Below are 57,099 nucleotides of genomic sequence, written 5' to 3' on the forward strand. Positions count from 1 at the left end.
GCGCATCAGGTGCCGACGCTGATTTATGACGAAGTTGATACCGGTATCGGCGGCGCCGTGGCAGAGGTCGTCGGAAAACTGTTGCGCGATCTGGGCAAACACCACCAGGTGTTGTGCGTGACCCATTTGCCGCAGGTCGCCGCCTGCGCGCATCACCATTTTGAAGTGCAGAAAAAACAGGGCAAGCATGAAACGGTTTCGCGCATCGATCTGCTGGATGATCCCGCACGCACAGAAGAAATTGCCCGCATGCTGGGTGGACTCAAAATTACAGAAACCACGCGCAAGCACGCCCGCGAAATGCTGACCCATGCAGACTGATTCTGGCATCGTGCCGGACGGACGACAAAAAAGCAGAGCGGTCAGGCTCTGCTTTTTTTGACAACATGATATCGTAACGGCTGCGCCGCCTGGGTTTGGGCGTAATCACGCCCGCAATACAGACACCGGTCCTGCCAAAAACTTAGCGACGGTGCTTGGTCTCGCAGTCACCGCAAATGCCGTAGAGCACCATGGCATGGCTTTCGAGCGTGAAATTATTGTCTTTGGCAACTTTGGACTGACGCTTTTCGATTTCAGGATCGGAGAACTCGACAACTTTGCCGCACACCGAACACACCAGGTGGTCGTGATGGGCGCCATCATCCAGTTCATAGACAGCCTTGCCATTGTCAAACTGGCTGCGCGCCAGAATACCGGCCTGTTCGAACTGAGTCAGGACACGGTAGACCGTGGCCAGGCCGATATCGACGTTTTCTGAAATAAGCAGTCGGTAAACATCTTCGGCGCTCAGATGGCGGATTTCCGCCTTCCGGAAGATGTCCAGGATTTTAAGCCTGGGAAAGGTCGCTTTGAGACCCATGCTTTTGAGTTCACTGGGATCATGTAATTCGTTCAAGGCTTGCTCGCTGATAAATGGGAGGTGGATAAGATAATGCGGAAAACACGCTTCCGACTAATTTTTGAGATTACCTGGCTAAACAATCCTATTGATTGCCCAGAACTATTATCATAACGCTTTTACGAGTCCAAATACAGGAACGTCGCCAAGTTATGAACCAAACTCGCCTTTTCCCCCGATTCCGGTATGGTCTGGTCGCATCCCTTACAGCACTTGCAGTGCTGGGCGGCTGCGCCTCAGGAGAATGGGGTTTCCCATACAGGCCTTCTGTTCAGCAGGGTAACTGGATCACCGCCGAAGATGTCTCGCTGCTGCAAAAAGGCATGACACAGGATCAGGTGCGCTATGCCCTGGGCTCACCAACGCTGCACGATATCTTCCATCCCGATCGCTGGGACTACCCTTATTACTTCAAACCCGGCTACGGTGACCCCGTCATCCGCAAGTTCTCGGTCTGGTTTGTAAACGGACGGGTTGACCGCTGGGAAGGTGATGAACAGCCCACCTTCCAGCCCTTCAAGCAGGAAGCGCGTCTGTATCGTCCCGGCGACAAGCCGCCAGCAACAGAAGTCACCGACCCTGCTGCTCTGCAGGCCGCGCCTGCGGGCACAAGCAGCAATGAAGTGACCACCTACCCGATGGACGACGCAGGCCAGGGCGCGACCACTCCGGCGCCTGCAGCTGCACCTGCCCCAGCCACAGAACAAATCAATACCGAGCCGGCCCCGGGTGCCACCCGCGTCCAGTAACGATTGACCCATTCCCGTTGCCCGGCCGGCTGGTCCGGGCAACGCAACGCATGGCTGCCGACTGCGTGTCTCTTGCCCTGGCCATGAACCTCGCGCAAAAGCAATAATCGCCGGTCATACTATTGAATCATTGCATGCCCGTTTACGGGCTGCAGCTCTCCTTCAGGAACACGCCATCATGCGTATTGCCATTTCCGGAGCCAGCGGCCGCATGGGTCGCATGCTTATCGAAGCCGTTCTGGCCCATTCCGACCTGACCCTGGCCGTTGCACTTGATCACGCAGGCAGCACTCATCTGGGCGAAGATGCCGGCGCCTTTCTGGGCAAAAACACGGGCGTCACACTGGGCAGCGATCTGGACGCACTCAAAGACTGCGATTGCCTGATCGACTTCACCCGTCCGGAAGGCACGCTGGCTCATGTCCAGGCCTGCGTCACTCACAAGGTCAAGATGGTGATCGGCACCACTGGTTTTGACGCAGACGGTCAGGCCAGCATTGCGGCGGCAGCAGAAAAAATTGCGATTGTGTTTGCCCCGAATATGAGCATCGGGGTAAATGCAACTTTGCGTTTGCTGGAGCAGGCCGCAAAAATGCTCAACACGGGCTACGACGTGGAAATTACTGAAGCACACCACAAGCACAAGGTTGACGCACCATCAGGCACCGCGCTGATCATGGGTGAAACGGTCGCCAATGCGTGGGGCAAGAACCTTGACGACATTGCCGACTGGAGCCGCCATGGCCATACCGGCGCACGCAAGGACGGACAGATCGGTTTTTCTGTAGTGCGCGGCGGCGATGTGATCGGCGACCATACGGTGATGTTCCTGGGCACGGGTGAGCGTATAGAAATTACGCACAAATCATCCAGCCGCAGCACCTACGCGCAAGGCAGTATCCGCGCCGCCCTCTTCCTGCAGGACAAGCCGTCCGGCCTGTTTTCCATGCAACAGGTCATCGGCGCCTGACCCATTAATGTCGGATTGATTGAACGGCTGCCTGCGGACAGCCGTTTTTCATTTGCGCCTGTGGCGTCCAACCCAAGTCCGATTCTATTTGCGCCTGTCGCATCCGATGCACATCCCATTTTATTTTCGCTCGTTGCCGCCCACTTGCGTTCAATCAACGTCTACTAAATGAACAGCCATTCAAGTCTGTAAAAAAACAGCCTTTCAATCAAACAGAACCGGCTCGCGCTCCAGTGTCACACCAAATTTTTCCTGCGTCGATGCCTTCACCGCATCAGCCAGCGCCAGCACGTCTGCCGCCGTCGCACCGCCGTGGTTGACCAGCACCAATGCCTGGCGATGATGCATCCCGACCGGCCCCAGCGACTTGCCCTTCCAGCCGCATTGCTCGATCATCCAGCCGGCAGCCAGCTTATAGCTGCCATCTGCCTGCTGATAGGATACCAGCGCCGGATAGTCCGATTTCAATTGTGATTGCTTGCCGGCCGACACGATCGGGTTTTTGAAGAAAGAACCTGCATTACCGATTTGCGCGGGGTCGGGCAATTTAGCCTGCCGGATGCGGCACACTGCGTCAAAAATCTGTTGCGCCGTCGGGCTCTGTGCAAGTGCGGGATCGTTTTTCAGATCGGGATATGTGGTCACCGGCGTCCACTGTTTCGGCAGGCGAAAACGCACTGCCGTAATCAGATAGCCCTGTCCTGCCGGTTTCTTGAACAGACTGTCGCGGTAAGAAAATGCGCAGTCTGCCACACTGAAAAGTCGCGACCGACCTTGCTCAATATCCCAGGCATGCACGCTTTCGATCCGGTCCATCACTTCGACACCATAGGCGCCGATATTCTGAACCGGACAGGCACCCACCGTACCGGGAATCAATGCAAGATTCTCCAGCCCGTACCAGCCGTTGCCGATGCACGTTGCCACAAAGTCATGCCAGTTCTCGCCACCAGCGGCTTCAATAATAAAGACGTCGTCGGTCTCCTCGACCAGCCGGATCCCTTTCAGTTGATTATGGACGACTGGCTTTGAAATGTGCTCGCGCAAAACCAGGTTACTGCCCCCACCCAGCACATAGATATCCTGGCCTGCGGCATGCCTGCGTTGCGTGACCTGGGGCAACTGCTGTTCGTTATCCAGCCGAAAATAATGTGCCGCATGCGAGACCAGTCTTAGCGTATTGAGCCCGGTCAAATCCTGTGTTGTGTCGTCCCGCATTAAAAAAGCACCTGCTGTGTGAAATTAATTTGACATTATAAAGAATTTACTGCTATAGTCTCGCCTCTTCGTGAAGAGATTCATGTGGCAGCAGTTGGCAGGGTCTGAATGGCATAGACATCAACCAAAAGATGCATAAACAACACAGAATCCACTTTCTGAAGAACGCAGCGAAAAAGATGTTGCAAATTCAAAATAGCTTGTATATACTTTAGGGCTTAGCTGATTTGAAATTGCAAACGCAGCAGCCAGATAGTTAAATATATTTTGACGGATATTTGGTTAATGCAAAGCGATTTTTTAGCTGAAAACGCGGGAATAGCTCAGTTGGTAGAGCGCAACCTTGCCAAGGTTGAGGTCGCGAGTTCGAGACTCGTTTCCCGCTCCAGAATTTAAGTTTATGAAGAGCTCGCCAGCATTCATAGACAATCGAAAGAAAGCCGAAAATTTTTTTCGGCTTTTTTTTCGTCTGCTGAAATTCGATGTTCCTAGCGAACGATTACTTCTTCCGCGGCCTGGCCAATAATTCAGACCGTCCTATGACCTCTCGGCTGCTTTCCGGCTTTTCAGGCTCGGAGAACCCCGCGTGTGCAATCGCTTCATCAAGCCCTCTGAAAGCAATTTCATTTTTCGAACTCCGCAATGTCATCATGCCCTCATTCCATGCATGCACCATATGCTTGGCAACGGTATGCCAGCGCGGTTCATTTCTGGCCGCCTCTATGACTTCTCTGCCGACCTCCACCGCGGACTCGCACAGACGCTCCACCATCTGCGCATATTGGCTCGGCGCGATACCTAACTTTGCTTTGAAAAACCGCTCCAAGATTTTCCCCACCATCCAGGTTTGCCGCCCTTCAACAGGCAACCCTGGTGGGCTAGCTGCGTAACGTGGATATGCTTGTGTAGTGACAACGTCATACACCGGCGTATAGGCCACGTCTTCCAAACCGGTGTAGTACAGTGCAATGTTCTTGGCATGACAATCCGCATTACGTACCACATAATTGGTCAGCATATGCCAGGCGAATTGGTCCAGTTGCGCACGACTGGCCACAGACGGTATATACCCCCTGGTGGCATTCAGCACTCGCTCAGTCGTCGTTGCATATTTCTCGTGTGGAGGCAGTCCGAGCAAACCGCAGGCGTCCTCAACACCATGCGAAACAACACCCTGCGCGTCGACATCGAATCGATCAACAACCAGTACCCGCCCGTCTTCCGACATCCGCGTCCTGGCTACAGGCACGACATTCAAGCGCTCAAGTACGCGCATGGTATAGAATTCGTTGAACCCGAGATAAGGCGTGCTGTCGTCGGAGCCTTTAATGATGTGGCGGCTGGTACGCAATGTAGGTTTTCCCACTGCATGGGCTGACTCATCCACTTCTTCTGGCGCGATAAACTTTGGCACCATGCCGGAAATGGATGCCCTTGCGTACTGACGCACCAGGCTTGCAAAATGCGCCGTGGTGTTCTCGGTTTTAAGCAAAGACTCAATCTGCAGCGGCTCCATATCGCCCACGAGCGCCCCGCCCTCGGGCGTCACTGTGACCCGTCCAATTCCCATTGCACCGACCACTGCCAAAAGAGAAAGATCGGTGCCGTCGAGCAACGGTCCAAATTCTTCACGAATAATATTCAGCAGATAGCCTTCGGGCAAATTCTGACGAAAGAACGGATGCAGATCGCGCGGCCAGCGCCAGGGTTCCGCCCGTACCGGCATCGTCAAACTCACAAAATCACTGGCATTGGTATCCGGCAGATAGCTCAGGACATACTCGTCGCGCTCCCGGTACAACTTGGCCACGACTCTTTCGCTTACGCGCACATCGAGCTTCATGATTACTCACCCCGCCGCTGTTCGGCCAGGATATCCTCAAGCGTTCTGATGTGGCCATGTTTGACCAGTTTGAGATCATAGCCAGCAGCTTCCAACAACCGCAATAGCACAGAAACGCTCATATCGCCTTTGGCAAGCGTTTCCATACGCGCAACAGTCGTTCGGGAAACTCCGGCACTCTGAGCCAGCGCTTCCTGGGTCAAGCCGGCTTCTCGACGCGCTTGGCGCAAAAAGTCTGCAACATCAGCAAGTGTGGTCATTTGTATCCCTGGGGCATCAAAAGTTGGCATCGACAGGGATAATGTATCTTATAAGACACATTTCAACAAGAAAAAACCCAGCAAGGCCAGGCATGGAGAATAAATATTGCACCTAATTAATCATTTTTGTAGCCCAAAAGCATCATAATCACTCGTAACAACGAATAACGATGCCGAGGGGCTACATTTTAGAGTGCGAGAAAGTCCGCAGGGGAAAACAGCGCCTTATCCGCGCTTGCGCAACGTCAGCGGCTTGAGCCTGCGATTGATCCACAACGCCAACACCGTGCAAGCGGCGCCGGACAGCAGGTAGAGACTGACAGCAACCAAACCGAAATGCATCGACAGGCCCAGCGCTACCAGCGGCGCGAACGCGGCACCCAGCAACCACGCCAGATCGGAGGTCAACGCGGCACCCGTATAACGGAAACGCGACGTAAAATTGGCCGTCACGGTTCCTGACGACTGACCATAAGACAAGCCCAGCAAGGCGAAACCGATCAGGATAAACGCGTCCTGTCCCGCTGCCTGGCTATTTAACAACATCGGCGCCGTAAATCCAAAAATCGCAATGAGAATGGCCAGCGCTGTCAGTGTCGTACGGCGTCCGATACGATCGGCAATCAAGCCGGATGCAATGGTCGCTGCCATGGCAACGAAAGCACCAACAACCTGAACAACTAACACATCATTAATGGATTGAGTGGCCCTTAAGGTAATCCAGGACAGCGGGAAAATCGTTACTATATGAAATAGAGCATAGCTCGCCAATGCGGCAAATGCGCCTATGAACAGGTTGTACCCCTGTCCGGCGAGCATTTCCCAGGTGCCAATAGGCTCCAGCTCTCCCTCTTCCAGCAGCTTAGTGTACTGTTCGGTCAGAACAAGACGCAGGCGCGCAAACAACGCCACGACGTTGATGGCGAAAGCGACGAAAAACGGGTAGCGCCAGCCCCAGCCGAGAAAGTCTTCGGCTGACAGGGTGGAATGCAGGAACAGGAACAGCGCACTGGCCACCAAAAAGCCGACCGGTGCCCCAAGTTGGCCGAGCATGGCATACCAGCCCCTGCGCTGTTTGGGGGCATTCAGAGCGAGCAACGATGGCAGGCCATCCCATGAACCGCCGAAGGCAATCCCCTGCAGACTGCGAAACAGGACCAACAGGGCAATGGACAATGCTCCGAAAGATTCGTAAGTCGGTAAAAATGCAATGCCAGCCGTTGCCGTTCCGAGCAGAAATAGCGCCAGGGTCAGCTTGGTCCCTCTTCCCCATCGCCGCTGGATGCCCATGAACAGGGCGGTACCGAATGGACGGGTAATAAAGGCGACGGCAAAAATGGTGAACGAATAAAGCGTACCGGTCAGGGAATCGACAAACGGAAAGAACAGGGCTGGAAAGACCAGTACCGATGCCAGACCGTAAACAAAGAAGTCGAAATACTCGGAAGCGCGACCAATCACAACCCCGATGGCGATTTCGCCAGCGGCAACCGGGCCGTGGCCGGTCATTTGTTGTCGGGCATCATTTTCCATCGTACGCGAGGAGGGCTCAGTGTTTGTCTGATCAAAGCTCGACATAATAGGTTCAATTTAAGTTAATATAGTCCAAAGACGAAGGATCGCATTTGCCGCGCATTTACACCATAGGACAAAACGTCCAATTCCTAACAGGAACGGTTTAAGTATATGCTATATTTTTCCACGGCTCTACGCTGGCACATTTTTGGCATGCTTCATTCCAAGACTTTCCGATTCCTGGCCCTTTTGGCCCTTGCACCCATTCTGACGGGGTGCAACGCAGTTCTGCTCTCACCTTCAGGCGATATCGCACTGCAGCAACGCAATCTGATCTATATTTCAGTTGCATTAATGCTGATTGTGATCATACCTGTCATCGTTCTGACATTGTACTTTGCATGGCGCTACCGTGCGTCCAATACCAAAGCAACATACGCGCCGGAATGGAATCATTCCACACTTATTGAGCTGGTCATCTGGCTGGTCCCCCTGCTGATCATTATTGCGCTGGGTGCCGTGACCTGGGTCAGCACACACAAGCTGGATCCGTACCGTCCACTCGAACGCATTGACGCACAGCGCGCGCTTCCCGCGAACGTCAAGCCGCTGACGGTACAGGTCGTCGCCCTGGACTGGAAATGGCTGTTTTTCTACCCTGAGTACGGCATTGCGACCGTCAATGAGCTGGCGGCACCTGTCGACCGCCCAATTGCGTTCCGGCTGACCTCATCCAGCGTCATGAACTCCTTCTTTATTCCCGCGCTGGCAGGCCAGATCTACACCATGGCCGGCATGGAAACGCAACTGCATGCGATCATCAACAAGGAAGGCGTCTACGAGGGCTTTTCGTCCAATTACAGTGGCGCCGGCTTTTCGGGCATGCGGTTCAAGTTTCATGGACTGAACACCGAAGACTTTGACGCATGGGTCGAATCAGTCAAACAAAGCCAGACTGATCTGAGTCGTGTGGCTTATTTGCAACTGGAAGCGCCTAGCGAGCGCGAACCGGTACAGCATTACTCCAGCGTGGCCCCCGGACTGTATGACGCCATCCTGAATCGCTGTGTGGAGCCAAACCGCATGTGCATGCGTGACATTATGGCCATTGATGCCCAGGGGGGCATGGGCATACCCGGCATATACAACATGGCTGAACTGGATAAAACCACCCGGCTCAACCTTGGCCTGGAAAACGCCCGGCACCAGATCTATGTAAGTGGCTTCTGCACGATCACAGATCCTGCCTTCTCCTCGCTGAAACTGATGAACGCGTCGCGCTGAGGCTGCGTCCTTTGTAAGCAATATCCCCGGCCAGGCGTATTGGCCGTCACTCTATTTTCAATGACTTGAGCCCATGGATCTGCAAACTCTTATTCTTGGTCGCCTTGGTTGGGATTCCATACCCTTCCACGAACCTATCCTGATCGCTACCTTCGCGGTCGTATTACTTGGCGGTGTCGCACTGATTGCCGCGATTAGTTATTTCAAGCTGTGGCGCTACCTGTGGGTCGAATGGTTTACCAGTATCGACCACAAGAAAATCGGCATCATGTACATGATCCTTGGCCTGATCATGCTGCTGCGCGGTTTTTCCGATGCCATCATGATGCGGATCCAGCAAGCCATCGCATTTGGCGATTCCACGGGCTACCTGCCGCCCCATCATTACGACCAGATCTTCACTGCGCATGGCGTGATCATGATCTTCTTCGTGGCCATGCCACTGGTGACAGGCCTGATGAACTACATCGTCCCGCTGCAGATCGGCGCACGGGATGTCGCATTTCCGTTCCTGAATAATTTCAGTTTCTGGATGACCACCGGCGGCGCCGTGCTCGTGATGATCTCCCTGTTCATTGGTGAATTTTCGACTACGGGCTGGCTGGCCTATCCTCCGCTATCCGGCATACAGCACAGTCCCAGCGTCGGTATGGATTACTACATATGGGCCTTGCAAGTGGCTGGGATCGGCACCACGCTGTCGGGCATCAACCTGATCGTGACCATCATCAAGATGCGGGCGCCCGGCATGGGCATGATGAAAATGCCCATCTTTACCTGGACATCGCTCTGCACCAACACCCTGATCGTGGCATCATTCCCCGTTCTGACCGCCGTTCTGGCCCTGCTCACAATGGATCGCTACGTGGGTACCAATTTCTTTACGAACGATTTGGGCGGCAACCCCATGATGTATGTGAATCTGATCTGGATCTGGGGTCACCCTGAGGTCTATATCCTGATTCTTCCCTTGTTTGGTGTCTTCTCCGAAATCGTCTCCACCTATAGCGGCAAACGCCTGTTCGGCTACGCCTCCATGGTATATGCCACGGTCGTCATCACGATTCTGTCCTATCTGGTCTGGCTGCATCACTTTTTCACCATGGGTTCGGGCGCCAGTGTCAATTCGTTCTTCGGTATTGCCACGATGATCATTTCGATCCCGACCGGCGCCAAGCTCTTCAACTGGCTGTTCACCATGTATCGTGGCCGGATCCACTTCGATGTTCCCATGATGTGGACACTTGGCTTCATGGTGACGTTCGTCATCGGCGGTATGACAGGCGTGATGCTGGCCATTCCGTCGGCCGACTTTGTCCTGCACAATAGCCTCTTTCTGATTGCACACTTTCACAACGTCATTATTGGCGGCGTGTTGTTCGGTCTGTTTGCCGCGATCACCTATTGGTTCCCCAAGGCATTCGGCTACAAGCTGGATCCATTCTGGGGAAAATGCTCGTTCTGGTGCTGGCTGATCGGCTTCTACATGGCGTTCATGCCACTGTATGTGCTGGGCTTTATGGGCGTGACCCGACGCCTGAACCACTTCGAAGACCATTCCCTGCAGATCTGGTTCCAGATCGCTGCAGCCGGCGCTTTCGTGATTGCATTGGGCATTGCCAGCTTCCTGATCCAGCTGGTGGTGAGCTATCGCAAGCGTGATTCGTTGCGCGATGTGACGGGTGACCCCTGGAATGGGCGCACGCTGGAGTGGTCGACGTCGTCTCCTCCCCCGTCCTACAACTTTGCATTCACTCCGCAAGTGCATGACGGTGATGCCTGGGACCAAATGAAACAACATAAATTTCAGCGTCCGCTGAGCGGATTCCTGCCAATCCACATGCCCGCCAATACCGGTGCAGGCATTATCATTGCAGGTCTGTGTACGCTTTGCGGATTTGCACTGATCTGGCACATGTGGCTGGTCAGCGCGCTGTCATTTCTCGCCATTATCGGCGGCACCATTTACCATACGTTCAACTACAAGCGTGATTATTACATTCCTGCTGAAGAAGTTGCCCGTACCGAAGCTGAACGCACACGACTGCTAGCCAACCATGTCTGATACTACCGCCATTTCCCCCCGTGAAGTCGCGGCCGCTGCGCCGCTTGACTTCTACCTGAAGCAGGACCACCACCCGCAGAACGGAACCTCATTGGGGTTCTGGATCTACCTGATGAGCGACTGCCTGATCTTTGCCTGCCTGTTCGCCGTGCATGGCGTGGTGGGCCGCAATTACGCGGCAGGCCCGTCCGGTGCAGACCTGTTTGAGCTGCCACTAGTGGCTGTCAACACGGCCATGCTGTTGTTTTCTTCCATTACCTACGGGTTCTGCATGCTGGAGGTTCAGCGCAACCGGGTTCGTCCGGCCATGATCTGGCTGGGCATTACCGGTCTTTTCGGTCTCGCGTTCCTGGGACTGGAGCTGTACGAGTTCGCTCACCTGATCCATATCAATGCCGTGCCCCAGCGTAGCGCATTCCTGTCATCCTTCTTTACCCTGGTAGGCACGCACGGCCTGCACGTGACCTTCGGGATCATCTGGCTGGTCACGCTCCTGTTCCAAGTGAAAAAATACGGCCTGATTCCTGAAAACCGACGGCGCCTGATGTGTCTGTCCATGTTCTGGCATTTCCTGGATGTGATCTGGATTGCCGTCTTCACCTTTGTCTACCTGATGGGGGTCCTGCCATGACCACACCTGCCAATACTGCGCATCACCATAACAATGCACACGACGATCACCACGACGATGACGGTCACGGCGAAATCACTTTTCGCGGTTATATGACCGGCTTCATCCTGTCTGTCATCCTGACTGCACTTGCCTTCTGGTTTGTCATGGGCAATGTGTTCGAAAAATCCGGTGTCACGGCGCTGGTCATCCTGGGGCTGGGCGCCATCCAGATGTGCGTACATGTTATTTACTTCCTGCACATGAATACGCGTGCCGAAGGTGGCTGGAGCATGCTGGCCATGATCTTCACGCTCATCATCGTCGTCATCGCGCTCGCGGGTTCCCTGTGGGTCATGTACCATCTGAATACCAATATGATGCCCAACATGATTCATGACATGAAAAACATGCTCTGATCCATGTTTCCATGGGTCGCGCCCCAGGCATGCCGATCGCCTCGACTCGGTACTGCCTGGGCCCCCACAGCAGGAGACTATCGTCAGCTCCCCTTCTCCTTCTCCCCAAGCCCAGTCTGATTCTCATCGCCCGAAACGGACCTGGGTGCTGCTCGTCTGGCTACTGATTGCCGTCATGGCATTCGTCGGTTTTTGTGCGCTTGGTATCTGGCAAGTGGAACGACGTGCCTGGAAACTGGATTTGATAGAACGGGTGGCGCAGCGCATTCACGCTCCCGCCGTTGCGCCTCTTGAGCGCAGCGACTGGAATACCATTTCGGCGTCTCGCGATGAATATCGCCACGTCAGGCTGCATGGCACCTATCAGTATGAGCAATCTGCACTGGTGCAGGCATCAACCGTTCTGGGCACGGGGTATTGGGTTATGACGCCCCTGCGTCTTGATGACCAGAGCTTTGTCCTTGTCAACCGGGGCTTTGTTCCACAAGCACAAAAGAATGGCGCCTGGCGCCACAGGCAAGAGCCGGCAGGAGAGGTCACGCTGACAGGCCTGATACGCTTGACGGAACCCCTTGGTGGTTTTCTGCGCGACAACAAACCTGAAGAAAATCGCTGGTTTTCCAGGGACGTGCAGCAAATCGGGCAAAGCCGTGGATTGACCCAATTGGCACCCTATTTCGTCGATGCCGATGGCCCCGGCGCCAGCATTTTTCCGGGGGCTTCATCGGCCACGCCATCCGATAGTGAAGAAGCAGTACCGGCGAGCGCTGCCCGCGCTTCGGGTCAGTTGTATATTGCCGACGAACATCTGCCTGTGGCGGGCCTGACGGTAGTATCATTCAACAATAACCATTTAATGTATGCTATCACCTGGTTTGGTCTGGCCATACTGGTCCTCCTCGCCGTGTGCTACGTTTGCCGCGAGGAATTTCGCACGCGCAAGCCGAAAAAATAACGCGCAGTTTTCCACCATAAACGGGTAACAACCCCAAGGCCTCTGAATTGGACCCTTTTCGCAACCAGCCCTCCCTGAGCTGGACTACATTCCTGCAGGCAACGGATCCTGGCAGGCTCGACGATGGCAGCGCGACGGGCCGCCAGAATATGCTTCAATTGATCCAGCTGCGCTGGATTGCCGTGCTGGGTCAGGTGATGACTATCCTGGTGGCACAGTTTCTGCTGGGCCTTGAACTGCCGCTCAATGCCATGCTGGCCCTGGTATTGCTACTGGTGCTGTTCAATGTGGGCAGCATGCTGTTTCTTCGTGCCGGCAATCCTGTCAGCAACACCCAGCTTTTCATTGCACTGCTGGCCGATGTCGGCATACTCACCGCGCAGTTGCACTTTAGCGGCGGCGCGAGCAACCCGTTCATTTTTCTGTATTTGCTGCAGATCACCCTGGCAGCGGTTCTGCTTACGCCGCGCAGCACCTGGATCATGGTGGGCATTACCAGTGTCTGCTTTGCCTGGCTGGCACTCTCCAAGCAAACACTGATCCTGCAACCCGCCCACGAGCAGGGCCTGAACAGCCTGTACGTCCTGGGCATGCTGGTCTGCTTCGCGCTCAATGCTGCCCTGATCGTGGTGTTCATGACACGGATAAGCCGGAACCTGCGCATGCGCGATACCCACCTGGCTGCCATGCGCCAGGCCGCTGCTGAAGAGGAACATATTGTCCACATGGGCCTGCTGGCGTCCGGTGCGGCGCACGAACTGGGCACGCCACTCTCTACGATGGCCGTCATTCTGGGTGACTGGCAGCATATGTTACCCTTTACCAAGAGCCCGGAGTTGCTGCAGGAGATCGATGAAATGCAGACCCAGGTCATGCGCTGCAAGGCCATCGTGACCGGCATTCTGGTCTCAGCCGGTAAAACACGCGGCGACTCCCCGACAGAAACAACCGTGCACCAGTTTCTCGATCAATTGGTGGCGCAATGGCGTGACCTGCGCCAGCCCAGACAAATGCTTTATGAAAACCATTTTGGTCCGGACGTGCGTATTGTCTCTGACTCCGCATTGCAACAGATGATAGGCAATGTCCTGGACAACGCGCTGGAGGCCTCGCCCAACTGGCTGCGCGTGGAAGTGACACGTGAAGAAGATACCCTGATCCTGAATGTCATGGATGCCGGTCCCGGATTCGCTGCGGAAATGCTGGCCCACCTGGGACAGCCGTACAACTCCAACAAAGGCAAGCCGGGTGGCGGGCTGGGCCTGTTTCTCTCGGTCAACGTTGCCCGTACGCTGGGCGGCAGAATTACGGCGCAGAATCTGTTGTCTGGCGGCGCATCCGTTAAACTGTCACTACCCTTATCGGCCATCAAACTGGAAAAAGGAGATGAGCATTGACGCAAGACGCCACTAAAGGTGAGCTGCTGATCGTGGAAGACGACGCAGCGTTCGCACGCACGCTGACCCGTTCGCTGGAACGTCGCGGGTATCACGTTGTGGCCGCCAACAGTCAGGAATCCATGCTTGCCATTCTGCAACACAGCACACCCGCGTATGCGGTTGTTGATCTCAAACTAAAAGGAGAAGGATCGGGACTGGCCTGCGTGCAGGACCTGCATGCGCACAATCCGGACATGCTGATCGTTGTACTGACCGGGTTCGCCAGCATCGCCACTGCCGTTGAAGCCATCAAGCTGGGGGCCTGTCATTATCTGGCAAAACCCGCGAACACAGATGACATTGAAGCTGCCTTTCAACGCTCGGACGGCGTGACCGATGTCAAGGTCACGGCGCGCCAGTCATCCATCAAGACCCTGGAATGGGAACGTATACACGAGACATTGGCAGAAACGGGATTCAATATTTCGGAAACTGCCCGTCGCCTTGGCATGCATCGCCGCACACTCGCCCGTAAACTGAATAAGCAACAGGTGAAATAGCGCCGTACAGATGAGCCTGGTTTATTGATAATGCTTGCCCTGCATGCAAAGCAAAGGCTGACAAGATCCGCTCAGAATTTATCCAGCACCGCACCCGTGCTCGCCGTAGACGCATTGAACGCAAACTTGGCCTGAACCCCTCGCGTATAACGAGGCTTGGGCGCCGTCCATTTTGCACGCCGCGCATCAGTGTCAGTTTCCGGTACATTCAATTGCAATAACAATTGGTGAGCATCGATCGTAATGGAGTCGCCCTCTTCAATCAGGGCGATCATTCCGCCTACAGCAGCTTCGGGCGTCACATGCCCCACCACCATTCCCCAGGTTCCACCCGAGAACCGTCCATCGGTGATCAGACCGACCGAGTCGCCCAGTCCCGCGCCAATCAACGCTCCCGTTGGGGCAAGCATTTCGGGCATCCCCGGGCCGCCTTTCGGACCAAGGTAGCGCAACACCATGACGTCCCCCGCCTTGATTTTGCCATCCAGAATCGCCTTCAATGCCGATTGCTCATCATCGAACACACGTGCCGGGCCGGTAATAACAGGGTTCTTCAGTCCAGTGATTTTGGCCACTGCCCCTTCGGGAGACAGATTGCCTTTGAGGATAGCCAGATGACCTTGCTGATACAGCGCATTGTCAATGGTCCGAATGACGGTCTGATCGGCTGACGGCGTATCCGGCACCTTCTCCAGAATCTGCGCAATTGTCTGGCCCGTAATCGTCATGCAGTCACCATTGATCAGGCCCGCGTTCAGCAGAATCTTCATGACTTGCGGCACGCCGCCCGCCTTGTGAAAATCAACTGCCAGGTAATGACCGCTGGGTTTCAGATCACAAATAACCGGCACGCGCCGGCGCACACGCTCAAAGTCGTCAATGGTCCAGTCTACGCCGGCTGCATGGGCAATGGCCAGCATATGCAGCACCGCATTGGTGGAACCACCGGTTGCCATGATGACACTGACCGCATTTTCAATCGATTGGCGGGTCACAATATCGCGCGGCTTCAGATCCTGCTCGATCGCCTTGAGCAGGACACGTGCCGATTCAGCGGCAGAGCCGGTTTTTTCATCATGCACATTAGCCATGGTGGATGACGTTGGCAGGCTCATGCCCATGGCCTCAAACGCCGAACTCATGGTGTTGGCGGTGTACATGCCGCCACAGGAACCCGGCCCCGGAATGGCGTGCAGTTCGATCTGTTTGAGTTCTTCGTCGCTCATGCGGCCGGCCGCATTCTCGCCTACGGCTTCGAACACACTGACGATATTCAGGTCCTTGTTGTTCAGGCGGCCCGGCAAAATCGTACCGCCATAAACGTAAATGGACGGTACATTAGCGCGCAGCATGCCCATCATACCGCCGGGCATGTTCTTGTCGCAGCCGCCGATAACGACGACACCGTCCATCCACTGGCCTTGCACGCAGGTTTCCACGCAATCGGCGATGACCTCGCGCGAGACCAGCGAGTACTTCATGCCTTCAGTACCCATGGCCATGCCATCGGAAATGGTGGGTGTACCGAAGACCTGGGCGTTTCCTCCCGAGGATTCGATGGCCTCGATTGCGGCATCGGCCAGTTTTTGCAAGCCGCTATTACAGGGAGTAATCGTGCTATAGCCATTGGCCACGCCCACCATCGGCTTGGAGAAATCCTCTTCCTTGTATCCCAGGGCGTAATACATGGAGCGATTCGGCGCGCGGGACGGGCCTTGTGTGATATTTGCAGACCGCAGACGTTTGGACGAGCTCATGACGTTCCTTGAGATGAATGACGTGGATGGGGTGCCGCGCTGGTCTGCAAGGACCAGATACGTGCTCTCAGTTTACATCCTTGGTGGCTGTTTATTGCTATTTTCCATGGGGATTCCATGCATCGGCTTAAATGGGACTGGTTATGTCTTACGGTATGTTCGGGCAGTCGCTGAGAGGTCGGGGATGATCAAGATTATCTTCGTTTGGTTGTTAATCAGTACTGTTTTTGATACTATTTGATTAATTTAAGTACTAAAGGCAGGCTGAAATGCAAAACACAGTCACAGTAGGCGAAATCAAACGCCGCGGCATGGCCGCGATTGAAGAGGGCCTGCGTCAAGGGCCCTTGCATATCATCAAACGCAATAAATCAGCCGCCGTTATCCTTTCCGAAGAAGATTATCAGCGACTTACCGGGGCTCAGGTGCCGACCGTACAAGGATTGACTGTTATGCAATGGCTCCTGGCTCAGCCAGCGACAGGAACACGAGACAAAATCGAGATTGACACCTCCTTGAACAAGGAGCGCGACTGGTGATCGCCTTCTTCGATTCCTGTGCCCTAATCTACCTGATCGAAGGCAATGAACCGTTCGCGTCTGGCGTACGCAAACAACTGGCCGACATCGTACAAACTGATCCCGATCTGCAGGTAGCCGTAAGTCGTCTATCCTGGCTCGAATGCCGAGTCGGACCGATGAAGAAAAATAATATGAGTGTGCTGGCACAGTACGATGCCTTTTTCGCTCGATCCGATCTTATCTGGGTCGAAGTCAGCCAGGACGTCATTGAGTTAGCAACCGCCATTCGTGTCCGTCACGGATTGCGCACACCGGACGCCTTACAAGCCGCCAGTTGCCTTCAACTTGGAAGCAACCACCTGATGTTAACGGGCGATGCTATATTCCGGCGCGTTCAGGGCCTGGCAGTCGCATTGTTGAAATAGCGTCACTGTCTTCGTTCGACATCCATATTGCCTTTTTCCCGATTTATCAATATGATGCGCATCAACCGTATTTCGTTTCGCGCATCATGAGCAATCATCAAAAAATAGCATTCCTGGTTTCCGATAAACTGGGCGACTCTCTGTTGCTCCTGCCTCTGGCCCGCAATCTTGTTCGTAACGGATATCAGCTCACCATTTTTGGCCGGCACATGCATGCCCTGGCGCCGTGGTTACCCGGCCTGGAGGTTCGCCCCGTTCCCCTTGACGGGGTCGCAGGGCTGACGACATTTGATCGCGTGTTTCAAATGGATATTGATCAGCCCGTTGCGATTGATCCGCAGGCACCGTCACCCCCATTTGACTCTCTGACCCTGTGGTTGCACCAACAGCCCGCGCAGTCACGCCTTTTTCTGGAAGAATCACGCGCATTTGCAAAGTCCGTATACCACATTGAGGACTGGTCCGACTCCTGCAGCTTGCAGCCCCATCACCCGGAACGCAGTCGACAGAATCGCAGGCGTGTAGTGATTCATCCCACTGCGGGCACGCCCGAACGCTATTGGTCCGCCGCGCGATTTCTCGAACTGGCGCGACGCCTGACTCGCGTCGGCTATGATGTGGCCTTCGTCGTGGAAGAACGCGACGCGCAGACATGGCGTCAGGCAGCACAGGGACAACCCTTTACGGTCAATTATTTCGAATCGCTGCAGGAACTGGGCGCTTTTATCCATGAATCGGGATACTTCGTCGGTAACGATTCAGGCGTCGGCCATCTGGCTTCTGCCCTGGGCGTGCCGACAGTCACCATTTCTCATCGTCCGCGCAATATGAATCGCTGGCGCCCCCAGTGGGCGCCCGGCATTATCGTGCCACATGTCTGGTTGCCGCTACGTGCATGGCGGCGAAAGTACTGGCGCCTTGCTGTAACGGTGGGCGCGGTCGAACGCTCATTGCGACGGCTGCAGAAAATGGAAACAGGCAACGACCGACCCGATGAAACGCTTTCGACGGGGCTGGCCGGCGCTACGGCTGATTGAGTCGGCATCCAAGATGCCCCCTGCACTCGCGTCCACCTGCTTGACAATGCAGATAAACGCCGCCTGCATGGCAACAGGCTTGGCTGCTTGCGTATAATGTGATCACCCTCTCTTCTCATCGCACGCCGATTTCGGATAGGCGATGCCACTTGAAATAGCGAGGTAGCGTGCCTGCGCATGCTACGCTCAATACTTTCCACAGGAATCACGCCCGTGCTTCATCTTGTAATGGCAGTCATCGGTCTGTACGTCAGCGCACGCGCAATCTGGCCGCTGTCTATTGATCTGACCTTCAAAATTGTCCTGACCCTATTAGTGCTGGCTGTTGCCCAACACCATATCATCACTCGCACCTGGTTTGGTACCATGGCGTCGCCGGAAATTCCGGGGGGCGTACTGATGTTGCTGGGTGCTGCATTCTGCTCGTTGCTCTTGATGGGGGCGATGGTCCTTGTCAAAGATCTGATAGGTTTGCTGGCCTATCCCGTGGCCCGTAGTTTCAGCCAGACCCTCTTGACGTCGCCACCATTGATCGGAACGCTGGCTGGTCTATCCATACTGCTTTCTGCAATCGGTGTCTGGAATGCCGTCAAGGTGCCGGCCGTCAAGACCATTGAAATCGCGTTGCCCAATCTGCCGCCGGCCTTTGATGGTTTTCGCATGGTGCAATTGACTGATCTGCACGCCAGCCGGCTGCTGCAGGCCCCCTGGTTTAGCGCCGTGGTTGCCAAAACCAATGCGCTCAATCCCGACCTGACCGTCATTACAGGTGATATGGTCGACGGCACCACCACCGCTCGCGCCGAAGATGTAAAGCCACTGCAGTTGCTCAAGGCAAAATACGGGGTACTGGCGATTCCAGGGAATCACGAATACTATTCCGGATATCAGGACTGGCTGTCGGCATTCAGGAACCTGGGGCTGCATATGCTGGTCAACGAGCATGTCACCATCACACATGAAAATGACAAGCAGCATATCGTAGTTGCCGGGATTACCGATCATGCCGCCAATCGCTTTGGACTGCCGGAACCGGACATCCACGCAGCGCTGGCGCAGGTGCCGGCGGACGATACCGTCATCCTGCTCAGTCACCGCCCTGGCGGCGCGCACGCAAATGCACAGGCCGGCGCAGACCTGCAATTGTCAGGTCACACGCATGGCGGACAAATCCTGGGGGCCCATTTTCTGGCAAAGATGGCCAACGAGGGCTTTGTCGATGGACTGTATGAGGTCGATACCATGAAAATGTATGTCAGCATGGGAACAGGCTTATGGAATGGATTCCCTATCCGCCTGGGTCGACCTTCTGAAATCACGCAAATCATTCTTCGCATCCGGCGATAAGTGACCGGTAAAAACATGGCAGCCAATCGCTTTATGGTCCACTCCCCCGGCTGCCTTGTTGAAAGCAGATCATCAATAATAAAAATCACTCTAGCGATCTTTGAGACGGTGAATTGTCATCTCACTGTGGTAAAGTTATTTTAAGCTATTTGTAAGAATTGACAGTTTGACTGTCTTAACTGCCACGCCACCGTTCTTATGGCATTTGCCATACCCCGCATCACCCGCATCACCCGCCGCATCCGCCATACCCAGCCAGCCGCGCCCCGGCGCCGCAATCAGCTTTCAGATTGACCCGGTTTAACCGGAAGGGATACCGATGACAGATCCGCAGCAGTCCAGACCCCAGGCCCAGCTTTCTGTTTTTGATGCCGTTACCATTGTCGTCGGACTGGTGGTGGGTATCGGCATTTTCAGAACACCGTCCATTGTTGCTGCCAATGTAGAGCATGAATGGCTTTTTATTCTGGTCTGGGTCATTGGAGGACTGATCACGCTGGTGGGTGCCTTGTGCTATGCCGAACTGTCTGCCGCGCACCCTCACGCGGGGGGAGAGTATCACTTCCTGTCGCGCGCCTATGGTCGTTCCGTAGCCATGATGTTCGGCTGGGCGCGCTGCACCGTGATTCAAACCGGCGCCATTGCGGTTGTCGCCTTTATGTTGGGCGACTATATTGCGCAGATCGCGCCCCTTGGACCCTACGGCCCGGCCATCTATGCCGCGCTCTCGGTGATTGTGTTGACGACCGTAAATTTTATCGGCACCGCTGAGGGTAAAAACCTTCAGATTATTGTCACCTTCATCGAAGTCGCCGCGGTCGTCGCCATTATTCTGTTCGGACTTCTGGGCTCGGCTGAGACACCCGAGCCCGCCGTGGCGACAGTGCCCGAAACGGCAGCCCTGGGCATGGCAATGATTTTCGTTTTGCTCACCTACGGAGGATGGAACGAAGCGGCCTACCTGACCGGGGAACTCAAGGACGCCCCACGCAATATCGCCAAGGTCCTGACCCTGGGCACACTGATTCTGGTAACACTTTATGTTCTGACCAACTGGGCCCTGCTTTCTATTTTAGGCCTGGAAGGACTGCGCGCCTCCGACGCCGTCGCGGCCGATATGATGCATGTGATTGCCGGCGAACCGGGCAAAATTATAGTCACCGTCGCCATTATCGTTGCCGCCATTTCTACGCTGAACGCGACGATCTTTACCGGCGCACGGGTTTTTTATGTCATGGCGCGGGACATGACCATACTGCGTTGGGTTGCAGTATGGGACAGCCGGGGCAAAACACCGGCCAATGGCCAGGTGCTGCAGGGCATGATCGCGCTGGCGCTCATTGCCATGGGTGCCATCACCCGGGATGGTTTCAAAGCCATGGTGGACTATACCGCTCCAGTTTTCTGGGCCTTCATGCTGCTGGTGGGCCTGTCCTTGTTTATCCTGCGCTGGCGTTACCCCGAACGGGTGATGCCCTATAAAGTGCCACTTTATCCAATCACCCCAATCCTGTTTTGCCTGACCTGTTTATATATGTTTTACGCCAGCGTCATGTACACCGGCGTTGCTGCACTGATCGGGCTGGGCGTTCTGGCCGCGGGGATCCCGATCCTGCTGTTCCGGGTACGGGACGAACAGGAGCCCGACGAGCCGGATGCACAACCTGAAATCACCGCTCTGAAGTAATCACATTTAGGAGAAACACGATGACGTTGCCGATGAAACCCCTTCTGGCCGCTGCCCTGTTTGCCTTCGTGGCAGGCACGCCGGCCGCAGCCCAGAATACTGCCCCTGCCAACGCCCCCAACTCCGGTGAATATGCGCCGCTTGTCGGGCAACAAGGCAAAGATGTCGTCTGGGTTCCCACTTCCCAGAAACTGGTTGACCGCATGCTGGAGCTGGCTGAACTGAAACCGTCTGATCGCCTTGTAGACCTGGGATCAGGAGATGGCAGACTGGTAATTACCGCGGCAAAACGCGGTGCCGTGGCCCACGGCATTGAGTACAATCCGGAAATGGTCGCCATGTCCAAGCGCGCCGCGCAAGCGGAAGGCGTGACAGAACGGGCCACCTTCGAGCAGGCAGATATTTTCGAATCGGATTTTTCGGACGCCTCTGTCGTGACCCTTTTTCTGTTGCCCAGTCTGAATCTGCGACTGCGCCCGACGCTGCTGGATATGAAACCCGGCACACGGGTGGTGTCCAATTCATTTGCAATGGAAAACTGGGAGCCTGACGAAACAGTCGAAGTCACCGAAGATTGCACAAACTACTGCCATGCCTACAAATGGACGATACCTGCAAAGGTGGCTGGCACATGGCAAGTGGGCAACCGCAAGCTTGAACTGAAACAAACCTTCCAGATGCTGGACGGCACGCTCAGCGACGGCAACAACGCCATGCGCATCAACAATGCCCGCCTGCATGGGGAAAATATTACGTTCTCGGTCGAAGGCAATACCTATACCGGGAAAGTAGACAATAAGCAGATGCGTGGAACCGTTAACGGAAAATCCGAATGGAGTGCAAATTTATTGTCCATGCAATAACCGGAAGGCGTCGCGGCAAAGGCCTGCCATTATTGACGCTACCCCGACGCTGTCCCGTAAATTAAGTAAGCCAGCGAAGCTGGGATGGTCTGTTCTTTCTGTATAACCCGCTCAGCTTGCCTGCGCCACAAGCGAACTCACGTCTGGCGCATCGGCCAGGCGCCAGCACGCCTGCAGGAGCTGGCGGGTTTTCTCTTCGCCCAGAACCGGGATCGACATTGTGCTGAATTTTTTCATCAAGTCATCATCAGTCATCGGGCGCTCCAGCGAACCAATGGCATGATCCACCCGGATATGCACAGTTTTGCCGTCGGTGAGCGTCGCCGTGGCTTCGACTGCCGCTTCGTCAATCGCGTCATCCACAATGGCATTCACCTTGCGGCGCGTAGCCACCACATCCTCGCGGGTCACAATGGCGTCATCGTATTCATCTTCGGACGCACGACCAAATATCAGGCCAGCCGCGCAGCCGTGGTAAACACTGAATTTGCCTTGCAGGCCGTCAGCCGGTTCTTTTTTTCCGGTCAGCTCCAGCACCAGCGAATGAACACGCAAATCAAGGCGTGCCAGATTGTCCGCTGTAACGCCCTGTTCGCGTAACTGCACGCAGGCGTCGATACTTGGATGGATCACAATACCGCATGCAAAGGGCTTGTAGGCATTGAAGGAAATTTCAAAACGCTCACCCAATTGGTCTGTTATTTCGTTCCAGTCAAATTTGGTCGAGACAACCTGCGCGAAGCCGCGCGGCGCCTCAATGGCACGCGAACTGGCCGTGAAGCCTTCACGCGCCATCAGGGCCGACATCAGACCCGCCCGGGCAGCACCACCCGGATGGAACGGCTTGGTCATGGTACCAAACTGTTCGCGCAGTCCGACCGGTTGCGAGGCGGCAATCCCCAAGGCCATGGTTGTTTTGCCGGTATCCAGCCCCAGCAAGCGGGCGCAGGCAGCGGCTGCACCCAACGAGCCGGTCGATCCGGTGATATGCCAGCCACGATCATAATGATGAGGATAAATGGTATTGCCGACACGGCATGCCACGTCGATACCCAGCACAATTGCATCAATGACCTGGCGTCCGCTGGCGCCGGTCAATTCCGCCAATGCCAGTACCGCGGAACACACCGGTCCGGCAGGATGGATAATCGTTTTCAGATGCGTATCATCAAAGTCAAACAGATGGGAAGAGATGCCATTGATCAATGCCGCATTGGCAATATCCACGCGCTCCTTGCGGCCGGCGATCAACGCCTGCTTCGAGGGTTCAAGCACCTGAACTGCATGTAGCGCCGCCAGCACCGCCTCATGCTGGGAAGCACCCACGGCGCATCCCAGCCAATTGAGAAAGGTGCGATGCGCCTCATGCTCAACCTCGTTGCTCCAGCCTTTTGACGGATGCCCTGCGACGAACTCCGCCAATATGCGCGTAACCGCAGGTGCATTGTGATCTGCTTCGACTTTGGTGTTTACAGCCATGATAATCCTGAATAAAGTTCAATAAAATAAAACAGTTGTGATACGACCTTCAATGGACCTTCCGTTTATGCGTCCAGCCGGATATTCTGCTCCTGCGCCACCTTCTTCCAGCGGGCCAGGTCTTTCTGCACATAATGATCAAATTCCTGCGGAGTCATCGGCATCGGAAGGATCGCTTCGATCTGCAAACGCTTTTCCAGTTCCGGCTTGATCAGCACGGCGTTCAGTGAATCATTGAGTACCTTGACCACATCAGCCGACAGTCCTTTGGGACCCGATACGCCATACCATTGCAGCACATCGTCAAAACCCTTCACGCCCAACTCCTCGAAAGTCGGTACGTCCGGAAATCGTGCATTCCGTTTATTGCCGGTCAGGGCAATAGCGCGAACTGTTTTGGAAATCAAATGAGGCACGGCGGCGGCAAGGCCCGGAAACATGGCCTGCGTTCTGCCTCCCACCAAGTCCTGAAATGCCGGGGCAATGCCTTTATAGGCGATATGCTGGGTTTTCAGCCCGGTGTCCTGCTTGAGCAATTCCATCAGCAGGTGCGTGAGCGAACCGGCGCCGGCCGACCCGTAATTGCTCGTGGCGTTCTTATTGAAATAATCCACGAACTCTTTCAACGATGTGATCGGCAGCTTGGCATCGACCACCAGCACATTGGGCGTGCCTCCGATCATGCCGACCGGTGAAAAGTCCTTTAGCGGATCGTATGACACTTTTCTTGTTGCAGGACCGGTACCGAGCGTGGCAACGTAGCCCTGCATAAGGGTATAGCCATCGGGCGCCGCACGGGCGGTGCGCTGGCAGGCAATCACGCCACCGCCGCCACCAAGATTTTCTACCACAAACGTCGTATCGTCCATCTGCTTGCCCCACTCGCTTGTGGTCGCTCGGGCAACATAGTCGCTGCCGCCGCCGGCCGCGACCGGAACAATATAACTGATGGGTTTGTTGGGGTATTTGCTCTGTCCCAGGGAAATTGAAGGTAAAGCAAGGGCACCTGCTCCCATACCGAGCAGGAATGAACGACGATCCATGATTTGTCTCCTCCGATATATTTCGGATGTGTTAGTGATGAAATACCCGCCGACGCCAGCCGGCAAATGAAATAGTCAATATCAGATCGGGTGGACAATAAACAGCCGCCAGCGCACTGTTCACATTTCCTCCAATCTTTTGTATGCCTTCACAACATGATGCGAAAGCAGTTCGGCACAATGCAACGCCCCGCCGATATTGTCGGCATCGCGCAATGCCTGAACGATGTCTTTATGTTCGGCGTTGGACTTGCGGCGGTGATCTTCGGTTGACAAGTTTTTGACTCGCGCCAAATGAAGTTTCTGGATAACCTCGCGATAACTCTTGGCGATTTCACGATTGCCGGCAAACTCAATAAAATGCCAGTGAAAATGCAGATTGGCGTTGTAATACGCCTGCACGTCACGCTGTTCAATTGCCTGATCCATCTGTGCCACACAGACATCCAGCAACTGCACCAGAGCGTCTCTGCGTTCTGCGCCAAGCTGCGCCACCATCTGGCCGGCGTGATTATCCATCAGCGCGCGAAACTGGTACAGATCGTGCACCTCTTCTTCCGACAGCTCCCGTATGTACACCCCGGAATGTTTGCGCGAGACCACCAGCCCCATGCTTTCCAGCTCGCGAAGCGCTTCGCGCACCGGCACACGGGAGACCTTCATTTGCTCGACCAGTTCCGGTTCACGCAAGGCCTGTCCGGGTGTCAGGGTGCCCGACATAATTTGGTTCAACAAATAGTCACGCACCAGTTTGCCCAGTGACGTATTTTTGATTCCATCAAATGTTTCCTGCCCGACCTGGGCATTCAGCCAATCCATATGCGACTCCGTAATTTCGTATAATTGTATACGATTATACGAACTGTGTAGTAAGGGATTTCCCTGATAATCGCGCCACTGCGATCAGAGCATTGAATCCGGCACGCCTCTTCAAACCCGTCCGGCCTGCATGCTAAGATCACTCAATCCCTCTCCTTTTCATGCACTGGAAAACAGGTATCGAATGACAACGCCCATCACCGCCCAACAGAAGCGAACAGCATTCTTTCAATTACATCAAAGCGGCTGCTTTATCATGCCGAACCCGTGGAATACCGGCACCGCACTATGCCTGGAACAAATGGGCTTTCCGGCACTGGCCTCAACCAGCTCGGGACATGCCTATGCCAACGGCCTGCCCGACGGAACGCAGCCGCTGCATACCGTGCTATCTCACCTTCACGAACTGGCTGCGATGACGAGCGTGCCATTGAATGCTGATTTTGAAAATGGCTATGCCGACGATATCGGCCTCATGCAGCAAAACATCATGGAGTGTGTCGCCACGGGCGTCGCAGGGCTGTCAATTGAAGATACGCCGCAAGGTGGCACCCAGGGCTTGTATGATTTTGCGCAGGCCGTCAGCCGTGTGCGTGCCGCTCGCGACGCCATTGACCAGACGGGCGAGCGCGTGCTATTGACTGCCAGAACCGAAGGCTTTATTCGCGGCGCGCCTGACCTGCCGGAAACAACCCGCCGCATTCAGGCCTTTGTTGACGCTGGCGCCGACTGCATTTACGCTCCAGGTATCAACACCTCGGAACAGATCAGCGCCGTGGTGGCTGCCGCCAATGGCACGCCTGTTAATGTATTATGCGGCAATGGCAAGGCGATGACCGCAAGCGAACTGGCTGACCTGGGCGTGCGCCGCATCAGCGTCGGAGGGGCGCTGGCACGCGTGGCCATGGACGCGTTTTTGCGCGTCGCGCAACAGATCCGCCAGGAAGGCCGGTTTGACGGCTTTGCAGGCATTGTCGGTGGTGATGAACTTGACCGCTTATTTGCGCCAAAGGATTAATAGCGCATCGCGTGCAAAGCATGAGCTAACCCGCAACGGCCTGAACCACTTCACGTTCACGCGCGAATCGCACCACGGTCACGCCTACTTTCAATTGGCGCAGCGAAGGCATCACCAAAACACAATTGTCATAGGGCGTGATGATAGGCTTGTTATTGTCACGACCGATTTCCGTGCCTGCAAGTGCAATGCGCTCCATTCCCTGATAAGGCTCTGAAAAAGTGAGCGCTTCCGATGTCGCAACAACCGGTACTGTCACTTCCAATACGGTTTGCGATACCTTCGGAGGCAGACGCCAATGAGATGGCAGGTTTTGCGCATCCACAATACCCGACTCCACCAAAAAGCGCGCCGTGACGGCCCGCGCCGTCTCGATGGAAGACTCGTCGCCGTGATACCCGCATTCAATCAACAAAGCCAGCGCAGACGATTGCGGATCGCCGAATTGGGCGAAGTCACGCATGCGTGTGCCGTCCTTGTGCCCCGCGTCCACAATAATGTGCTGCGGCACGCCAAGACGCCTGGCCAGATCTACATTGCGCGCCAGCGTGCCGGTCATCATCAGGGGCGGGCTGGGCTCGTGCATCGAATGCAAGTCAAGCAGCCAGTCTGCACTCTGCACCCATTTTTGCAGAGCCTGGGCGCGCCGGCGTTCCTGCGTGGTCGGATGGTCCAACTTTTCCGGTGTCCAGACCCGGTTCAAATCTTCATCAACAAATCGTGCTGCATCGTGCGAGGCCACGTTCAGTGTATCGAACGCGGCCAGATTGCAAAACGCCAGAATCAGCCTGCCCTTGCGCGGCCGTACACCGCCCGCCAGCAACTCTTTCAACGCCCAGGCGCCACATATTTCGTTGCCATGAATCAACGCCGAGATCAACACAGTGGGGCCCGCAATACCAGAGTCAAATTCCCACACGCCTGGTGTATCGGTGTTGCCACGTCGCTCAACGCTCAGGTCAGGCACGGTGATATTGAAATCTGTACTCATGGCTTCTCCACAGCGATATGGGCAGTCTGAGCCAGTTTTTTGAACTTGTCGTGCTCGGCCGCCAGAAACGCAGCAACATCAGGCTGCTCAAGCATCACGTTGCTGCCGGTCATGCGGTACTTCTTCTGAAATTCGGGATCGGCCAAAACCTGCCTGAGGCTGGTCTGCAACCTGTTCACAACGTCGGCAGGCATACCCTTGGGGCCGAACAGGCCGAACCATACGCTGATATCCATGGCCTTGAGTGCCGGCGTCTCTGCCAGGGCAGGAATGTCTTTGGCAAGGAACGAGCGTTTCGCGCTGGTCACGCCAATGGCATTGATCTGCCCCGATTCGATTTGCGGCAAGGCGGATGACAGGGCAAACACCCCTAGCGCCAATCTGCCACTGGTCAGATCCGTCACCAGCGGCGACACGCCACGATAAGGCACGTGCATAAATTTCGCGGGCAGTTCCGCATTAACCATTTCACCGGCCATATGCAACGAGGTCCCCACGCCTGATGACCCATAGCTGTACTCAGCCGATTTACCCGCTTTTGCCACCCGTACCAGATCGGATGCCTGTTTGATATCCGTCAACTTCGACGCAGCCAGCACCAGCGGCTGGTCGCCAATCAGGCCGATCGACTGCAAGTCGGTCAGACCGTTATATTTGACCGCCGGATTCACCAGACCGGCTATTACAACTTCATTGAGCGAACCGACCAGCAACGTGTAACCATCGGGTTTGGCGCGAATGACTTTCTGCGCGCCGATCGTACCACCTGCGCCTCCCAGGTTTTCGACGACGACATTCGCACCGATTTTTTTGGCCAGCGTCTCTGCCACGACCCGGCCATTGAGGTCCACACTGCCGCCTGCGGGGTAGCCAACGACAATTGTGATCGGACGATCCGGATAGGATGATGCAGCCTGCGCCTGATTCATACAGACCGGCAGTGCAATCGTAAAGAGGGCCCGGAGCGTTGCACGCACCGTCTTTCTGCTTAACCTTTTCATGACAATGTCTCCGTTGAAAAACGTGTTTCCACCTATACTAATTGCAGTAAAACTCGACTATTGTGCTTTTATTGCACAATGCCGTGCAAAATGACGCCTGCTCGCACGTCCATATTTGACAGGACGCCCTGCGGGCAGACTGCTGACCGTTATCTGGCGGAAAACCGATGGCTGAAACCAAGCTTCTTAAAGATTTGATTGCTCTGTCAAAAACTGGGAGTTTTACCCGGGCGGCCGAATTGCGCAATGTGACTCATCCTGCTTTCAGTCGCAGAATCAGGGAACTGGAACGCTGGGCGGGAACGCTGCTGGTGGACCGAAGTAAAATCCCGGTCAGACTGACGCAGGAAGGTCGGGAGTTGCTGGTCACGGCAGAGTATATTGTTGCCCGCCTCAATACAGTCAGCCGAAAAATCAAATTCCAAACCGGCGGTCACACCTACTCAATCCGCATCGCCACCGGACGCTATCTGGCCAGCACATTGGTGGCGGACTGGGCGTGTGATATGTCAGATGTGATTAGCAGGGAGTTATCTGTTGCGGTCCCTGTACAGATCAGAACCGGCTCGACACCCGATATGGTCGCCCTTTTACAGCGCGAAGAGGTCGATTTTCTGTGCTGTTACGAGCATCCGAATTTATCGCTGCCGGTGGCAACCAGCAACTTTCAGTATCTGCAATTGGGCACAGACCGATTCGTGCCGGTATGCTGTGCCTCGGCGTACAACACCACTTCTTACAACCTTGATGACGAATTTACCGTAATCCCTCATGTGACCTACGTCAATACCCTGTCGCTGCATCACATTCTGAGTGATCACCTGCGATCCAGCAGCTATGCGCTTGAACCGGTCGCGCATTGCGATTCTGTGGAAGTGGCTTGGGCACTGATAAAAAAAGGCCGGGGCATTGGCTGGCTGCCCTGGTCCGTGGTCGAGCAGGATTGCAACCGGGGAACGCTGCGGGTGCTGGGCGGACGGCAAAATGAAGTCCCGTTTGAAGTGCGTCTGTACCGCTCCAAGGAACCGCTATCGGTTGCCGCAGAAATGGCGTGGGAAAAGACAACGCGCTAACGCACGCAGACGTGACCGGTCGCTCATCTATTCTTCGGCCGCAGGCTCACGCAAAGCCGAAATTTCAGGCATCTGTCGTATCCTGGACTTGAGCATTTTCCCGGTCGCACCCAATGGAATTTCATCTACAAAAACCACATCGTCCGGTATCTGCCACTTTGCAATCTTGCCGTCATAAAAGGCCAGCAGCTCCTGCTTATCGAGCGCCATACCCGGTCTGGTTACGACCACGATAATCGGTCGCTCGTCCCATTTTGGATGACTGACACCAACACACGCTGCCAGTTGAACGGCCGGGTGCGCCATCGCAATATTCTCGATCTCAATCGAACTGATCCACTCACCACCTGACTTGATCACATCCTTGCTACGATCCGTGATGTGCATATACCCATCGGTGTCAATTGTCGCCACATCGCCTGTCGGAAACCACCCATCCACCAGGGCCCCTTCTTCTGTTCCGGGAAAATAATCGCGAACCACCCAGGGGCCTTTCACATACAAGTCGCCAAATGTTTTTCCATCCCAGGGCAAGGGCTCGCCATCGTCGCCGACAATCTTGAAATCACATCCGAAAGGCGCCCGTCCTTGTTTGCACCGCAATTTCATTTGTTCATCAGCCGGCAACGTCAGCGATTTGTTTTTCAAGGTGCAGAGCGAGCCCAGCGGACTGGTCTCGGTCATTCCCCAGGCATGAATCACTTCTACTCCATATTGCGCCTGAAATGCCTGGATCATGGCCGGAGGACATGCCGCGCCGCCGATCACCGTACGCCTGAGTGTCGAGAAGCGCAGGTTTTCGTTTTTCATATGATCCAGAAGCATTTGCCACACTGTCGGCACGCCTGCGGCAAACGTGACGCCCTCTTCTTCTATCAATTGATAAACCGATTTGCCGTCCAGCTGTTTGCCCGGAAAGACCAGTTTGCAGCCGGTCAGCGCCGCCGCATAAGGGATGCCCCAGGCATTGACGTGGAACATCGGCACCACGGGCAGCACCGCATCCCGCGCAGAAATAGCCATGGAATCAGGCAATGCAGCAGAATAGGCATGCAGTACAGTGGAGCGGTGACTGTACAGAACGCCCTTGGGATGACCGGTCGTACCACTGGTGTAGCACATGCTGGACGCTGCGTTCTCGTCAAACTGCGGCCAGGTGTAATCTTCCGGCTGCTTTTCGATCCAGGACTCATAACTGATCAGTCCCGGTATGCCGCTATCGGAAGGCAAGTCTTTTTGATCGCAAAGTGCGACATAATAGAGGATAGTCGGACACTGGCTGTGCACCGCCTGCACGAGGGGAAGGAAGGTCAGGTCGAAACACAGAACCTGGTCGCCCGCGTGATTGGCGATCCAGGCAATCTGGTCCGGATGCAAGCGAGGGTTAATGGTATGCAAGACCCGACCCGATCCGCTTACACCGAAGTACAATTCCAGATGCCGATAGCCGTTCCAGGCCAGCGTGCCCACGCGTCCGGATAACGGCAGTTGGATGTCGTCAAGCACGCGCGCGACCTGGCGGGCCCGGCGCGCCATGTCGCGCCACTGGTACCGATGCAAGTCGCCCTCGATACGGCGCGAAACAATTTCACTGTCGCCATGATGACGCTCAGCATGAACAAGCAGCGACGAAATCAAGAGCGGGTGCGATTGCATCAGGCCCATCTGTATTGCCTCTTCCATATGTCCCTCTAATCGTTTTGGTTTGTCCATCGTTTTGCGATGGTACCGAACATTACGCAATGACGACAATAGAGGACATCCCTGCTATCAGGTTCTTGCCTTGGCCTCCTTCTCCAGCAATGCCCGTTTGCGCTCTACGCCCCAACGGTATCCTGAAATATCGCCATCGCGCCGCACCACACGATGGCACGGAATCGCAACTGCAATACGATTGGCTCCGCAGGCCTGTGCAACGGCGCGAACTGCAGTCGGCGCACCAATGCGCGCAGCAATGTCACCGTAGCTGGCCGTGGTGCCCGCAGGAATCTCCCTCAGGGCCTGCCATACACGTTCCTGGAAGGCCGTGCCGCGCACATCCAGCGGCAGATTCAGGCCGACTGAAGGCGCCTCTACAAATCCGATCACCTGCGCGACCGCTTGCTCAAAGTGTTCATCACCGCCCACCAACTGCGCATTTGGAAACTGATCCTGCAAATGACGCAACAACGGCTCGGGGTCGTCTCCCAGAAAAATAGCGCAAATGCCGCGCAGACTTTGCGCCACCAGAATCGCACCCAGCGAACATTGGGCGACGGCGAACCGGATCACGGCACCCTGGCCGCCGGCACGGTACTCGCGCGCGCGCATTCCCAGCAATTGATCGGACGACTCGTAAAAACGGCTGTTGGAATTGAAGCCCGCCGTATAAATTGCGTCTGTGATAGACGTATCGGCTGAACCCAGTTCATCACGCAATTTTCTGGCACGCCAGGCTGAGGCGTAGGCTTTAGGCGTCAGACCGGTTTCGGCCTTGAAAACGCGATGAAAATGAAAGGGGCTCAAATGCGCCTGCTCGGCCAGTTCGTTCAGGGTGGGTGGTGTCTGCGCCATTTCAATCTGCCGACAGGCGCGCGCGACCAGTTCTGCACGCTCATTGGCCGCAGCGGTCTGGTCTGCCCTGGCACGCCGGCTGGCCCGATAGCCTGCGTTCTCAGCATCGGCCGCCGTATCAAAAAACTCGACGTTTTTGCGGCGGGGAAGGCGGGCCGAGGAACTGGGACGGCAATAGACGCCCGTGGTCTTAACGGCATAGACAAAATGCGCATCTGCCAATGGGTTTCGATGCTGCACCGCTTCCCAGCGCTCATCTTCCGAAACAAAGCGAACTGGATCTTGTTTTAATTGCATCATCGCACTCCCGGGAACATTTCCCTGTCAGATTAAATTGAAATTCAGCATAAATCCGAATTCAATCGCAAGCAATCTTTTTCTTGCGGTTGAATTGGCTTTGTGCAATCGTGGCTGGCTTGGGCAACGCACCCCGCAATTAACCATCGATTTCCCGTATATGCAAATTGATATATTAGTGTTTCAATGAAAAGATACATCCATTTCTGACCCGTTTTAACAGGTACCCTGCCATGACAAAACGATCCTATGACTCCCTGCGCAGCGCCCGCTGGTTCGCGCCCGACGATCTGCGCTCCTTCGGCCACCGCTCCCGCATCATGCAAATGGGCTATGCGCCCGAAGACTGGGAAGGCCGCCCCGTTATCGCCATTTTGAATACCTGGTCTGACATCAATCCCTGTCATTCACACTTCAGGCAACGGGTGGAAGATGTCAAACGGGGGATTTTTCAGGCTGGCGGCTTTCCGATAGAATTGCCCGCCCTCTCCCTGTCGGAGAATTTCGTCAAACCCACCACCATGCTTTACCGCAATATGCTGGCGATGGAAGCAGAAGAGTTGCTGCGCAGCCATCCCGTGGATGGTGCCGTGCTGATGGGCGGCTGTGACAAAACCACACCCGGCCTGCTCATGGGCGCAATCAGCGCGGGACTGCCCTGCATTTACTTGCCGGCCGGCCCCATGCTGCGGGGAAACTGGCAGGGGAAAACACTCGGATCGGGCTCAGATGCCTGGAAGTACTGGGACGAGCGGCGTGCCGGCAAAATCAGCAAAACGGAATGGATCGGGGTCGAAGGCGGGATTGCGCGCAGCGCCGGCACCTGCATGACCATGGGGACCGCCAGCACCATGACGGCCATTGCGGAGTCGATTGGCATGACATTGCCCGGGGCCTCTTCTATTCCCGCTGTCGACGCCAATCACATTCGAATGGCTGCTGCCTGCGGGCGCCGCATTGTGGACATGGTCTGGGACGATCTGACGCCGGCCCGCATTCTTTCCAAAGCCAGTTTCCTCAACGCGATTGCGGTCGCCATGGCCATGGGCTGCTCCACCAACGCCGTGATTCACCTCATTGCCATGTCACGTCGCGCGGGCTGCGATGTCACGCTGGATGACTTTGATGCAGCCAGTCGCAAGGTCCCCGTGATTGCCAATGTACGACCCAGTGGCGACACCTATTTGATGGAGGATTTTTATTACGCGGGCGGCCTGCCTGCGCTGATGAAACGCATGAGTGAACACCTGCAAGGCGATACCCTGACTGTGACCGGTCACACGCTTGCAGAAAATATCAAGGACGCAGAAGTCTATAACGATGACGTGATTCGTTCGATGGACAATCCTCTTTATCCGGAAGGCGCGCTCGCCGTGCTGCGCGGCAATCTGGCGCCGTCGGGCTGCGTAATCAAGCCAAGCGCCTGCGCGCCCCGTTTTCTGCGGCACACCGGACCGGCGCTGGTCTTTGACGACTATCCCAGCATGAAAGCGGCTGTGGACGATGACAATCTGGATGTCACACCCGACCACATTATGATCTTGCGCAACGCAGGTCCTCTGGGCGGGCCCGGCATGCCCGAGTGGGGCATGCTGCCGATTCCGACCAAGCTGGTCAGGCAGGGTGTGCGCGATATGCTGCGCATTTCCGATGCCCGCATGAGCGGGACCAGCTACGGCGCCTGTGTTTTGCATGTCGCACCGGAATCCTACGTCGGTGGCAATCTGGCGCTGGTGCGCACTGGCGACATGATTACCGTGGATGTACCCGCGCGGCGCATTCATCTGGAAATAAGCGACGAGGAACTGGCCACAAGACGGGCTGGCTGGGTCGCTCCCGAACGCCGTTTTGAACGCGGCTACGGATGGATGTTTTCTCAGCATATCCTGCAAGCCGATGCCGGATGTGATCTGGACTTTCTCGAAACGCAATTCGGCGCGCCCAACAACGAACCCAGCATTTACTGATCAGGAAAAATCACCATGGCCCTTGACCCCGACGTTCGCAAAAAACTCTCTGCCGTCAGTACCGCTACTCTATGCACGGCACTGTTCAAGCGCGGTCTGCGCAACCAGTTCATCCAGGACGTGCGTCCGCTGAACCCGGATTTGCCTACCATGGTGGGCGAGGCATTCACCCTGCGCTATATTCCGGCGCGGGAAGACCTGAACCCCATCACTGTTTTTCAGCAGCGTGACCACCCGCAACGGGTCGCAGTGGACACCTGCCCTGAAGGCGCGGTACTCATGATTGACAGCCGCAAGGATCCGCGCGCAGCCTCTGCCGGTTCCATTCTGGTCTCGCGCCTGATGAAACGCGGTGCCGCCGGCGTCGTGACAGACGGTGGCTTTCGCGACTCCCCCGAAATCGCCCGTCTGAGCATTCCCGCGTATCACAACCGGCCATCGGCTCCCACCAATCTCACCCTGCATCAGGCACTGGACATCAACGTTCCCATCGGCTGCGGTGATGTCGCTGTGTTTCCCGGCGATATCATCGTGGGCGACGCTGAAGGGGTTGTTGTCATCCCCGCTCATCTGGCACAGGAAATCGCCGCCGAAGCGGTAGAGATGACAGCTTATGAGGATTTTGTCACCGAGCAGGTACTTGCAGGGCGCTCCATTATCGGACTTTACCCGGCCACCGATGAACAGGCCCGCAACGATTTTGCCGCCTGGAGACAGGCCCACAGGCGATAAAGACACTACGACAAACGATCGGATACGCTGAAATGACGCCAACCCCAGTCATGCAACTTGATCGAAGCAGGCAGGCGAGCCCGCAACTGTACGAGCTGTTACGCCGCCAGATTATTGCGCTTGAGCTTACGCCAGGCACGGTGCTGTCGCGCGCAGAGCTGGCCGGCCGGTTTGGCGTCAGCCAGACACCCGTGCGCGAAGCATTGTTAAAACTGGCCCAGGAAAAACTGGTCGATATTTATCCGCAGGCCCTGACCCGCGTCAGCCTGATTGATATTGCATCTGCAATGCAAGCCCATTTTCTGCGCCGCGCCGTCGAACTGGAACTGCTCCATGAACTGGCGAGTGCGCCCTCGCCGACGTTGATTATGACCTTGCAGGCGACGATCGAACAGCAAAAGACCGCGCTGGCGGCGGCCCAGCCTGACGTCTTCAACGATGCAGATATGGCGTTTCATCGCGCTTTGTATCAACACGCAGCCAGAGAGGCGCTCTGGCATCTGGTTCACAGCCAAAGCGGTCATCTGGACAGACTGCGCCGCCTGCATTTGCCGGTGGCTGGCAAGCAGGCGACTATCATTGCAGAACACGAGCTTATCCTCGATGCGATTGAGCGCAAAGACGCCGGTCAGGCCGGTCACTACCTGCGCACCCACCTGTCTGGAACAATGGCCTATATCCGGCAAATACAGTTGGATCACCCTCAGTGGGTGATCGGGCAACCCGAGAGGAACCCTGCTCCGGCGCTGTAATGCCCCCCCGCGCTAAGGATTTGACGCCTGTCCACCCGTATTTAATGACCAGGGACGGAAAAAGCAGGTTGCACCAAGAGGACACTTTATTGTGCTTTGCGCCACTTGCCTTGACTAAAGCGCAAATATCACCCATAATATTTGACTCTTCGTGTGATCTCTTACGGCGCAGTAGCAAAGCGGTTATGCAGCGGATTGCAAATCCGTCCAGAGCGGTTCGACTCCGCTCTGCGCCTCCAGTATTTATACGGTTTACGGGATGATCCAACAATCATAATAGTTCCGCAAAACTCAAAATTTATCCCCAAAATCTCAAAATCTTCGCCCTCCCTCTGGACCCCGACTCAACGTTCGTTTCCTGCGCAGAAATACCTTGGGCGCATCTCCAATTACGTTTGGACAAATATCTGAGCTCAGTATTTTTATTGACCTCCATCAATGTCGTTATAATGAGTACACAACACCTACACTCAAGGAGATCGACATGGCAGATATTATTTACGAAGTCAATGGTAAAGAATTCGCGCTTCGGGAGAGTTCAGATGGAGATGTTGTTGTCTGGCGCGCTTATGAGCTGCCAACCCATAATCCAGTTGAGGGAGTGGAATTTAGCTTGACCACAGATGTCATCGCCGATATCAGGAATGTCCATCAATTCGACGATCCGAATGAAATCGCGGTAGAAAAAGTCAAGCAGCGCCTGGACGAAAAATTCGGCTCCAATTCCTGAACGGGCCGGCATAAACGTCGCAATACGATATGTTCATGGTAAAACCACAACCGTGATAACCAGCAACCCAATAAGAAAACGCATCTTTGAACGTCACTCATACGCATCAATCCGTACCCGCCAGTATCGCCGGACAGGTGGCGGGGGCCTGCAAGTTACTTTCGCATCATCTGGGCGATACGCTGCGAGCGATTCATCTGTTTGGTTCGGCCATTGATGGAGGGCTTAAACCCTGCAGCGATATAGACCTGCTGGTGACAATAAACTCGCCATTGAGCACGGGTGTTCGTCGTGCGCTCATGCAGGATCTTTTGATGATATCGGCGTGGCCAGCCACCCATGACATCATTCGTGCGCTGGAGATTACCATCGTTGTGCATGATGCGGTCGTGCCCTGGCAATACCCGGCATGGCGAGAACTTCAATTCGGCGAATGGCTTCGCACGGAACTGGAAAGCGGTCACCACCAGGAGGCCTGCGCAGACCATGACCTGGCCATTCTACTGACCCAGGCAAGACAACACAGTGTATGCCTGGCGGGTCCCCCTGCTGCCGCGCTATTTGACCCCATACCCGAAGCGGATCTGCGCCGCGCCTACTCGGAAACGCTCGCTCAATGGAATGAAGCTGCTGACTGGCAAGGCGAGGAGCGAAACATTGCACTGGCCCTTGCCCGTATCTGGTTCAGCATATCAACCAACACGATCGCACCAAAACATATTGCAGCGCAATGGGCGCTTGAGCGTCTGCCGCCAGAACACGAATCTGTTCTGTCAACCGCACTGGCCGCGTACCTGGGCCAGGCGGAAGATGACCTGGCTGACAGGAGCGCGCAAATGGCGCGTTTTGTGCATTACGTCAGATCTGCCATCGCGCAAAGCCAGCCGTAATAATCAGGCACCTTCCGGTTAATTAAACCCCACTCATTACCACGTCTTGATTGGCATTTATTGCGTGGCGGCGTAACATAAATACTTTCCACTCTGTATCGCCGTTGCGGCGAGGTTCACATCATGGCATCGAACCCTTCTACGCTTGCTTCCCCTGCCCGGTCCGGGGTCAATTTTGCGCCCGCTGCGGTCTCATTCATTCTGATCGTGCTGGGTATTATTTACCTGAATGGCACAGTCAGCGGCAGGCAGGCCTCGTTGTGGATTGTAGGCATTCTGCTGGGCGCGACACTCTACCATAGCGCTTTTGGCTTTACGTCGGCCTGGCGGGTCTTTATTTCCGACCGCCGAGGTGCCGGACTGCGCGCGCAGATGTTGATGCTGGCCTTCGGCTGCCTGTTGTTCTTCCCTGTGCTGGGCAACGGCACGCTATGGGGCCAAAGCGTAAGCGGCTTTGTCAGTCCGGTCGGCACATCTGTGCTGGTCGGTGCCTTTATTTTTGGCATCGGCATGCAAATGGGCGGCGGTTGTGCCTCAGGAACGCTTTATACCGTAGGCGGCGGCAGTACGCGCATGATTATTACGCTGGCGGGGTTTATTGTCGGCTCGGTCATCGGCGCTGCGCATTTGCCCTGGTGGGCCAGCCAGCCTTCTTTCGCCCCCTACTCAATCGTAAAAGAATGGGGCGCACCCACTGCACTGATCACCAACTTTATTCTGTTTCTGGCAATCGCCCTGTTTACCGTGTGGGCCGAGAAGCGACGCCATGGCGCGCTGATTTCGTCAGCCACGGCCACCGGCAAAGCTGGTGGCTGGGGCAGAATGCTGTCTGGCCCCTGGCCACTGGTAATTGGTTCCGTGGTGCTGGTGCTACTCAATTTTGCGACCCTGGCACTGGCCGGCCGCCCCTGGGGCATCACCTCGGCCTTCGCCTTGTGGGGTTCGAAAATGCTGATGGCCGTGGGATACGATGTCAGCGGCTGGGGGTTCTGGCAAGGTCAGGCGGCAGCATCCCTGGCGCAACCCATCCGCAATGATATTACGAGTGTGATGGACATCGGTATTATCCTGGGCGCTTTGCTGGCAGCCAGTCTGGCCGGCAAATTCGCTCCTGTATGGAAGTTGCCGGCGCGTTCCATTGCAGCGGCTATTATCGGTGGCCTGCTGCTGGGCTATGGCGCCAGACTGGCGTTCGGTTGCAATATCGGTGCTTATTTCAGCGGTATTCTATCGGGCAGTCTGCATGGCTGGTTATGGCTGGTGGCTGCGTTTGCCGGAAATGTAATCGGCACCAAAATTCGACCATTCTTCGGCCTGTCCGTCGAAAAAACCACCCAGACGGGCTGCTAAGCGCTGTCTTAGCCCGGCAGAGATTGACAAAGATCAAGGAGGACACTGCAAAGGCAATGCTAAAATCGCGCCGACCACGCCATCCATTGCAGCAGTCGCTGCTATCGGCAGCCTCTGTTATTGCCTTTTGCACTGGATGATCAGCCAGAACATTCAAGGTGCACAGATGAACACTCTCTATCCGGTATCGCTTTTCTGCAGTATGCTGCTACTGGTTGCTGCGTGTACGCCTTTGCCTCACGCCAGCACCGATGCGACCATTTCCCATCCAGCAATGAAGCCGGTAGACCACTATGCCCGGTCGGATGCCGATTCTGTCGCAGGCAGTGTAAGTCCGCCTGCAGAGGCCTTTATCGCATTCGGTGATCGGCCCGCGCCCTGGCAGGCCATTGTCGATGGCCCGCTGCTGCAGGTGGAACGAAATAGTACCGACATCGTCACGTTGGTGACTGAACGCATCGCGCATCCAAAAGGGGTCGAATATCTCGCCATGAAGCGCATGCTTCAGCCTGCCAGAAAATACAGCAAACACAATGTACATTTGGATATCGTCGAAAAGCCGTGCGCAAATGCCAAAGCATCGTATAAGTTAAGTGCCACGCTGTATTACGGCCCGCAAAAATATACCGGGTGCGCCATTGAAGGTACACTGGCGGCAAATAAAAAATAATTCACGCAGCGAACAGTCTGCCAACAATCGCGCCAACGTTTACACACAAAATAAACCCGGTCTTTCCCGGCCAGGTTTATTCTTCGTGAAACTCCACACGGCGATTTTGTGCACGCCCTTCCTGAGTGGCATTGTCCGCCACCGGTGCCTGAACGCCCTGACCCTCTGTCTGAATGCGATCCGCCGGTACACCGCGTAAAATCAAATACGCTTTGACCGATTCAGCACGGCGCTTTGACAGGACTTCATTAAGCGGCGTGGTGCCCGATTCGTCGGCAAAACCAACCAGCCTCACACGCTTGCCATTTTCATTCAGTTGTTGCGCCAACCGGTCAAGCGCATCGTGGAACCGATCGTCAACTTCGTCGCTGCCGGATGCAAACAAAACCGGTGCAGGCGCAACGGCGGTCCCCTTCGCCTGGGCGGGCGCGACTACTTCAGCCTGGTTGTGAACCTGGATTGATGATCCCACCAGGCTCTGCGCCCGACTGGTCAGTGTGTCTTTCTCTTCCTGCGAGGTCACCTGACCGGTCAACGTCAAGGCATCGTTCTCCAGGTTCATATTTACATCGTGATAGCCACGCAGCAGACTGAGCAATCCCGAGTAGTCCTCAAACGGGATGGCGATTGTCCGAGAATCAATTTTGATATCATCTTCGATTCGACTGTGCCCATCAACCAGTTTGAGCGCGTTCACGATGCGGGTATGAACCGACTCGTTGGGCACGGTTCCCGAAACTTTCAGCGCATCGCCCTCGCGTTGCAGACGAAGTTGCGCGGCAGCTTGATCATTGGCCGCCGGTGTTTCTGCTGAAGACATTGTCTCAGCACCCGGTTGGCTGGCGTCGGTCGATTCCGGCGGCTGAACCGCCTCACCAAACGTTGTGGTCTTACCCGGCACACCGACTTCAGTTGTTGAAGTGCTTGTCGATGCATCGCTGTGCGTTGCTTGCGGTTCGTTCTGATCGGCAGGCGTCGGCGAGTTCTGCGGTGCGACATGCTCTTTCCCACCGCCGGCCTCGGGCTCTGCCGGGACAGCAAAGGTGGTTGTTTTGCCGCTCGACTCTACCGGTGCATCGGCGCTGGAATCGGCGCTGGAATCGGCGCTGGAATCGGCGCTGGAATCGGCGCTGGAATCGGCTGCATTGGAATCGGCTGCATTGGAATCGGCTGCATTGGAATCGGCTGCATTGGAATCAGTTGCACTGGAATCAGCTGCACTGGAATCAGTTGCATTGGTAGCAGCGGCTGTCGCTGCGGTTGCAGTAGCGTCGGCAAAAGTCGTCGTTTTACCCGCTGATTCGGTGCCCGCAGCTGGAGCGGCAGATTGGTTACTTTGTGCCGCAGGCGTGGTGGCGTCGGCACCTGCGTCAGACCCACTTGCGGGTGCGGACTCCGTTTCCATACTGTCACTGGCCGGGCCGGAAGTGGGCTCAGTCGTCGTTGAGTCCTCAGTATGGCCTGACTGTGAAGCCTCCGGCGCGGATTCGGCAGCATTTTTGCCGTTGTCTGTCTGAACGTTGTCTGTCTGAACGTTGTCTGTCTGATCTCCAGCTGTCTGATCGCTGCTGATTTCTGAAGCCGAAGCCGGGTTATCCGCCGCAGTTGCGGCGGCAGTCGCTGCTTTATCTGTATTAGCTGCGCTCTTGTCCGCTGAAGTATCGGCGCCAGATTCTTCAGGTGCAGCAGAAGCCTGCGTCGCTGATGTAGAAGTGGCGCTATCCGTGTTTTCTGTCGGCGTACTATTTTTTACGGAAGCAGCCGATGAGTCACCATTCGGGGCAGGTACAGGTTCGGGGAAATGCGCAGCCGGAGCATCGGCGCCACCCTGGCTTTCAGCGGCACCGGCATCGCTGGTCGATGTGTCGCCCTCAGTGGCCGGCGACTGCGACCCTGTTGGTGCGCCTTCTGTTGGAGCGCCTTCTGTTGGAGCGGCCTCAGCTGGAGCAGTCTCGGCCGGCGTGACTTCTGGTGTCGGAACCGGTGTGGCCGACTGGTCCTGCGTTGCCGGTTCAGCGTTTTCCGTCACGGCGGTATCCGACTGCGTACAGCTTTTGACCCAGGCGACCCCTGCAAGAATCACAGCCAGGGTCAATACCCACTTGAACCAGCCGCCTTTTGTCCGTTCATTCGCATTCGCGGACGAAGACGATGCACCTCGATCCTGCTCTGCCGCAGGCGCAGAATGAGCATCTGCAGAAACATTCACTTCAGGACCGAAAACATCCTCCAGCCGCTCGCCGCCCAGGGCAGCCAGGGCCGGCGCGTCAAGCTGGGGAGCGACATGTGGTGCCTGCGCTGCCAGCAAAGCGGGCAGTTTATCTGCTGCCGAGTTTTCAGTTGTGATATTGTTTTTGAGATAGGACAGCACGAACGGCACAATAACCGACAGCAATGAACCCACCGCTGTTCGATCCAGGCCTGTCGCCACTTCCAGATGACTGGCCACCGGCTCCAGTTGCGCGCCCAATATGGTGCCCTGTTCACGCTCTCCGACCGTCACAATCTGTGCAAACTGATCATTGGTGAGTACGGTGGGCGACAGCGCACTGGAAGTCAGGCTGGCCTGCGTCTGGCTGTCGCGGATATGGGCCGCGAGCTCCTGCGCCCCCTCGGGCTTGCCAGCCTGCAGGGCCATTGCGCCGATCACAAGTGCAACCGCCTTGTCATACGCTATTGTCGCCTGTGGGCGCGGGATATCCAGATATCCCGACACCTGCGCAATCAGGCTGTCACGAATCGGGCCGTAGAAGAATTGACTGAAATCGACACTCATGGAATCCTCGTACCTTGACTTGGAAATGAACGGAACTGCCACGCGGGGTTCGCGGTTCCATAGTATCACTATTCAGCGCCGATTAAGCATAAGGTGGCAGAAACCACCCCACCATGCGCGATCAAGCCTGTGTTTGCGCCGCCTTTTCACGGTGGTACCGCAATGTGCCGGTATGCAGCACCCGGTCACCCGTCACAATCTGGTCCGGGGCAAAAGCCGGCTTGTTGCAGATACGTTCGTAAATCGGGTCAAAATCAATCTGCGCCAGCGCAAACAAATCATCCAGGTCATCAAGGACAAAATAGCTTTTCTGCAGATCGTCAATCCGATAGTCGGTCAGCATCACACGTTCCAGATCAAAGCCCAGTCGATGGGGCGATTCGTCTTCAAGACAATACTGGCTCTCGGTAAACGAAGAACTGATGCCTGCGCCATAAATGCGGATACCATCTTTCTGTTGCACCAGCCCGAATTCGATGGTGTACCAGTACAAACGCGATATGAACGGCAGAATGCCGCGCTCCAGCGCTTTGAGGCCGCCCTGACCGTAAGCCTGCATGAAATCGGCAATAGCCGGATTCATCAACATGGGCGCATGACCGAATACATCATGAAAAATATCGGGCTCCTGCAGGTAATCCAGCTTGTGCTTTGAACGGATGAACTGGCCGGCTGGAAAGCGCCGGTTCGCAATGTGGGTAAAAAACACCTCGTCGGGTACCAGTCCCGGCACGGCAACAATTTGCCAGCCGGTATGCTTCATCAGCAAATCGTTTACACGGCGAAAATCAGGAATTTCATCAGCAGTGATAGGCATCTGTTTGATGCAGTCCAGATACTGGTCGCATACCCGACCCGGCAGCAACCTGGTCTGTCGTTCATACAGCGTTTTCCACACACCATGTTCTTCCGCCGTATACGCTTCCCAGTTCTGATTGATGGTCCAGTCGGGCGATGGGGCAGCTGCGTCTTGCGCGGCACTGCCATGTTTTTCAACGGGGTCTGATTTGAGCGTTTCCATATGATGTCTCCATATACGTCTTCTATGTGGAAACAATATCACGATCCAAAATAACCAGTTATTTCATGCTCAATTTCTTAAAACAACGCAATATTTATTTGTTTATCTTATTTTTTATAGAATATTTATTATTTTCACACTTCAATCGACCTTGGTCGGGCAAAAATATGCCACAAACCGGCTGCAGACTGTCCGTGCCGGTACAATTCAAAGCGCATCGATCGCCTGGGCCAGTTTGATATCCCTGTCCGTCAGTCCGTTGGCGTCATGGGTGGTCAGACGAATATCCACTTTGTTGTAGACATTGCTCCATTCGGGGTGGTGATCGGCTTTCTCGGCCAGCAACGCAACCCGTGTCATAAAGCCGAAGGCCTCGACAAACGAATCAAAGGTAAACTGGCGCCGCAAGGCTTTGCCGTCTTCGTCCAGCGCCCAGCCATCAAGCGAGGCCAGTGCAATACCGACATCTGCTTCATTCAATAGGGTCATCGTCAACTCCGTTTACCACCTGCTCAAATGAGATGTGCCCGGCGTTTTCACGCCGTTGCGTTATATCCATAGTAATGCAAAGCAAGACGTCCAACAAGACCTGGGGCAACCTGCATCTGCCCGGAAAACCGCTTTCTTGCGATGCCGTGCTGTTGCATCATCCATCGCAGCGGAACTCACGTTATCATCATCACAAGCATCATGACGCAAAGGAATCAATCATGGATGAACAGGTTATGGGCGCCATGCAGAAATGGCCCAACGTGCCGGCGGTGTATGGCTGGCTGTCTCTGGGCGCGCAAGGCGACTGGCTGCTGCATAATCATGGCGGCGCACGCGAGGGCGAGACGGGTCAGAAAATTGCCAATGAACAGATCCGGCATTTTATGAATCGCAATTACGCCGCCACGCCGGCAGGCGAATGGTATTTCCAGAATGGGCCGCAGCGCGTGTTTGTCGATCTGGTCTGCGCCCCGTTTATTGCCCGTCTGGCAGACGACCTGCAAACGCTGGTCACGCACAATGAACTGCCCATTACTCGCATAAACCAATGGCTGCTTGACGAGCAGGGCCACTTGTATTTGCGTACCGAGCACGGTGCGGCCATGCTGGCGGGACGCGACATGGAATTGCTCACGGCTCGCCTGAAGGTCCTGGACGAGAAGACTGCCACGTTCACATCCGCGCAGCCGGACAAGCCAACGGCGCAGGCTGTGAACGACAATGGCAACGCCACGGCGCTGGGCGCATCTCATCTTCAGGCGCTGGAAGACGGCGAAACGCTGCAGGTATCCCTGAACAACGCCAGCGCTTTGACCGCGCCCATGCAATGGGTACAGAGCAGCCAGGTTCCAGCGCAACTGGGCTTCGTGCCGGTGCCGACTGCCCGCTAGCTTTTTGCCAATCATGAGGCATTATTGATTACACTATGACTGACTCCATCGCTTCAGACAAAACCACTATGACGTTACCCGGCACTTTGCACTATTTTCCTGCCCCTACGACCCAGGCTTTTTGCAGCCAGTGCGGCAATCCGCTGAGCCGTCTGGTGCCGCCGGAAGATAACCGGGAGCGTGATGTCTGCAATCATTGCGGCGCCGTGCATTACCGTAACCCGCTGATCGTGGTCGGCACCGTTCCCATCTGGAACGACCAGGTACTGCTGTGCCGACGCGCCATTGAACCGCGCTATGGAAAATGGACGCTGCCTGCCGGTTTTATGGAACTGGCCGAGACGACTGCACAGGGCGCCCTGCGCGAAACCGACGAAGAGGCCGGCGCAGATGTCACGCTGGGCAGCCTGTTTACCGTGCTGGATGTGCCGCGCGTCAATCAGGTGCATATGTATTTTCTGGCGACGGTCAACAGCGAGCGACTGGATCCGGGTCCCGAATCGCTGGAAGCGCGGTTTTTCAATCTTGACGAGATCCCCTGGGAAGAACTGTCGTTTCGCACTGTCTTTCATACCCTTCAGGCATATTTGCAGTCCCGGGCCAGCGGCCAGTTTGCGACGCATTATCACAGCATCGAATAACCGGCGCCTGCCTATGGTCCTGCCATCATGATTACCTTGCCCTGTCTTGATAACGGCGTGCCATTTCCAGCGGCCTGCCAGGCGCTGAAAGAACCCGATGGCCTGCTGGCCTTTGGCGGCGATCTGTCCACCACCCGCCTGTTGCAGGCGTACAGACTGGGAATATTTCCCTGGTATTCTTCAGAACAGCCGGTGTTGTGGTGGTCTCCTTCGCAACGCATGGTACTGCAATGCGCCCAGTTCAGAATTTCCCGTAATCTGGTCAAATTGCTCAAACGCATTGCCCGCGACGAGCGACAACCCGATGCCCAGGTGGTTGTGACGACCGATGTGGCATTTGAAGAAGTCATGCGGGCCTGTGCTGCGCCTCGCGGCACGCAGAGCGGCACCTGGATCACAGATGAAATGATCGCTGCCTATACGGCATTACACCACCTGGGCTACGCCCATTCCATCGAAGTGCGCGTTAATGGACAGCTGATGGGCGGACTGTATGGTATATGTATTGGACGCATGTTCTACGGCGAATCCATGTTCTCCCATAGCAGCAATACCTCAAAAATTGCGCTTGCCTGGCTGGTGCGATTTCTGCAAAAGCAAGACGTGGCGTGGATCGATTGCCAGCAGGACACGCCGCATTTGGCCAGTATGGGTGCCCGGCCGGTACCGCGCGCCGCATTCCTCAGGCAGGTTGCCCAGGCTGTCGCCCAGCCCGGATTCGACTGGCCGGCAGGACAACTGCTGGCGGACGGTATTATCGTTCACCCGATGTGAGTCTGCGTATTTTTAAGGTATAGTGGTCAAAACAGCCTTAAAGCGGGCCAGCAGCCATGAGCGATATCCACGATCCGTCATTCAATATTCTGCAGTTTTATCTGACCGCACCGTACCCCTGCAGTTATCTGGACGGGAAAATGGCGCGCTCTCAGGTTGTTGTGCCCGGACACCTGATCCGTCCAGATGTCTACGCACAACTGCTGCGCAATGGCTTTCGGCGCAGCGGCCTGTTTACATATCGACCGCGCTGTGATCAATGCCGGGCCTGTATTTCCGTTCGCATCAATTGCGCGCACTTTGCTCCCAGCCGAACTCAGCGCCGCATAATGAAGCGACATGACAATTTGCGCGCGCGCATCCGCACGCTGGAATGGGATGAAAGCCACTTTACGCTTTACAAGAAATACCAGGCGTCGCGCCATGCCGGCGGTGGCATGGACGACGACAGTTCCGAACAATACGAAGAATTTCTGCTGACCAGTCGCATCAACTCGCAACTGGTTGAGTTTCATGATGAAGACGGAGAACTCAGAATCGTGTCCATTATGGATTTGTCTGATGACGGGTTTTCCTCGGTATACACCTTCTTCGATCCCGATTATGCTGGCAGCCTGGGCACCTACAGCATCTTATGGCAAATCCGGCATTGCAACGAACGCGGTCTGCCATGGCTGTACCTGGGCTACTGGATCGCTCAAAGCCGTAAAATGGCGTACAAAATCAATTTTACGCCTATCGAGCTTTATATTAATCACCGCTGGACCGACAGTACCGAGCTTGATCTGTCCGATCCACCTACTCTCTGATATATCATGTCACTCGCCTATCGCCTATACCCACTGATCCGCCCGGTGCTGTTTTCCATGGACCCCGAGCGCGCGCACGAACGTACGCTGGAAGGACTCAACAAACTGCATCAATGGGGTTTGCTGAAAAAAGTGCTGGACGCAAAACCGGCCGCGCCGTTGCGTCTGCTGAACCTGAATTTACCCAATCCGGTGGGCCTGGCCGCCGGCCTGGACAAAAACGGCGCCTATATCGATGCACTGGGCCATATGGGGTTTGGATTCATTGAAGTGGGCACTGTCACACCCAAGGCGCAGCCTGGCAATCCCAAGCCCCGCATGTTCCGGCTGCCTGAAGCCAGCGCCCTCATCAATCGCCTGGGGTTCAACAATCTTGGCCTGGATGCCTTTCTGGCCAATGTCGCGACCAGCGAATGGAAAAAACAGGGCGGCATCCTCGGCCTGAATATCGGCAAGAATGCCAGCACACCTATAGAGCAGGCGGCCAATGATTATCTGCTGGGACTTGAAGCGGTATACCCTCAGGCCGATTATGTCACCGTTAATATTTCATCGCCCAACACGCAGAACCTGCGCGCCCTGCAGCAAGCCGATGAGCTGACCGGGCTGCTGACCGCCCTGCGCGAAAAACGCAAGGAGCTGGCTGACCGGCATGGCCGGGCTGTGCCGGTCGTGGTGAAAATCGCCCCCGACCTGGATGCCAGCCAGATTGCAACGATTGCAGACCTGCTGCCGCAATATGAGATTGATGGCGTGATCGCCACCAATACGACTTTGTCGCGCAAGGGCGTGAACGGATTGCATTACGCCAAGGAAAAAGGCGGGATGTCCGGACGACCCTTGCACGAAGCGTCACTGAAAGTCATTCAGGGGCTGCGCCAGTCCCTGGGCAAGGACTATCCAATTATTGGCGTGGGTGGCATTATGCAAGGCGCACAGGCGGCGGAAAAAATACAGGCAGGCGCCAACGCCATTCAGCTTTATACCGGTCTTATCTATCGCGGCCCCGAGCTCGTGGATGAGTGCGTTCAGGCCATCGCCCGGGCCCCGAACACACAGCAGGCCTGATTCAATTGAACTGCAAAAAATTCACCGCCAGACGCTGGAATAAAACCAGCCTGTGGCGGTGAATGTTTATATAACGGCCTAAGACCTCGATGAACATGGTCGGCGCCCTGGGGCGCCATCCATCAATCGCAGAAATTAAGCCTGACGACGGGCAGCAGAACGGGTTGCAGTCGCAGCCGCTTTGGTTGCAGACTCCGTGGCTTTGATCGTTGCATTGGTTGCAGCAGAGAGGTTGGACTCGGCCACTTCGGCAGCCTGTTTAGCCGCTTTGTTCATTGAATCATAAGCGGTAGAAACAGTAGCCAGCGAAGATTTCATCAAGGCAACAGCGCTTTCAGAACCGGTAGGCGCGTTTTTTGCCAGTTGGTCGATGGCTTCAGAAACCTGCTGCTGACCTTCGGCAACCTGGGCTTCTGTCAGTTTGATCAGCTCGTTGCTGACGCCGGACACGATGTCATACACGTGGCGTGTATACGCAATCGCTTTTTCAGAGTTGGGCTGAGCCAAAGAAGAAACAAAAGCGGCAGCTTCCTGGGGATCCTTGATTTCTGCAACCTGCTGAGACTGCTCGGCAACTTCGCCCAGTGTGGCTTTGATTACTTTCAGGTTCAGGTCAACGAGTTTTTCGAAACCGCCAAACAGCGAACCCTGAACGGCAACGGCTGCGTTCAATGCTGATTTTTGACGATCAATAATTTGTTGTGGAATGGCGCTCATGATAATAAGTCCTCGGTAGAGAGTACGGTGTCAAATGAGACAGATGCTTTGTGGCGATCCACGTACACATCTGCTGGAAACAGTTTGTTGCGCTGGCGGCAATGTCTTATTCACTGCTGGGCAAAGCTACCCACCCATTTATTGCATTGCACAATCAAATTATACACACCATTTTTTCCAAATCAAGTCTTTTTTGTGCATTGCACAAAAAATATAGAAATAGCGTGATGGCGTCAGATAATTTATTGAATATTAACTATTTTCTGTGACTACGCCATGACACAAGCCGGGTCAAGTGGCTGAGCAGACAGCCACCCCATCACCCTTTGCAAGGCTTATTCGTAACCCAGGGCACCTGATATTTTTGCTGCGGTGCTTACCAGCATATCGACCCACTCTTCCTGTAATCGTTCTGCAGGTGCAGAGATCGACAGACCCGCCACCAGCTTGCCGGAATCGTCATAAATACCCGCCGAAATGCAGCGCACCCCCAGCTCAAGCTCTTCATTGTCGCGTGCATAGCCATGGCGCCGCACAAAACTCAGATCACGCTCAAGACGCTCCAGGTCGGTCAGACTGTTGCGGGTATTGCCGGACAGGCCGGTGCGCGTTGCATAGGCCCGGACAAAACGCGCGTCTGCAGAGGCCAGAAACAATTTACCGACAGAGGTCAGATGCAGCGGCGCCCGCCCGCCGATGGCGCGCACCACCTGCATGCCCGAACGTTCACTCCAGGCGCGATCGATATAGACAATGTCGTCACCCTGCTGAATAGACAAATTCACGGTCTGACCGGTCAGATGATGCAAAGTCTGCAGATAATCGTGCGCAACATCGCGTACATTGAGCCGATCCTTGACCAGTGCACCCAACTCGAGAAGACGGATACCCAATTGGTACATGCCGTTATTGACCCGTTCGACATAACGCCCCACCGCCAGATCGTTCAGGATCCGGTGCGCCGTTGAAGCATGTAGTTGGGTGAGCGCAGCAATGTCCTTCAGTGAAACCGGGTGAGGCTGGTCAGCCAGCACATCCAGCACTTTCATGGTTCGTTCCAGAACCTGGATACTGATGCCTGAGGCGATGTCCGGTTTGTCGGACTCGGACGTTGCATGCGCGTGTAAAAGCCGGTTTGCCATAATGGATGTTTGTATATTGCAGTGCAATATATTCTATCCCATATTGTGAAAAATAGGAACATTTTACTGCCCTATTTCCTTTTTCAAACAGCTTCCCAGGGGGGTTATACGGGTTTATCCGGATGAAACCGACCGCCAACCCGCAGTATTTCGCCCTTCAAATAATCGAACGCATCGCTGGCCGCGGGTTCCTCTCCTTTGACGCCCAGATCAATATAGGCACCCGCGCCCTGCCCCATCGTCGGCAGACTGAAAGTGCTGATACCCGACCATTGCGTTTCAATATGTTCAAGCGCCGGCGTAATGCGCGATTCAGGCACGCCATACGCCAGAATGTTATGCGAGACCAGCTGACGCAGGTTTTGATAGTCGGCATACCGATTGTCCAGGGTCCACTCCACCATGGGCCAGGCCATTTCCGGAAAACCGGGAACAAAGGTGTGATCGTGAATAAAAAAGCCGGGAATTCGGTTATAGGGATTGGGCACGATCTCAGCGCCTACCGGAAACACGCCCATGGCCAGGCGACGCTGATTTTCAGGAGAACCGGGGTCATGCGTGCCGCGGCCTTCGCGGGCAAGTTGCGCAAAACGTTCGGTAATCAGTTGTTCCGCTTCGGGATGCAGTGCAAGCGAAACGCCCAGCGCCTGCGCGACGGCAGTACGGGTTTTGTCATCGGGCGTGGCGCCAATGCCACCGCTGGAAAACACGATATCGCCGGAAGCAAAGCTGCGCTTATAGGCAGCAATCAGTGTTTCCAGATCATCCGGAAGAAATTCGGCGCGGGACAATTGCATGCCGCGCGCGCCCAGCAATTCGATGATTTTGGACAGGTGCTTGTCCTGACGCCGACCGGAAAGGATTTCATCCCCGACAATAATCAAACTGATTTTACGTGCTGCCTTGTCATTCATAATGCTGATCCTTGTTGTTTACCGGCGTCCGGATGACGCTATTCTAACGCTAAAGGTCAGACTCTGCTGGCAATAGCAACGGGCTGTCGCCACGCACCTGGGCGAGCGCATTCAGGCCATGATGTGCGTATACCAGCGAGGTAAAGACAGGCAGCACGATCCATGTCAGAGGGAAAAGGTTGATAGCCGCGCAGATCGTGCCGATCAGCCAGGCACCGCCGCGCGTACCGGTAATGACCCGCGCCCGCTCGGCAAGCGTCGCATGCTCCACCAGGGCATCAAAGCGCAACATATGGGTAAATGCGTAGGCCCACCAGAAAATATGCAGCAGGATGGCCACCGGCGGAATAAGCCAAAACGGGAGCGTGACAACCCAACCGACAATGAAAATAGCCCCCACTTTGAGCGAGTTGATCAGGCTCGATACAAAAACCTGGCTGCCGCGCCGCTCCAACTGTGGATAATCAGTCCGCGCCACATGGCCCACCACCATGGGCATGACCAGCACCGCCGCGATCAGCAGGCCAATGCTGCTGCCGACGGTCACCATGATGACAAACACCAAAATATGCACCAGGTACATGGTCAGCGAGAACAGACCGATGCCCGCCATCCAGCTGTCCATGTCAGTCATCAGTTCCGACTGCGTGACAAACAGATCCAGCCAGTCCGAAACCGGCCCCCACAGAAAACGCGCGAAAAACAACATGGCGATGAGCGCGGCGCCAAAAGGCAGAAGCAGCGCCAGCAGCATGCGTGGCTGCAATTGCGAGACCATCGCCCGACCAAACGCCCGGCCCACACCATCATAGGGGGACGGCGCATTCACTGATTGCGAGCGGAATGGTGTACTATTTTGCATGACTTTCCCTTTGCGCGAAGGCGTAAATGGTTCAGATTCAACCGCGACCTATTTGCAGATCAATTATGTTCATTCAAAATCCTGCCGCGCATGTGCCGCAATTGCTGCAGGCGCTGGACAACCCCGAGACCTGGCTTGTTGCCTGTTACTGCGCCGCGTGGTGCGATACATGTGGCGATTACCAAGGCGCATTCACCGCCTTGAGCGAACGGTATCCGCAACATCTGTTCCTGTGGGTCGACGTCGAAGACAATCCCGAACTGCTGGACGACCTGGACGTTGAAAACTTCCCGACGCTGTTGATTCAAACGGCCGGCCAGACCCGGTTTTTCGGCACCATGCTGCCCTACATCAGTCATTTGGAGCGCATGATGCAGGCGATCCAGGAAGAGCCCGACACCCACGCCGAAGGCCCCGCAGATCTGCGTACCCTTCTGGCCGCGTCTGCATAAACGAAATCCCGCTTCTGCGTAAAACGATTGACCACGGCGGCCTGATTGACCGAGCGCTTCCACAACCGGAAGCAAACACCGCCAGAAACCGTCGTCGCGAGCCAGGCTGCCCCGGGCAGGCAAACAACTACCGTCGACCACAACGGCGCCCTGCATCCGATTGTGACGGTATGCCAAACAGGAATGTAGGAATGAAGTGTCGCCGTTTCAAGTGGATGAAGGCGACTGAAACATCAATTGCCGTTATTGGGACGGCCACCCAACAGGACGGCCAGCATGGGCTTGGGTCCGTGACCGTCATGGCGACGGTTGGTGGTTGTATCAGCCGCGGGCTGAGCTTTGCCTGTACTCGGCTCGTAAGGACGGAAGAAAAAATCGTCAATTGGAGCCGCCCGGCTGGCGGGGAACGTTTTCTTGTAGCGCTCGGGTTTGCCCGATGAGGATCGTGATGGGTGATGTCCGCGCGTCAGGAAAACACTGGGAATGGACAACACGCCCCTGGGCACCGGGGTCTTGATGAGCTTTTCGATATCTTCGAGCAGGCGCTCTTCGGTCTGGGTATAGAAGGCAATGGCCTCGCCCTTGGCTCCTGCCCGGCCGGTACGTCCGATACGGTGCACGTAATCTTCAGCATTGTAGGGCAGATCCATGTTGATCACGCAGGGCAGTCCGACCACATCCAGCCCCCGGGCTGCGACATCGGTCGCCACCAGGACGGAGATATCGCCGGATTTGAATCCTTCCAGCGCCTTGATGCGCTCGGCCTGCGAACGATCGCCGTGGATGGATTCGGCATTGATCCCTTCGCTGACCAGTTCTCTGGCCACCCGGCTGGCGCCGATTTTGGTATTGACAAAGACAATGACCTGGCTCAGATTGCGCGACTTGAGTGTGTACAGTACAGCAGCTTTCTTTTCATTTGCCGCCACCGGGTAGGCAATTTGCGTGACGGTTTCGGCTGTTGCATTACGCGGCGCCACGTTGATTTCCACCGGGTTGTTCAAAAAGCTGCGTGCCAGCTTGCGGATGTCATTACTGAATGTGGCCGAAAACAACAGGCTCTGCCGCGGTTTGGGCAACAGGCGCACAATGCGCTCAAGATCAGGCAGGAACCCCATGTCCAGCATGCGGTCGGCTTCATCCAGTACCAGCACGCTGACCTGGCTCAGGCTGACGTTTTTCTGTTCGATATGATCCAGCAGCCGGCCTGGCGTGGCAATCAGCAATTCACAGCCCTTGCGCAACTGATCGCGCTGGGCATTCATGTCTACCCCACCAAAAACAACAGCCACGCGCAATGGAGAGCTGTGGCTGTAGCGTTTGACGCTGTCGGCGACCTGATCGGCCAGTTCGCGGGTAGGCGCAAGAATCAGCGCACGCACCGGATGTCGGGCCGGCGACATGCTGGAATTGGCCATGGGCATGAGCCGGTGCAGCAGCGGCAACGTAAAGGCGGCGGTTTTGCCGGTGCCGGTCTGGGCAGCGCCCATGATATCGCGACCGTCCATGATCAGGGGCATGGCCTGTTCCTGAATCGGCGTCGGCTTGGTATAGCCGCTGGCCATCACTGCCTTGAGCAGATCAGGGTGCAGGCCAACCTCGGAAAAGGATTCAAAGGTGGCTGTTTTGCCGTTGGAGGTCGTATTGGGGTCGGTCATCAAATGTATATAAAGGGGGAACTGAGTATTGCGGCAAGCCGCGAAAACGACATTTTACTCTACTCATGCGCCGTTCCATGCCCTTGAGACTGCGAATAGGGAGAAAGCCTTAGAAAAGCCAGCGTAAAAGCCACAAGATGATCATGCCCACGCCAATCATAAAAAGAATATTGCGCACGCGCAAAAAAGCCAGGGCAGCCGCCACGGCGGCGAAAAACTCGGCTCCGACCTGCGGCCACTCGCCTGCCGTCCAGGGCAGCAGGCTGGGTACCACAATCGCGGTCAGCGCCGCCACCGGGGCATAGCGCAGTCCACGGCTAACCGCTTTGCTCAGGGGAAAGTACTGTCCCAGCATCAGATAACCGGCACGCGTCAGCAGACTGCCGATACCCAGCATCAAAATTACAAGTGCAATATAGGTATCACTCATGCCCGAACACCCCTGCCGGCCATTTTCTCTGAAACCATCCCCGCGGCAATGCCGGCAATGATGGCGATAAACAAGCCCATGCGCAGCGGCAACGGTTGCCCGACCCAGGCAACGACGCCCGCCACCAGCACGGTAATCAGCATGGGGCGACCCTTGATCAGGGGAATGACCACGGCCATCAGGGTCAGCACGCCGGCAAATTCCAGCGACCACTCGCGCGGCACCCGATCGCCGATCAGCACCCCGGCCAGAGTACTTAACTGCCATGCCGCCGCGATGGCGCTGCCCATGGTCAGATACGCCCAGACATAAACCGTGCGTCGCTTCTGGCGCACGTGACGGAACAGGCTGACAAACACCACATAATTGATGTCGGTCAGCAAATAGCCGAGCACCAGGCGCTTGAAATGAGAGTACCGCTCAAAAAACGGATAGAGGGTCGCCCCGAAAATGACAAAACGGATATTCACGATGAAACCGGCCAGGAACACCATCCACACTGGTGCACCCGCTGCCATGAGTGGCAGGGCCGTGAGCTGGGCCGAACCGGCATAGACCCATAGCGACATGATCATGGACTGCCAGAATGACAGGCCATAATTGACCATGGCCACCCCGGACACGAAGCCCCAGGCGGCCAGCGCCAGCAGATGAGGGGCAACTGCACGCATTCCCAGTTGCGCCGCCTGCCGACGCGCCAGCCGATGCGCAGAATTTGCGGCAGGCACGGCCCGCGCAAAAAGAGTAAACGGGGAAAACAAAATGGTTCCTTGTGCTGTACAATACGCTGGTTAAGCGGCGTATGGAAAGCGGCGTTTGAAGTATGCAGGAAATTCTAGCAAAAGCAGCAAGGGTATCCCCGTTGCACCTGCCATACTGCAGAAATATAATGGTGCATCGCCGCTTTTGCTGTCAAAGTGACGCTGTACTGCAACACCGCGCCCTCTTACCGCCCGATCTGCGCGCCCGATTTGACGCGCACCGTGTCCTACCGCTTTTTTAGGAAGTATCTGATGTCTGCACAATTACAAACGGCTCCTATCGAGGTATCTGCCAGCGACTTGCCTGTGTACTGCCCCGGCCCGAACGCGCCCACCTGGAGCATGCATCCGCGCGTCTTTCTGGATGTCACCAAAACCGGTGCCGCTGCCTGCCCGTATTGCGGTGCCGTCTACAAGCTGAAAGAAGGCGAGAAGGTGCATGGGCACTAAAAGCACGACCGCGCCCAAGCGCGCGGTGTTCGCCACCCCCGACGAAGTGGAACAGGCGTTCTACGAAGCATTACGCCTGGGCGACGCCATGCGCGTCATGCATACCTGGGCAGACGATGAAGAAACAGTCTGTATTCATCCGGGCGGCGAACGTTTGACGGGCACCAGCGCCATTCAGTCCTCATGGCAGGAACTGCTCAATAGCGGGCCGGTTCATATCCATGCGCACCAGCCGGTTGTCATTACCTATGGCATGACAGTCATCCATGTGCTGATCGAAGAAGTACAGGCCAATACGCCTCGCGGCAACCGCGAACTGCTTTTTTACGCCACCAACGTCTATCACAAGGGTCGTACCGGCTGGCATCTGGTGCACCACCACGCCGCGCCCGCCCCCTCCGATGTGCTGCTGTCCGACATGCACGACATCCCCAATCTGCTGCATTAGCCTGTTCACGCACCACCGCGTGCCGCCATACCGGATTTCCCGTGACCGCCCGACTCGATCTAACCCCCTGCCCCTCTCCAAACTGGCAATGCGAAGGCCATATCCAGACGATTGCCGCCATGCAATGGGGCCGCCGCACCCGCCAGCATTTCTTGCGGCAACGGCTCAATACAAGCGACGGTGATTTTCTGGATATTGACTGGGCCGGGCCCCGGCAGCATTCGGATGGCGGGTTTGACGGGAAAGCGCTGGTCATTTTTCACGGACTGGAAGGCAATAGCAAAAGCCATTACGCCCAGGCAATCGGCGCCCACTTCGTGGCGCTAGGGTGGATGGTCGCCGTCGCCCACTTTCGCGGCTGCTCTGGTGAACCGAATCGGCTGGCACGTTCCTATTTTTCGGGCGACTCCGGCGATGTGAACTTCATTCTGACCCAGGTTCGCAGCCAGTTGCCACAGGCACAATGGCATGCGGCGGGCGTTTCCCTGGGCGGTAACGCGCTGCTTAAATATACCGGAGAACAAGGCGCTCAACTGTCCTGGCTGCACGGGGTTGCGGGTATTTCAGTGCCGATCGACCTGGTGGCAACAGGGATGCAATTGCAAAACAGTGTGATCGGTCGTTATGTATATACGCCGCATTTTCTGGCCAGTATGCGCACAAAAATCCAGCAGAAAGCGGCTGCATTTCCCGGGATACTCAACTGGAACAAAGCCCTGCGCGCACGCACACTGCTGGATTTTGACGATGCCTATACAGGGCCAGTACATGGCTTTCGCAGCGCACTCGACTATTGGTCGCGCTGCTCCAGCACCTATAAACTCAGGGGTATTCGGGTACCGACCCTGTTGCTCAATGCACGTAACGACCCCTTTATTCCGCAGGCCAGTCTGCCGGCCCCAGGGCAATGCAGCGACCAGGTACTGCTGCACTATCCGGGCAGCGGCGGTCATGCCGGTTTTGCCAGCGGAACAGGCCGCGGCGACCTGACCTGGCTGCCGCGCAGACTGGAACAGTTCTTTATTGAACGCCGATAGAAACAGACTCGCAAAAAAAGCCGATCT

General features: G+C 55.7%; 57 protein-coding genes and 2 tRNA genes (1 of these 59 running past the window's edge). 36 read left to right on the forward strand and 23 right to left on the reverse strand.

Annotation, left to right across the window (positions count from 1 at the left end; translation table 11 throughout):
- Nucleotides 1-321, forward strand: partial view of a DNA repair protein RecN gene (recN, locus tag W822_RS43305; RefSeq protein WP_024007060.1) — the end only. It extends 1,326 nt beyond the left edge of the window; 321 of the gene's 1,647 nt are visible here — the last part of the coding sequence; the start codon falls outside the window, past its left edge; its stop codon occupies nt 319-321.
- Nucleotides 322-463: 142 nt separating this feature from the next.
- Here the strand turns inward: recN and fur are convergent, their stop codons facing one another.
- The gene (gene fur / locus W822_RS43310; RefSeq protein ID WP_024007061.1) at nt 464-898 is read right to left on the reverse strand and encodes a ferric iron uptake transcriptional regulator; all 435 of its coding nucleotides are present in this window, start codon (nt 896-898) and stop codon (nt 464-466) included.
- Nucleotides 899-1,053: 155 nt separating this feature from the next.
- Between fur and W822_RS43315 the strand changes: the two genes are divergently transcribed.
- The gene (locus W822_RS43315; protein WP_024007062.1) at nt 1,054-1,650 is read left to right on the forward strand and encodes an outer membrane protein assembly factor BamE; all 597 of its coding nucleotides are present in this window, start codon (nt 1,054-1,056) and stop codon (nt 1,648-1,650) included.
- A 178-nt stretch (nt 1,651-1,828) separates the two neighbouring features.
- Complete coding sequence (gene dapB, locus W822_RS43320; protein WP_024007063.1) at nt 1,829-2,620, forward strand: 4-hydroxy-tetrahydrodipicolinate reductase; 792 nt, start codon at nt 1,829-1,831, stop codon at nt 2,618-2,620.
- 204 nt (nt 2,621-2,824) lie between these two features.
- On the opposite strand, the gene murB is transcribed toward dapB, so the two are convergent.
- On the reverse strand, nt 2,825-3,838 hold the full coding sequence (gene murB, locus W822_RS43325; RefSeq protein WP_024007065.1) for a UDP-N-acetylmuramate dehydrogenase: 1,014 nt from the start codon (nt 3,836-3,838) through the stop codon (nt 2,825-2,827).
- A gap of 312 nt (nt 3,839-4,150) precedes the next feature.
- Between murB and W822_RS43330 the strand changes: the two genes are divergently transcribed.
- Nucleotides 4,151-4,226 (forward strand) — tRNA-Gly (locus tag W822_RS43330).
- A 111-nt stretch (nt 4,227-4,337) separates the two neighbouring features.
- Here W822_RS43330 and W822_RS43335 read toward each other — a convergent pair.
- From W822_RS43335 to W822_RS43345, 3 genes are all read right to left on the reverse strand, one after another.
- Nucleotides 4,338-5,681: a type II toxin-antitoxin system HipA family toxin gene (locus W822_RS43335; RefSeq protein ID WP_024007066.1), complete on the reverse strand. Its 1,344-nt coding sequence runs from the start codon at nt 5,679-5,681 to the stop codon at nt 4,338-4,340.
- 2 nt (nt 5,682-5,683) lie between these two features.
- Nucleotides 5,684-5,941, reverse strand: coding sequence for a helix-turn-helix transcriptional regulator (locus tag W822_RS43340; RefSeq protein WP_024007067.1), 258 nt, complete (start codon nt 5,939-5,941; stop codon nt 5,684-5,686).
- A gap of 225 nt (nt 5,942-6,166) precedes the next feature.
- Entirely contained in the window at nt 6,167-7,474 is a 1,308-nt protein-coding gene (locus W822_RS43345; protein WP_031243593.1) for an MFS transporter, read from the reverse strand.
- A gap of 195 nt (nt 7,475-7,669) precedes the next feature.
- On the opposite strand from W822_RS43345, the gene cyoA reads away from it, so the two are divergent.
- The 7 genes from cyoA to W822_RS43380 all read left to right on the forward strand — a co-directional run bounded on the left by cyoA (nt 7,670) and on the right by W822_RS43380 (nt 14,728).
- Nucleotides 7,670-8,740, forward strand: coding sequence for a ubiquinol oxidase subunit II (gene cyoA / locus W822_RS43350; RefSeq protein WP_051401861.1), 1,071 nt, complete (start codon nt 7,670-7,672; stop codon nt 8,738-8,740).
- Between the two features lie 73 nt (nt 8,741-8,813).
- On the forward strand, nt 8,814-10,805 hold the full coding sequence (cyoB, locus tag W822_RS43355) for a cytochrome o ubiquinol oxidase subunit I (protein WP_024007070.1): 1,992 nt from the start codon (nt 8,814-8,816) through the stop codon (nt 10,803-10,805).
- A complete protein-coding gene (gene cyoC / locus W822_RS43360; protein WP_024007071.1) occupies nt 10,798-11,436 on the forward strand; it encodes a cytochrome o ubiquinol oxidase subunit III in 639 nt (212 codons plus the stop codon). Before cyoB ends, cyoC begins: the two co-directional genes overlap by 8 nt.
- Nucleotides 11,433-11,834, forward strand: a complete 402-nt coding sequence (cyoD, locus tag W822_RS43365) for a cytochrome o ubiquinol oxidase subunit IV (protein WP_024007072.1) — start codon at nt 11,433-11,435, stop codon at nt 11,832-11,834. The genes cyoC and cyoD overlap by 4 nt, the downstream gene beginning before the upstream one ends.
- Before the next feature lie 145 nt (nt 11,835-11,979).
- A complete protein-coding gene (locus tag W822_RS43370; protein WP_253272342.1) occupies nt 11,980-12,789 on the forward strand; it encodes an SURF1 family protein in 810 nt (269 codons plus the stop codon).
- Between the two features lie 47 nt (nt 12,790-12,836).
- Nucleotides 12,837-14,186: an ATP-binding protein gene (locus W822_RS46850; RefSeq protein ID WP_024007074.1), complete on the forward strand. Its 1,350-nt coding sequence runs from the start codon at nt 12,837-12,839 to the stop codon at nt 14,184-14,186.
- Nucleotides 14,183-14,728, forward strand: a complete 546-nt coding sequence (locus W822_RS43380) for a response regulator transcription factor (RefSeq protein ID WP_024007075.1) — start codon at nt 14,183-14,185, stop codon at nt 14,726-14,728. The genes W822_RS46850 and W822_RS43380 overlap by 4 nt, the downstream gene beginning before the upstream one ends.
- A 71-nt stretch (nt 14,729-14,799) precedes the next feature.
- Here W822_RS43380 and ilvD read toward each other — a convergent pair whose 3' ends face one another.
- Nucleotides 14,800-16,485, reverse strand: a complete 1,686-nt coding sequence (ilvD, locus tag W822_RS43385) for a dihydroxy-acid dehydratase (protein WP_024007076.1) — start codon at nt 16,483-16,485, stop codon at nt 14,800-14,802.
- A 269-nt stretch (nt 16,486-16,754) separates the two neighbouring features.
- On the opposite strand from ilvD, the gene W822_RS43395 reads away from it, so the two are divergent.
- The 6 genes from W822_RS43395 to W822_RS43425 all read left to right on the forward strand — a co-directional run bounded on the left by W822_RS43395 (nt 16,755) and on the right by W822_RS43425 (nt 22,365).
- Complete coding sequence (locus tag W822_RS43395; protein ID WP_024007078.1) at nt 16,755-17,024, forward strand: type II toxin-antitoxin system Phd/YefM family antitoxin; 270 nt, start codon at nt 16,755-16,757, stop codon at nt 17,022-17,024.
- Nucleotides 17,021-17,431 (forward strand): type II toxin-antitoxin system VapC family toxin, encoded by a 411-nt coding sequence (locus W822_RS43400; RefSeq protein ID WP_024007079.1) that lies wholly within the window; start codon nt 17,021-17,023, stop codon nt 17,429-17,431. Before W822_RS43395 ends, W822_RS43400 begins: the two co-directional genes overlap by 4 nt.
- Before the next feature lie 86 nt (nt 17,432-17,517).
- On the forward strand, nt 17,518-18,468 hold the full coding sequence (locus W822_RS43410) for a glycosyltransferase family 9 protein (RefSeq protein ID WP_081724465.1): 951 nt from the start codon (nt 17,518-17,520) through the stop codon (nt 18,466-18,468).
- Between the two features lie 213 nt (nt 18,469-18,681).
- Complete coding sequence (locus W822_RS43415; protein ID WP_024007082.1) at nt 18,682-19,815, forward strand: metallophosphoesterase; 1,134 nt, start codon at nt 18,682-18,684, stop codon at nt 19,813-19,815.
- 319 nt (nt 19,816-20,134) lie between these two features.
- Complete coding sequence (locus W822_RS43420; protein WP_024007083.1) at nt 20,135-21,502, forward strand: APC family permease; 1,368 nt, start codon at nt 20,135-20,137, stop codon at nt 21,500-21,502.
- A gap of 20 nt (nt 21,503-21,522) precedes the next feature.
- A complete protein-coding gene (locus W822_RS43425) occupies nt 21,523-22,365 on the forward strand; it encodes an SAM-dependent methyltransferase (protein WP_031243600.1) in 843 nt (280 codons plus the stop codon).
- A gap of 111 nt (nt 22,366-22,476) precedes the next feature.
- Here the strand turns inward: W822_RS43425 and W822_RS43430 are convergent, their stop codons facing one another.
- From W822_RS43430 to W822_RS43440, 3 genes are all read right to left on the reverse strand, one after another.
- Entirely contained in the window at nt 22,477-23,844 is a 1,368-nt protein-coding gene (locus tag W822_RS43430) for an MmgE/PrpD family protein (RefSeq protein WP_024007085.1), read from the reverse strand.
- Nucleotides 23,845-23,909: 65 nt separating this feature from the next.
- Nucleotides 23,910-24,887, reverse strand: coding sequence for a Bug family tripartite tricarboxylate transporter substrate binding protein (locus W822_RS43435; RefSeq protein ID WP_024007086.1), 978 nt, complete (start codon nt 24,885-24,887; stop codon nt 23,910-23,912).
- Nucleotides 24,888-25,007: 120 nt separating this feature from the next.
- On the reverse strand, nt 25,008-25,706 hold the full coding sequence (locus W822_RS43440) for a GntR family transcriptional regulator (protein WP_024007087.1): 699 nt from the start codon (nt 25,704-25,706) through the stop codon (nt 25,008-25,010).
- Nucleotides 25,707-25,890: 184 nt separating this feature from the next.
- Between W822_RS43440 and W822_RS43445 the strand changes: the two genes are divergently transcribed.
- Nucleotides 25,891-26,724 carry an isocitrate lyase/PEP mutase family protein gene (locus W822_RS43445; RefSeq protein ID WP_024007088.1) on the forward strand — a complete coding sequence of 278 codons (834 nt, stop codon included), beginning with the start codon at nt 25,891-25,893 and terminating at the stop codon, nt 26,722-26,724.
- 25 nt (nt 26,725-26,749) lie between these two features.
- On the opposite strand, the gene W822_RS43450 is transcribed toward W822_RS43445, so the two are convergent.
- Both W822_RS43450 and W822_RS43455 read right to left on the reverse strand, forming a co-directional pair.
- Nucleotides 26,750-27,715, reverse strand: a complete 966-nt coding sequence (locus W822_RS43450) for a M14 family metallopeptidase (RefSeq protein ID WP_024007089.1) — start codon at nt 27,713-27,715, stop codon at nt 26,750-26,752.
- Nucleotides 27,712-28,716, reverse strand: coding sequence for a Bug family tripartite tricarboxylate transporter substrate binding protein (locus tag W822_RS43455; RefSeq protein WP_024007090.1), 1,005 nt, complete (start codon nt 28,714-28,716; stop codon nt 27,712-27,714). The genes W822_RS43450 and W822_RS43455 overlap by 4 nt, the downstream gene beginning before the upstream one ends.
- Nucleotides 28,717-28,883: 167 nt before the next feature.
- Between W822_RS43455 and W822_RS43460 the strand changes: the two genes are divergently transcribed.
- The gene (locus W822_RS43460) at nt 28,884-29,789 is read left to right on the forward strand and encodes a LysR family transcriptional regulator (protein WP_024007091.1); all 906 of its coding nucleotides are present in this window, start codon (nt 28,884-28,886) and stop codon (nt 29,787-29,789) included.
- A gap of 27 nt (nt 29,790-29,816) precedes the next feature.
- Here the strand turns inward: W822_RS43460 and W822_RS43465 are convergent, their stop codons facing one another.
- The gene (locus W822_RS43465) at nt 29,817-31,472 is read right to left on the reverse strand and encodes a 3-(methylthio)propionyl-CoA ligase (RefSeq protein ID WP_253272343.1); all 1,656 of its coding nucleotides are present in this window, start codon (nt 31,470-31,472) and stop codon (nt 29,817-29,819) included.
- An 87-nt stretch (nt 31,473-31,559) separates the two neighbouring features.
- Complete coding sequence (gene ada, locus W822_RS0124095; RefSeq protein WP_031243603.1) at nt 31,560-32,639, reverse strand: bifunctional DNA-binding transcriptional regulator/O6-methylguanine-DNA methyltransferase Ada; 1,080 nt, start codon at nt 32,637-32,639, stop codon at nt 31,560-31,562.
- A 233-nt stretch (nt 32,640-32,872) separates the two neighbouring features.
- On the opposite strand from ada, the gene araD reads away from it, so the two are divergent.
- From araD to W822_RS43505, 8 genes are all read left to right on the forward strand, one after another.
- Nucleotides 32,873-34,606, forward strand: a complete 1,734-nt coding sequence (gene araD / locus W822_RS43470) for an L-arabinonate dehydratase (RefSeq protein WP_024007094.1) — start codon at nt 32,873-32,875, stop codon at nt 34,604-34,606.
- Between the two features lie 15 nt (nt 34,607-34,621).
- Nucleotides 34,622-35,338, forward strand: coding sequence for a ribonuclease activity regulator RraA (locus W822_RS43475; RefSeq protein WP_024007095.1), 717 nt, complete (start codon nt 34,622-34,624; stop codon nt 35,336-35,338).
- 32 nt (nt 35,339-35,370) lie between these two features.
- Nucleotides 35,371-36,090 (forward strand): GntR family transcriptional regulator, encoded by a 720-nt coding sequence (locus tag W822_RS43480; protein WP_031243604.1) that lies wholly within the window; start codon nt 35,371-35,373, stop codon nt 36,088-36,090.
- 165 nt (nt 36,091-36,255) lie between these two features.
- Nucleotides 36,256-36,329 (forward strand) — tRNA-Cys (locus tag W822_RS43485).
- 245 nt (nt 36,330-36,574) lie between these two features.
- Nucleotides 36,575-36,820 carry a hypothetical protein gene (locus tag W822_RS43490; RefSeq protein WP_024007097.1) on the forward strand — a complete coding sequence of 82 codons (246 nt, stop codon included), beginning with the start codon at nt 36,575-36,577 and terminating at the stop codon, nt 36,818-36,820.
- Nucleotides 36,821-36,906: 86 nt separating this feature from the next.
- On the forward strand, nt 36,907-37,710 hold the full coding sequence (locus W822_RS43495; protein WP_024007098.1) for an aminoglycoside nucleotidyltransferase ANT9: 804 nt from the start codon (nt 36,907-36,909) through the stop codon (nt 37,708-37,710).
- A gap of 123 nt (nt 37,711-37,833) precedes the next feature.
- Nucleotides 37,834-39,060 carry a YeeE/YedE family protein gene (locus tag W822_RS43500; protein WP_024007099.1) on the forward strand — a complete coding sequence of 409 codons (1,227 nt, stop codon included), beginning with the start codon at nt 37,834-37,836 and terminating at the stop codon, nt 39,058-39,060.
- 166 nt (nt 39,061-39,226) lie between these two features.
- The gene (locus tag W822_RS43505; RefSeq protein WP_155848212.1) at nt 39,227-39,730 is read left to right on the forward strand and encodes a hypothetical protein; all 504 of its coding nucleotides are present in this window, start codon (nt 39,227-39,229) and stop codon (nt 39,728-39,730) included.
- Between the two features lie 76 nt (nt 39,731-39,806).
- Here the strand turns inward: W822_RS43505 and W822_RS43510 are convergent, their stop codons facing one another.
- The 3 genes from W822_RS43510 to W822_RS43520 all read right to left on the reverse strand — a co-directional run bounded on the left by W822_RS43510 (nt 39,807) and on the right by W822_RS43520 (nt 44,016).
- Complete coding sequence (locus W822_RS43510) at nt 39,807-42,506, reverse strand: OmpA family protein (protein WP_024007101.1); 2,700 nt, start codon at nt 42,504-42,506, stop codon at nt 39,807-39,809.
- Nucleotides 42,507-42,627: 121 nt separating this feature from the next.
- Nucleotides 42,628-43,527, reverse strand: coding sequence for a phenylalanine 4-monooxygenase (gene phhA, locus W822_RS43515; RefSeq protein ID WP_024007102.1), 900 nt, complete (start codon nt 43,525-43,527; stop codon nt 42,628-42,630).
- A gap of 207 nt (nt 43,528-43,734) precedes the next feature.
- On the reverse strand, nt 43,735-44,016 hold the full coding sequence (locus W822_RS43520; protein ID WP_031243605.1) for a 4a-hydroxytetrahydrobiopterin dehydratase: 282 nt from the start codon (nt 44,014-44,016) through the stop codon (nt 43,735-43,737).
- A gap of 221 nt (nt 44,017-44,237) precedes the next feature.
- On the opposite strand from W822_RS43520, the gene W822_RS43525 reads away from it, so the two are divergent.
- The 5 genes from W822_RS43525 to W822_RS43545 all read left to right on the forward strand — a co-directional run bounded on the left by W822_RS43525 (nt 44,238) and on the right by W822_RS43545 (nt 48,201).
- Nucleotides 44,238-44,909, forward strand: coding sequence for a DUF2946 family protein (locus W822_RS43525; RefSeq protein ID WP_024007104.1), 672 nt, complete (start codon nt 44,238-44,240; stop codon nt 44,907-44,909).
- Nucleotides 44,910-44,977: 68 nt separating this feature from the next.
- Nucleotides 44,978-45,550: an NUDIX hydrolase gene (locus tag W822_RS43530; RefSeq protein ID WP_024007105.1), complete on the forward strand. Its 573-nt coding sequence runs from the start codon at nt 44,978-44,980 to the stop codon at nt 45,548-45,550.
- Nucleotides 45,551-45,580: 30 nt separating this feature from the next.
- The gene (aat, locus tag W822_RS43535) at nt 45,581-46,324 is read left to right on the forward strand and encodes a leucyl/phenylalanyl-tRNA--protein transferase (protein WP_024007106.1); all 744 of its coding nucleotides are present in this window, start codon (nt 45,581-45,583) and stop codon (nt 46,322-46,324) included.
- Between the two features lie 56 nt (nt 46,325-46,380).
- A complete protein-coding gene (locus W822_RS43540) occupies nt 46,381-47,133 on the forward strand; it encodes an arginyltransferase (RefSeq protein WP_024007107.1) in 753 nt (250 codons plus the stop codon).
- 6 nt (nt 47,134-47,139) lie between these two features.
- The gene (locus W822_RS43545) at nt 47,140-48,201 is read left to right on the forward strand and encodes a quinone-dependent dihydroorotate dehydrogenase (protein ID WP_024007108.1); all 1,062 of its coding nucleotides are present in this window, start codon (nt 47,140-47,142) and stop codon (nt 48,199-48,201) included.
- 135 nt (nt 48,202-48,336) lie between these two features.
- Here the strand turns inward: W822_RS43545 and phaP are convergent, their stop codons facing one another.
- The 4 genes from phaP to W822_RS43570 all read right to left on the reverse strand — a co-directional run bounded on the left by phaP (nt 48,337) and on the right by W822_RS43570 (nt 51,836).
- Nucleotides 48,337-48,918 carry a TIGR01841 family phasin gene (gene phaP, locus W822_RS43550; RefSeq protein WP_024007109.1) on the reverse strand — a complete coding sequence of 194 codons (582 nt, stop codon included), beginning with the start codon at nt 48,916-48,918 and terminating at the stop codon, nt 48,337-48,339.
- Nucleotides 48,919-49,253: 335 nt separating this feature from the next.
- Nucleotides 49,254-50,060, reverse strand: a complete 807-nt coding sequence (locus W822_RS43560; protein ID WP_031243606.1) for an IclR family transcriptional regulator — start codon at nt 50,058-50,060, stop codon at nt 49,254-49,256.
- Between the two features lie 104 nt (nt 50,061-50,164).
- The gene (locus tag W822_RS43565) at nt 50,165-50,974 is read right to left on the reverse strand and encodes a competence/damage-inducible protein A (protein WP_024007112.1); all 810 of its coding nucleotides are present in this window, start codon (nt 50,972-50,974) and stop codon (nt 50,165-50,167) included.
- A 49-nt stretch (nt 50,975-51,023) separates the two neighbouring features.
- Nucleotides 51,024-51,836: an EI24 domain-containing protein gene (locus tag W822_RS43570; protein ID WP_031243608.1), complete on the reverse strand. Its 813-nt coding sequence runs from the start codon at nt 51,834-51,836 to the stop codon at nt 51,024-51,026.
- Between the two features lie 65 nt (nt 51,837-51,901).
- On the opposite strand from W822_RS43570, the gene W822_RS43575 reads away from it, so the two are divergent.
- Nucleotides 51,902-52,288: a thioredoxin family protein gene (locus W822_RS43575; protein ID WP_024007114.1), complete on the forward strand. Its 387-nt coding sequence runs from the start codon at nt 51,902-51,904 to the stop codon at nt 52,286-52,288.
- Nucleotides 52,289-52,521: 233 nt separating this feature from the next.
- Here the strand turns inward: W822_RS43575 and W822_RS43580 are convergent, their stop codons facing one another.
- The 3 genes from W822_RS43580 to W822_RS43590 all read right to left on the reverse strand — a co-directional run bounded on the left by W822_RS43580 (nt 52,522) and on the right by W822_RS43590 (nt 55,137).
- Nucleotides 52,522-53,946, reverse strand: a complete 1,425-nt coding sequence (locus W822_RS43580) for a DEAD/DEAH box helicase (RefSeq protein ID WP_024007115.1) — start codon at nt 53,944-53,946, stop codon at nt 52,522-52,524.
- A 109-nt stretch (nt 53,947-54,055) separates the two neighbouring features.
- A complete protein-coding gene (locus W822_RS43585) occupies nt 54,056-54,376 on the reverse strand; it encodes an AzlD domain-containing protein (protein ID WP_024007116.1) in 321 nt (106 codons plus the stop codon).
- A complete protein-coding gene (locus W822_RS43590) occupies nt 54,373-55,137 on the reverse strand; it encodes an AzlC family ABC transporter permease (RefSeq protein WP_024007117.1) in 765 nt (254 codons plus the stop codon). The genes W822_RS43585 and W822_RS43590 overlap by 4 nt, the downstream gene beginning before the upstream one ends.
- A 252-nt stretch (nt 55,138-55,389) precedes the next feature.
- Between W822_RS43590 and W822_RS43595 the strand changes: the two genes are divergently transcribed.
- The 3 genes from W822_RS43595 to W822_RS43605 are packed head-to-tail and all read left to right on the forward strand — an operon-like array spanning nt 55,390 to nt 57,072.
- Entirely contained in the window at nt 55,390-55,587 is a 198-nt protein-coding gene (locus tag W822_RS43595) for a zinc-finger domain-containing protein (protein ID WP_024007118.1), read from the forward strand.
- Nucleotides 55,577-56,035 carry a YybH family protein gene (locus W822_RS43600; protein WP_253272344.1) on the forward strand — a complete coding sequence of 153 codons (459 nt, stop codon included), beginning with the start codon at nt 55,577-55,579 and terminating at the stop codon, nt 56,033-56,035. The genes W822_RS43595 and W822_RS43600 overlap by 11 nt, the downstream gene beginning before the upstream one ends.
- Nucleotides 56,036-56,076: 41 nt before the next feature.
- Nucleotides 56,077-57,072, forward strand: coding sequence for a YheT family hydrolase (locus W822_RS43605; protein WP_024007120.1), 996 nt, complete (start codon nt 56,077-56,079; stop codon nt 57,070-57,072).
- The last annotated feature ends 27 nt before the right edge of the window (nt 57,073-57,099 follow it).

It is taken from the genome of Advenella kashmirensis W13003, from assembly GCF_000506985.1.
GTDB lineage: Bacteria > Pseudomonadota > Gammaproteobacteria > Burkholderiales > Burkholderiaceae_B > Advenella > Advenella kashmirensis_A.

Excerpts from the sequence above, each read along its gene's own strand:
- W822_RS43395 (WP_024007078.1), top strand. The coding sequence starts at position 16,755 with ATGCAAAACACAGTCACAGTAGGCGAAATCAAACGCCGCGGCATGGCC.
- W822_RS43440 (WP_024007087.1), bottom strand. The coding sequence starts at position 25,706 with ATGGATTGGCTGAATGCCCAGGTCGGGCAGGAAACATTTGATGGAATC.
- cyoC (WP_024007071.1), top strand. The coding sequence starts at position 10,798 with ATGTCTGATACTACCGCCATTTCCCCCCGTGAAGTCGCGGCCGCTGCG.
- W822_RS43525 (WP_024007104.1), top strand. The coding sequence starts at position 44,238 with ATGGATGAACAGGTTATGGGCGCCATGCAGAAATGGCCCAACGTGCCG.
- W822_RS43450 (WP_024007089.1), bottom strand. The coding sequence starts at position 27,715 with ATGAGTACAGATTTCAATATCACCGTGCCTGACCTGAGCGTTGAGCGA.
- araD (WP_024007094.1), top strand. The coding sequence starts at position 32,873 with ATGACAAAACGATCCTATGACTCCCTGCGCAGCGCCCGCTGGTTCGCG.
- W822_RS43340 (WP_024007067.1), bottom strand. The coding sequence starts at position 5,941 with ATGACCACACTTGCTGATGTTGCAGACTTTTTGCGCCAAGCGCGTCGA.
- ilvD (WP_024007076.1), bottom strand. The coding sequence starts at position 16,485 with ATGAGCTCGTCCAAACGTCTGCGGTCTGCAAATATCACACAAGGCCCG.
- W822_RS43595 (WP_024007118.1), top strand. The coding sequence starts at position 55,390 with ATGTCTGCACAATTACAAACGGCTCCTATCGAGGTATCTGCCAGCGAC.
- W822_RS43545 (WP_024007108.1), top strand. The coding sequence starts at position 47,140 with ATGTCACTCGCCTATCGCCTATACCCACTGATCCGCCCGGTGCTGTTT.
- W822_RS43455 (WP_024007090.1), bottom strand. The coding sequence starts at position 28,716 with ATGAAAAGGTTAAGCAGAAAGACGGTGCGTGCAACGCTCCGGGCCCTC.
- W822_RS43315 (WP_024007062.1), top strand. The coding sequence starts at position 1,054 with ATGAACCAAACTCGCCTTTTCCCCCGATTCCGGTATGGTCTGGTCGCA.
- W822_RS43540 (WP_024007107.1), top strand. The coding sequence starts at position 46,381 with ATGAGCGATATCCACGATCCGTCATTCAATATTCTGCAGTTTTATCTG.
- W822_RS43480 (WP_031243604.1), top strand. The coding sequence starts at position 35,371 with ATGACGCCAACCCCAGTCATGCAACTTGATCGAAGCAGGCAGGCGAGC.
- W822_RS43565 (WP_024007112.1), bottom strand. The coding sequence starts at position 50,974 with ATGAATGACAAGGCAGCACGTAAAATCAGTTTGATTATTGTCGGGGAT.
- W822_RS43570 (WP_031243608.1), bottom strand. The coding sequence starts at position 51,836 with ATGCAAAATAGTACACCATTCCGCTCGCAATCAGTGAATGCGCCGTCC.
- W822_RS43600 (WP_253272344.1), top strand. The coding sequence starts at position 55,577 with ATGGGCACTAAAAGCACGACCGCGCCCAAGCGCGCGGTGTTCGCCACC.
- W822_RS43430 (WP_024007085.1), bottom strand. The coding sequence starts at position 23,844 with ATGGCTGTAAACACCAAAGTCGAAGCAGATCACAATGCACCTGCGGTT.
- W822_RS43500 (WP_024007099.1), top strand. The coding sequence starts at position 37,834 with ATGGCATCGAACCCTTCTACGCTTGCTTCCCCTGCCCGGTCCGGGGTC.
- phaP (WP_024007109.1), bottom strand. The coding sequence starts at position 48,918 with ATGAGCGCCATTCCACAACAAATTATTGATCGTCAAAAATCAGCATTG.
- cyoB (WP_024007070.1), top strand. The coding sequence starts at position 8,814 with ATGGATCTGCAAACTCTTATTCTTGGTCGCCTTGGTTGGGATTCCATA.
- W822_RS43345 (WP_031243593.1), bottom strand. The coding sequence starts at position 7,474 with ATGGAAAATGATGCCCGACAACAAATGACCGGCCACGGCCCGGTTGCC.
- W822_RS43435 (WP_024007086.1), bottom strand. The coding sequence starts at position 24,887 with ATGGATCGTCGTTCATTCCTGCTCGGTATGGGAGCAGGTGCCCTTGCT.
- W822_RS43420 (WP_024007083.1), top strand. The coding sequence starts at position 20,135 with ATGACAGATCCGCAGCAGTCCAGACCCCAGGCCCAGCTTTCTGTTTTT.
- ada (WP_031243603.1), bottom strand. The coding sequence starts at position 32,639 with ATGCAATTAAAACAAGATCCAGTTCGCTTTGTTTCGGAAGATGAGCGC.
- W822_RS43580 (WP_024007115.1), bottom strand. The coding sequence starts at position 53,946 with ATGACCGACCCCAATACGACCTCCAACGGCAAAACAGCCACCTTTGAA.
- W822_RS43335 (WP_024007066.1), bottom strand. The coding sequence starts at position 5,681 with ATGAAGCTCGATGTGCGCGTAAGCGAAAGAGTCGTGGCCAAGTTGTAC.
- cyoD (WP_024007072.1), top strand. The coding sequence starts at position 11,433 with ATGACCACACCTGCCAATACTGCGCATCACCATAACAATGCACACGAC.
- W822_RS43575 (WP_024007114.1), top strand. The coding sequence starts at position 51,902 with ATGTTCATTCAAAATCCTGCCGCGCATGTGCCGCAATTGCTGCAGGCG.
- W822_RS43465 (WP_253272343.1), bottom strand. The coding sequence starts at position 31,472 with ATGGAAGAGGCAATACAGATGGGCCTGATGCAATCGCACCCGCTCTTG.
- cyoA (WP_051401861.1), top strand. The coding sequence starts at position 7,670 with ATGCTTCATTCCAAGACTTTCCGATTCCTGGCCCTTTTGGCCCTTGCA.
- W822_RS43475 (WP_024007095.1), top strand. The coding sequence starts at position 34,622 with ATGGCCCTTGACCCCGACGTTCGCAAAAAACTCTCTGCCGTCAGTACC.
- W822_RS43425 (WP_031243600.1), top strand. The coding sequence starts at position 21,523 with ATGACGTTGCCGATGAAACCCCTTCTGGCCGCTGCCCTGTTTGCCTTC.
- W822_RS43445 (WP_024007088.1), top strand. The coding sequence starts at position 25,891 with ATGACAACGCCCATCACCGCCCAACAGAAGCGAACAGCATTCTTTCAA.
- W822_RS43560 (WP_031243606.1), bottom strand. The coding sequence starts at position 50,060 with ATGGCAAACCGGCTTTTACACGCGCATGCAACGTCCGAGTCCGACAAA.
- W822_RS43510 (WP_024007101.1), bottom strand. The coding sequence starts at position 42,506 with ATGAGTGTCGATTTCAGTCAATTCTTCTACGGCCCGATTCGTGACAGC.
- phhA (WP_024007102.1), bottom strand. The coding sequence starts at position 43,527 with ATGGAAACGCTCAAATCAGACCCCGTTGAAAAACATGGCAGTGCCGCG.
- W822_RS43520 (WP_031243605.1), bottom strand. The coding sequence starts at position 44,016 with ATGACCCTATTGAATGAAGCAGATGTCGGTATTGCACTGGCCTCGCTT.
- W822_RS43460 (WP_024007091.1), top strand. The coding sequence starts at position 28,884 with ATGGCTGAAACCAAGCTTCTTAAAGATTTGATTGCTCTGTCAAAAACT.
- dapB (WP_024007063.1), top strand. The coding sequence starts at position 1,829 with ATGCGTATTGCCATTTCCGGAGCCAGCGGCCGCATGGGTCGCATGCTT.
- W822_RS43505 (WP_155848212.1), top strand. The coding sequence starts at position 39,227 with ATGAACACTCTCTATCCGGTATCGCTTTTCTGCAGTATGCTGCTACTG.
- W822_RS43410 (WP_081724465.1), top strand. The coding sequence starts at position 17,518 with ATGAGCAATCATCAAAAAATAGCATTCCTGGTTTCCGATAAACTGGGC.
- W822_RS43585 (WP_024007116.1), bottom strand. The coding sequence starts at position 54,376 with ATGAGTGATACCTATATTGCACTTGTAATTTTGATGCTGGGTATCGGC.
- murB (WP_024007065.1), bottom strand. The coding sequence starts at position 3,838 with ATGCGGGACGACACAACACAGGATTTGACCGGGCTCAATACGCTAAGA.
- W822_RS43490 (WP_024007097.1), top strand. The coding sequence starts at position 36,575 with ATGGCAGATATTATTTACGAAGTCAATGGTAAAGAATTCGCGCTTCGG.
- W822_RS43530 (WP_024007105.1), top strand. The coding sequence starts at position 44,978 with ATGACGTTACCCGGCACTTTGCACTATTTTCCTGCCCCTACGACCCAG.